This is a genomic window from Spirosoma panaciterrae DSM 21099, assembly GCF_000374025.1.
GTDB classification, from domain to species: domain Bacteria; phylum Bacteroidota; class Bacteroidia; order Cytophagales; family Spirosomataceae; genus Spirosoma; species Spirosoma panaciterrae.
The window spans coordinates 1-45,049 of the sequence record NZ_KB893203.1 but is presented as its reverse complement, the minus strand read 5'-3'; the positions used below and the strand labels follow the sequence as shown (position 1 = coordinate 45,049).

Sequence of the window (45,049 nt, the reverse complement as noted above, 5' to 3'; positions counted from 1 at the left end):
AACGTACGGGTCTGGTGGGATGTGGATTAATGGTTACCCCAACTGTCATACGCATTTTCATGAAAAAGATACTTTTAAACCTGTTGTTGCTGGCCCTGGTGGCTGGTGGCAGCTTCTCCTGCAAAGACGATCTGGTCTACAGCGATCTGGTGCGGGACAATCGGCCGGCCATTCCGGTCACTTTCCCTGGTACGACCACCTATGGGTTCAACCCCTTCATCGTTAGTTCTTTGGCAGCGGGTGGTCCTATTCAGTTCACCCTGTCGATTCCGGCCAGCAGTGGTCGCACCATCAAGGAGATCACCAAGGTGTTGGGTGGAGGAACGGGCATCACGGTAGGGAACCTGAACTCAGGGACCTATACCACGACCCTGCTGAACACAGCCCCGATAGCAGGCAGTGGCACCACGGCAGTGTTTACCTCGACGATTGCCGATTTTAAGAAGAAGTACCCCAGTGTAGCGACGGCACCGATTGCGTTGCCCAACTATACGGAGATTCAGTTTTTGTTTCTGGTGACGCTGGATGATGGCACCCAGATTGTTCCTGAGCCCGTGCGCGTTCGGATCGTAAACTAATCTAACCAGTTAATAAGCATGAAAAAGCCCTCCGATTACATCGGAGGGCTTTTTCATGTTGTACGAATAACCTAGAACTGCCGGAAATTTCGTATTTTGAAGAACCTATTCATCAACCTGTTATGCATCTGCGAAACGTTGCCTTGTTGCTTCTTCCTGGATTAATCGTTTTGACCCTGAATGCCCAGGCACAATTACCGCTTCGAGGCTCTGTCTGGTCAGGTACTGTCCGAATGCCCAGGGAAGTACATGCTCAACTGGCTTTTCGGCTCGATACATTGGTGGTAACCACCGAATCTAATTCGGCACCTGTCGAAACCCTGCTGTATGAACTTACCGGCGATACCCTGCGACTACAAAAACTGAACGGTCAAAGCTCTTGCGGAATCACCGAAACAGCTCTTTATCAGCTTATTTACAGAAATAACGGCGAACTTTTTTCCCTGGCACCGATTCGGGATAATTGCAGCGAACGCCGACGTATCTTGGAGCAAGTAGCCCAGTTTACCCGGAAGCGAACCAACCCAAATCAGCCTCCCCGCAACTGGCCATACCTCGATCCGCAACGGGATTCGATCGCCGGGATTAGCCTTTACCAGGCCTATGACTTGCTGAAAGGTCGTCCGTCTGTTCCGGTCATCGTTGGCATTATGGACTCGGGGGTTGACCTCACCCACGAAGACCTGCGCGATGTAGCCTGGGTAAATCCCCGGGAAATTGCGGATAACGATACGGACGATGACAAAAATGGGTATACCGATGATGTAAATGGCTGGAATTTTATGGGTGCCAAAGACGGCACTACCTATCAGACCGACCAACCTGAAGCGACTCAGGTCTACATTCTCTTTCGGGATACCTTCGAAAAAGCCGATCCTGAAAAGCTCAGACCTGTCGAAAAACGGCAGTACAACACCTACCAACTAGCTAAAAAGCAATTTTTACAACGCTATCGAGCTGTTCTTCCCCGGCAACTCGCCTTTGCCGATACCGCGCAGTTCTGGAAAGTAGCGTATCAAATCCGTTCCCAATTACCAGACTCCGTGACAACACCGACGGCCATCCGCCGTATCAATTTTGGAACAGATTCCGTGGCCAATGCCGTCCGGACGATTCTGGCCGATGCGTATATCCCTCAATATGGAAGCTTCCGAACTTACCTGAGCCTCGTGCGCCAGAACTGGCCTCGCTTTCGGCAAATCATGGGTAGCGAAGCCGATATAGCCTATAATCTTTCCTATAACCCGAGAGCAGCAGTGGGTGATGACCCAACCAATCCGAACGAACGTTACTATGGCAGTCCACGCATGCTGATCGGCCAATCGCAGGAACTGGCCCTGCATGGCAGTCATGTGGCAGGGATTATCGGGGCCACACGCAACAATGGACGGGGTATTGACGGCGTGGCCGACCATGTTCGCATCATGCCGGTTTCGGTAGTGCCGTCGGGGGGCGACGAACGGGACAAGGATGTAGCCAACGGCATCCGGTATGCGGTTGAAAACGGAGCCAAAGTCATCAATATGAGTTTCGGCAAACGATTGTCTCCCTTTAAAGAACAGGTGGATGCTGCCATTCGATTTGCAGAAGAACATGATGTGCTGATCGTTCATGCAGCGGGGAACAACGGCGAAAATTATGACTCGATCCCGGCTTACCCCTCCGCCCGGTACGAAAATGGCCAGGTTGCCCAAAATGTTCTGGTTGTTGGCAACAGCACCTGGCGGCTCAGCGAAGATTTACCCAGTCGCTCATCCAATTACGGTCGGCAAACAGTCGATCTGTTTGCGCCGGGAACAGCTATTTTATCGACACTGCCGCGTAATCAGTATGCCAGCTTATCAGGCACCAGCATGGCCTCACCCATGACAGCGGGCGTAGCTGCCCTGCTTCGCTCCTATTTTCCGAAGCTCACGGCTGTGCAGGTGAAAGAAATCCTGATGAAAAGTAGCTACCAACCCGCCCTCACCGTCCGTAAACCTGGCCGTTCGGCCCAAAAAGTCCCTTTCAGTGAACTTAGCCGCTCAGGTGGCCTACTCAATGCCCGCGATGCGGTTAAAATGGCCATGGACTTGGTGAAATAGTGGAAGTCCACTCGTTCACCAGTCTACTTCCTGTTTATCGTGCCAGAATTTTCCGGTTTCCGATTGAGGAGCTTCGGTGGCCAGCCAAACGATGGTTTCAGCTCCTTTTTCGACCGGACGACTGGCACTCGGCCCACCCATATCGGTACGCACCCAACCCGGATCAACGCAATTTACAGCGATTCGATCTCCTTTGAGGGCACCCGCAAACTGCTTCGTAACGGCATTCAGGGCCGCTTTTGAAATGCTGTAGGCTGGGGCATACGTCGACATATCCTTGATGATCCCCGCTCCACTCGATACATTGATAATTCGGCCGCCGTCGGGGCTTTTTCGCAAATGCTCCAGAAAATCCTGGATAACCAGAATAGGTCCGGTCACGTTGGCTTTAAACGTCCGATCGAGCATTTCGGCATTCAGTTTTAAAATCGTTTCGCCATGATCTTCCAGTATGCCAGCATTATTGACCAGTACATCCAGATGGTCGGCTTTCTGGGAAAAGGTGCCACAAGCTGTTCGGACGCTAACCGGATCGGTCACATCGATCTGAATAAATGTGGACTCATACCCTGCCTGGCAAAGCTCTTCCGATGCTTCGCGCCCTTTGGCGATATCGCGGGACCCAATAAATACAGCAAAACCCTGCTGAGCCAACTGCAAGGCAATTTCCTTCCCAATACCCCGGTTCGCTCCGGTAATAAATGCTGTGCGATGATGGTGAGTTTTCATACGTCTTCGTGGCTTTAGTAAAGGAGTGGGTACCCACTCCTTTACTAAAGCCACGAAGCTCAAAAATGTTTGTGAAAAAACAACCGTATGCTCAACCAACTGACCGTTTCCTCAGTGCTATGCAGGAATTTAGTAGCTTAGCGCCTAATCTTACATATTGGCTTCGCTAATCCTGTACCCTATGAAACCGTTGATTTTCCTTTTCTCGATCATCGCGCTGACCAGTCAGTTATCTTTTGCACAATCGGGTACGGCCAATCGAGCCACTACCCAACCGACGTCGCGAACAGCCGCGACCAATCGTCAGCAGGAATTATACGATCAATATCACGGTATTAGCAAAAAACCAGCCTCATCGGCCCCAACCACCACAACCCCATCAGCGGCCAGTCGTTCTGAGACCACGCCCGCCCCAGTCACCACACAAGCTCCCGTGGCCGACGCCCCCATGAAGGCTATGACCCGGGAAACCATGAAGCGCCCGGAACGAATTGCGTTGGATGGTACCTCATCGGGCTTTCGGATAGGGGCTCGTGGCGGAGTTACGTATCCGTTCTATACCGAAACCATCCCTGGCATCGAAGCCCGGGTAGGGTTTACGGGTGGCATTGTGCTCAACTTTGGGAAAGGAGCGATTTCGTTTCAACCCGAGGTAAATTATACACGGTATACCCAACAGATAACTGACCTTTTTGCGCAGTCAGCAACCATCGCAACCGATTTCATTGAAGTGCCGCTGTTTCTGAAATTTTCAACTGGAACCTATGCCGGAAGCCGGTTCTTTGTCAACCTTGGCCCCTACGGGTCTTACTTATCCAGCGCCAGCGTTGACGGAAAAAAAGGGGATATCAGCAATCGATCTGACCGATTTGGCTTCGGCGGAGCCCTGGGCATTGGGGCTGCTCTGAAAGCAGGGCCTGGTCATGTCACCGTTGAAGTGCGCGGTCTTTATCCATTAGGAGATACCAACGGAGGCTTCAATACGGACTCTAAAACAGTATTGGGTCAGGGAGCCTTAGGATACATTTTTCCGCTGTAACGAAAAAATTTCTCATAGAGTGGGTTTTTGGAATGGCGGCAATCCCCTGGGTGCCGCCATTTTTGTAATGATTGACTGAGTGAATGGTTGACTGATTGAATACCATCCGGCATAGTATGCTGCGTCAGCTATTCAATCAGTCAACCATTCACTCAGTCAATCATTTAAAAGAGTAGCTTCCAGCCGTTGAAGAACAAATCCTTACCCGGCTGACCCGACCACTGTCTGTTATCATCGGCCGTCATAAGCTCATCATCCGCTTCGAACGCTCGTCCTTCCTTTTGCACGACAATGGCTGAAATGCCCTGTTCGGCCAACGACTGGCATATGGCTCTCGTGGTCTTTGTAGGCTTCCCCGCTACTAATCCTATGGTTGCATCGTTGGTTTTCATGGCTATGGAGTTATTGTATGTGCAAACAAATTTTTCTAAACAAATTTTAAATACCATCTCCCAAGGCCTTCGACGCCTTAAAGATCTGTTGGGTAAGCTGGCAAACATCGGTTTCGCCTAATACCTGCGAATAACGCTCACTCACCCGATCCCAGGCGGCAGCAATCTCAGGCTGGATAGACTCCCCTTCTTCGGTTGGGTAAATCAGGGTCTTCTTTCCTTCAGATTCTCGACGCACCAACCGTTTTTGCTCCAGTTTCTCGACCAGACGCGTAATGGTAGAGGGCGTCAGGCAGAGCGTTTCGCTCAATTCCGAAGGGGTAATACCCGGCTGGTCAACCACTTCGCAGAGCATATAAGCGTGCGAATAACATATGCCAAAACGGCCAAACTCTTCGTCGCCAATAGCCGTAATGGCCCTTGCCAGAGCATTTGCTGAGAACAATAGACAAGCGCTGTACCTTGACGTCGATGGTGTTTCCACAGCAACAGCGATCGTTTTTTCCTCTTTCATCGTCTTTCGTAATGAATAACTGTACAAAAGTAGCAATGATATTTGTATGTGCAAACAATATTCAAAAAAAGAATTTAGGAGTGAGTAGTTCGAACTACTCACTCCTACCTATTTCCTTGGAAGATGGACTTCTGCCATCATACAACGGGCTGAACCTCCGCCGTTGCTTTCGATGGTAGACAGATTAAAGTGGAACAGGGAGGCATAATCGTCCAACTGATCGATCTGGCGCGGGGTGAGCGATTCGAAGGCCCGCGTCGACATGACCAATATCTTCTGGCCTTTCTTGGTAAGCACCATGAGCATATTACCGGCAAAACTGGCCATCTGCTCCAGTGATATTTCAATAATACGTTTACCTAGTTTTTCCAGTTCATGGCGCACCATCAATCGTTCGTCGGGATCTGTGATAGCGGCCAGACAAATTACGGCGAATGTATCAGCGATACACATGACCACATTGGTATGATACACCGCTTTCCCGCTACGATCAGCCGCTCTGAACGATACGACCCGGTAGCCGGTCTGACGGCTGAACTCGTCCAGAACATCAGAATGCGTTCGGGGCGATAAACTGGCAAAAGCCACCTTGTTCATTCGGTCGAGTACCAGACTGCCTGTACCTTCCAGAAATTTCCCTTCCTGCTCGAAAGGAGTCAGATCAACCACACGGGCGACATGAAATTGACTGGCCAGGTTATCAATAATATCCTGCCGACGTTCGAGCCGACGGTTTTCAGCCTGCATGGGATACAGAACAACCGTACCGCTGGCATGAAACGACACCCAGTTGTTAGGGAAAATCGAATCGGGCGTATACGGATCGGCGGTATCCTCATAGACAAGAACATCAACGCCGGTTGCCTGCAACTGACGAACCATCTCATCAAACTCCTGCAACGCATTTTCCTGGGCTATGTCTTTTGCCTGCGTTGCCAGTTTACTATCCTGAAACGCGTTGGATTCAGCGGTTTGCTCATTAAATCCAAAGCGAACCGGGCGAATCATCAATATACGGGAGGTGGCCTGTGATTGCATGCACGTAGTCGATCAGTTGGAAAGCCATTACGGCCAAATCGGGTAGCAAATTACTATTGATGTCGCAATTGTTCAACAATTCCCTTAAAGAGTCCTGTAAGGTCTGCCAAACAGGCTGGAAAAGAACGGCTTATAGTTCCTCACGCCATAGCGGCAGGCTCATGCAGTGAGAGCCCCCCCTGGCCCGGCTCAACTCGGCCGAAGGCAGCATAATAAATGTATTTTCAATGGTTTCGGGCGAAGACACCCCAGCCTCAAAACGTTCCAGCAATGTTTTGGCACCAACTACATCAAACCCCGCCATTCGAAAAGCCTCAGCGGTTTTTTCATTTCGATCATACCCAACGACCACCCCATCTTTAAGCGCCAGCAGATTACATGAGTCGGTCCATTGCTCACGCGCCCCAAAAGGAAACTCGTTATTGCCCGAATAAATGAACTGTACAGGTTCAGTAGCCCCCAGGTCATTTTTGCTAATATCGGTCAGGAGGTCTTCCAGGTTTTCAATTTCTATGGGTTTGTGCTCGAGTCCCTTGATAAACTGCAGGATTTTTAAATCTTCCGACACATCTTTTGGGGCGAAAAAATGAATCACATCCCGTTTTTTGGCTTCGTCGCCCGTACGGGCCAATGACCCCAGCAAGACCCATATGTTTCGCTTTACCTGCGTAAAAATGGTATCGATATGCATATAATCCCGCTTTTTAGGAATCTGCAGGATCGTTACCGTATCGACCAGGTTTTTGCTGAAAACGATACGCATTACCTGCTGAGCGGCATACAGCGTTGTTCGTTCACTCACCCCAATCAGCAGGTGCCGTTTGGCAATCATCATCACATCGCCCCCTTCCAGTGTTGAGCGGGTTACATCGCGGTTCGTATCAGCATCGGACAATAAAAAGGCATACTCATTATCGGGAATCTCAATGATTTTATCCTGATAGTCAGCAAATAATGGATGATAAAAGAAAATATACTGAGTGAGCAACGCTTCACGGGTTCGGGCCAGCTTGGCCGGTTTATTGAGCAGAATATGATCGTTGATGACAATGCCAATGTCGCGGGTAAAGATAAAATTGGGCAAAGGCGCAAACAGCATTGTCCGGTCGGGCAACGAGCCGGAGATCATGATTTTGGCGAGTTCGGAAGGCGCAAACTGACTCAATAGTTGCTGCGTTCGGAAAGCTGCCCGCTCGATGCCACAGATCGTGGCAATCAGCCGGGTACGAATACCTTCATCCTGCAGAATATCCGCCAGAAGTAACTGAATATCAATAACCTTATCCGACTTAAAATAAGCTTCATGATCGGGCTTGAAAAATGCCCGATCAGAATCGGGGCCAAGCGAAGCTATTTTACCACGAATCGCATCAGGGTCCAGAAAATACAACAGAAGTTTTACATAATAGTCGTACTCATCCCGACGCATCATATCCAGGTGCACAATGTCTTCAAAGAGCCAGTCCTGAGCTTTGGACGGTATCACTTTGCCTAAACCCCGATCAGGGCTATGAATCAGCAACCGTCGGAGTGTACCAACTTCGGACGCAACATGAATTCGAAAGGGCTCTGTTTCAGGCATAGCCTCTCTCTTATCCAGACTATACACAGTTGTTTCAGACTCGTTTTTCATAATTCTTCACCCCGCTAGTGAGATTGAGTGAATTGCAAGGTACGAGTTTGGACACGGAAAAGAAAAACAAGCGCCACGTTCAATATATTAACTAAATCACTATTTTATATATAATAATTTTAATATAACATCATAATAAACAAACAGATAGAAAATTAATTAACTGTCGATTAATGCATTTACTGAGTAATTAATGAATTTTTAGAACAATGGCATACTATTTGAGAAAAAGCCAAAATCTATTTTCTAAATCAATATTGATGTATCAAAAATCAAATTCGCCTACATAGTTGTAAGTAATTATTAATTCTTTAGCAACAAAAAGGCTTTAAGGCATACTTTTTGACTAATGCGAATACGTGTTGTATTGATCTACTCGCAACTATTAGAATATATGCCTACGTCTACTACAAAATCAACAAGTTGGCTGTTACTATGCTTTATAATCAGTATAGCAACAGCTATACCTGGTTTAAGCCAAACCATCACGGGTACCGTTTTTAGGGACTTTAATAGTGATGGTGTCTATCTCAGCGCTCCGTCATCTGGAACTTATTCATATGGGGAACCGGGCGTAGGAGGAGTAATTATCAAAGCGTATAATTCCAGTGGGGTTGTTTCGGCTTCAGCTATCAGTAGTACACTGACGGCTTCACTGGGCAGTTACACATTAACGGTCAATAATACCAACGCATACCGGGTAGAGTTTAGCAATTTATCCACTGGCGACTATGATGGATTTCGTGGGAGCAACAGTGCAACGTCTATTCAGTTTGTTAATGGAGGTTCCACAAACGTAAATTTTGGGGTAAACTATCCATCCGACTATTGCCAGAGCAATCCGCAGATTGTTGTCCCCTGCTATATAAATGGTAACTCGACCGGAACTGGTTCCGGTACTACGGTTGCGGCCAACAGGGATGTACTGGTTCAATTGCCTTACAATAGTACGGGTGATTCTCCGACCGAAAGTTCACTTGCGCTCAACAGTCAAATCGGTACCGTTTACGGCGTTGCATATCAGCGGCAGGGCAAGCATTTATTCACGTCGGCCTTTCTGAAACGACACTCGGGTCTTGGTCCTGGTGGACCAGGAGCGATTTATCTTTCCGATTTAGCCGGTAATCATTCGGTATTTACTACCCTTCCCACAGCAGCAACAGCCGTAACCGCAGCAGGCAGCACAACTGTCTTATCAAATTCAGACCGGAATCTGCCAAACGCAGCCAGTTCGGCAAACTATGACCCATCCATATTCGATCAGGTGGGTAAAGCAGGGTTGGGCGATCTGGAAGTATCTGACGATGGTACTGAATTGTACGTCGTCAATTTGGGCGATCGGAAACTATACAGAATCCCAATCAATAACCCGACAAGTCTTACCCCAACGGCTGGCACGCCTACTACCTACACGATCCCGACCCCTAGTCAGACAAGCGGTAGCCAATTCCGCCCATTTGGACTGAAATATTATCGGGACCGCGTGTACGTTGGTGGTGTCACGACCAATGAAGCCGTATCGACCACAATTTCCTTCGGAACAGGCTCAACAGGTAATGTGGCGCTACGCACTCGTGATACTACAGGTATGAAAGCCGTTGTTTACGAGTTCAATCCGGCAAATGGCAGTTTCACAACCGTACTGACGTTTCCGCTTACTTACAAAAAAGGGGCATCTGATAATGACCAGACAGGCTCCAGCCGTGCAGAGTATTGGTTCCCCTGGGTCAGCACCCAAGCGCCTAACTCATTTTTGAGCCGTTATGCCCGAAATGATCTCGCCAATGCCAGCCATCCCCAACCGATGCTGACAGACATTGAAATCGATGTGGATGGCTCGATGATTATTGCTCTTCGTGACCGCTTTGGCGAACAATATGGTAACCAAAACTACGGAACGGATAATACCAGTACCCAACTGTATAGAGCCATTGCACCTGGCGATATTTTAAGGGCGGGCAAATGTAATCCAGCGGTCAATCAATGGACCATTGAGAATAACGCCAGAATTTGTGGAGGTACGGCTACCAGCGGTGCAGGCACAAACCAGGGCCCAGGCGGTGGCGAGTTTTATTACGCGGATGCTATTTCCCAACCGAATACAACGAACCCTTACCATGTAGAGATGGTATTAGGCGGATTGGCGCTGTTACCCGGCCATGGTGAAGTTTTGTCCACCGCAATGGACCCTACTGTCAATACCGATGCGGGAGGTATCCGTCGCTTTAAAAATGATGGATCTGGCTCTCCTTCGACTAGTGCCCAGATTTATTTTAGTGGAAACAATGTGGCAACGTACGGCAAAGGAAATGGGCTTGGCGATGTTGAGGCAGTCTGTAATCCGGCCCCTATCCAGATTGGGAACCGGGTATGGCTGGATACCAATGACAACGGCATCCAGGACCCAGGCGAAACGCCCCTGGCCGGCGTTCGCGTCACCCTCAGCGGACCCGGGCTGGCAGCGCCCGTTAGCGTGACCACCAACGCAGCCGGTGAATATTACTTCTCCAATGCAGCGGGCACCAACGCCACCGGATTTGTCTATAGCCTGACCACACTCTCGGGCGGTAGCTCCTACACCCTGACGTTCCCCACCAGTGTCAGTACCGCCAGTCTGAGTTCTAAACCCAACTCGGCTACCGGCACCAACCCCGACTACATCGACTCCGACCCCAATGCCAGCGGCATAGTGACCTTCACCCTGGGACAGGCTGGACAAAACAACTTCTCCTACGATGCCGGGTTTGTGCCCTGCTCCCTGACAGCCACCGCAGCTGTCAATGGCAATCTAACTACGACAACCGTCTGTCAGGCCAGTTCAGTGACCCTAACGGCTCAGGTCACCCCAGCCGGCAGCTATACCTATGCCTGGAGCGCACCGGCGGGCATCACCCTCACCAATGGAACCACGGCAACAGCCACCTCTTCGGGTCTGCCAACGGGGACCCATACCTTTACGCTCACGGTAAGCAGCAGCCCAGTCTGTGCCACCACCGCGACCATTTCAGTGGTGGTCAGCCCTGCGCCCACGCCCACCCTGACCTCGGCCACCATTTGTGCCGGGCAATCCACCGCCCTGACCGCCACAGGTGGCACCAGCTATACACTCACCAATGGCCTCACCAGCACCACCAGTGCCACGGGCGCCTTTACGGTGAGCCCTGCCAGTTCGACCACCTATACGGTGACGGTGGCCAACGCGTCGGGCTGTAAGAGTACCACGACCGCCACCGTCAATGTCAACCCGCTGCCCGTAGCCACCCTGACCTCGGCCACCATTTGTGTGGGGGCATCGGCAACGCTCACGGCCACAGGCGGCACCAGCTATACACTCACCAATGGCCTCACCAGCACCACCAGTGCCACGGGCGCCTTTACGGTGAGCCCCGCCAGTTCGACCACCTATACCGTGACAGTGGCCAACGCATCGGGCTGTAGCAGTACCACCTCCGCCATCGTCAATGTTAATCCGTTACCTAGCCCAACGTTGACTTCCGCTACCATTTGTGCCGGCCAGTCGGTGACGCTCACGGCCACAGGCGGCACTAGTTATACCTTCTCCAACGGAACGACCAATAACACCGGCCTGATGACGGCTACCCCGCTCAGCACCACCGCCTACTCGGTCACCGTCGCCAACGCGTCGGGCTGTAAAAGCACCACCACCGCTACCGTCAATGTCAANCNGCTCCCCGTAGCCNCCCTGACCTNGGCCACCNTNTGTNNGGGCCAGCCCGTAACGCTCACCGCCACAGGTGGTAGCAGCTATAGCTTCTCCAACGGAACGACCAATAACACCGGCCTGATGACGGCTACCCCGCTCAGCACCACCGCCTACTCGGTCACCGTCGCCAACGCGTCGGGCTGTAAAAGCACCACCACCGCTACCGTCAGTGTAAATCCATTACCCACGGTAGCCTTAAGTTCTGCTACCATCTGTGTCGGTGCGTCGGCAACACTGACCGCTACTGGCGGAACCAGTTATGCCTTCAGTGACGGAACAACCAATGCTACCGGACTGATGACCGTAACACCCGTTAGCACCACGGCATACTCCGTCACCGTGACTGATGCAGCCGGTTGTCAGGCTATTGCCACCGGGGGCGTAACCGTCAACAACAATCCGGTAGCCGCTCTCTCATCAGCCACCCTCTGCGCGGGGCAGTCAGTTACTCTGACGGCTTCAGGAGGTAGTACCTTTGTCTTCTCTAACGGTACTACCAACACTACAGGACTGCTGATTGTAGCACCCACCAGCACCACCGCCTTCAGTGTTACTGCCAGCAGTGGAGCCAACTGTTCGGCCTCTGCTTCGGCCACGGTCACGGTCAACCAGGTACCAACGCCAGCCCTAACTTCAGCTACCATTTGTGCTGGCCAGTCGGTTACCCTGACCGCCACAGGCGGCACCAGCTATACCTTTAGCAACGGCACTACGAATACCACTGGCCTCATGATGGCAAGCCCCGCCAGCACCACCGCCTTCAGTGTTACTGTCGCCAATGCATCTGGTTGTATCAGCACCACCACCGCCACTGTCACAGTCAATCAATTGCCTACTCTGCTAACCAGTGTATCCTGCAATGGAGTGGCTACCTATCAGGTCAGCTTTACGGCTACTCCAGGGGCATCAGTTACGGCTTCCATAGGCACACTGACGGGATCAACCATCACCGACATCCCTTCTGGACAAACCGTGCTCATCACCGTGACCCTCAATGGCTGCGCCATCACCCAGCAACTGGCCCAGAACTGCTCGTCCAATGCCGCTGGCCTGGGTGACTTCGTCTGGATCGATGCCAACAAAAACGGGATCCAGGATCTGGGCGAAGAGCCGATTCCGGGGGTAACGGTTAGCCTCTACATCAACGGGGCGGTCTCGGCCACCACCACCACCGATGCCTCCGGGCTCTACTCCTTCACCGGGCTCACACCGGGCAACAGCACAACCTATGCCGTAGGCTTTACCACGCCAACGGGCTATACGGCCACTGCCCCCTACAGTGGTACCGACCGAACCGTAGACTCCAATGCGGATCTGAGCACGGGAAAAACCGAGTCGGTCACCCTGGCCAACGGCGAGTTTAACTCAACCCTGGATGCCGGATTCTATCTGATCCCCGCCGGATTGGGCGACTTTGTCTGGATCGACCTCAATAAGAACGGCCTCCAGGACAACGGAGAACCCGGGATCGAAGGGGTAAAAGTAACCCTGTATGTCAACGGGTCCACCTCTACCACGACGCTCACCGATGCCTCCGGGCTCTACTCCTTCACCGGCCTGACACCGGGCAACAGTTTGAGCTATTCCGTAGGCTTCACGACCCCCACGGGCTATACAGCGACGACTCCGCTCAGTGGGACCGACAAGGCCCTCGACAGTGATGCCGACCTGGTGACCGGACTCACCCAGTCGATCACTCTGACACCCGGCGAGTTCAACCCAACCCTGGATGCGGGGTATCTGGTCCCCGCTCAACCGGCGGCCACCGCCAGCCTGGGCGACTTCGTCTGGCATGACCTCAACCGGGATGGCATCCAGGACAACGGTGAGCCCCCCATCGCCGGGGTCCTGGTCACCCTCTACACCAATGGGGTGTTCTCGGCCACCACCACCACCAATGCCTCCGGTCTCTACTCCTTCACCGGCCTGACACCCGGCAACAGTTTGAGCTATTCGGTGGGCTTTACCGCCCCGTCGGGCTACTCGGCCTCGCCCGCCCAGCAGGGCGGCAATGATGCCAAGGACAGCGATGCCAACCCCGTTAGCGGGCTCACCCGCTCGGTGACCCTGAGCGCTGGCGAGGTCAACCTCAACCTGGATGCGGGCTTCTTCCTGCCGCCAGCCCGGTTGACCCTGGAGAAGCTGGTCGATAAGTCGAAGGCTCAGGTTGGGGAGGTGCTCACCTACACCATCGTGCTGACCAACACCGGCTCCGCTACCGCCACCAATGTCACCGTCCGCGACTCGACCACCTCGGGCCTGACCTACGTGGCCAACTCGGCTTCCGCGCCTGTCGGTACTACCTTCACCCAGGGGTACCCCATCAGCACCTGGACTGTCCCCGTTATCAGCCCCAGCCAGAGCCTGACGCTCACCTTCCAGGCCAAGGCCGATAGCACCGGCATCCTCTACAACACGGCCACCATCCCCGGCGATACGGCCAAGGTCTGTACCTCGGTCCCCGTCCACATGTGTGCCGGCGACGACTATGCCTTCGAACTCTCCGCCCCCACCGGGCGAACCAGTTACCAGTGGTTCCGCGATGGGGTAATCATCCCCGGCGCTACCACCAACGTGCTGAGTGTGACGGCCGCAGGCACCTACTCGCTGGTGGTTGATGGCAGCAGTGGCCAGTGTCCTGACTTTAGCTGCTGCCCCTTCATCATCGAGGAGGACACCCTACCCTCGTTTGAGGCTGTAGCCCTGCCGGTGAGCTGTGTGGGCAATACCCCCCAGGCCAACGGCAAGCTGGTGATCAGTGGCTTCGGTTCGGGGCTGAGCTACCAGTACTCGCTGGGATCTAGCTTCAATGCGTCGGCCTCGCTGTCGGGGGCTCCCCAGGCCCTTCCGGGCAATGGGGTGCTGGTGAGCAATCTGGTCAATCCGGCTTCGGCCCAGGCTTATACGATTCGGGTGTATGCTCGTTCGGGCTGTTACCGGGACGTGACGGTGTTGCTGTTGCCGACGGTGTGCGGTTGTCCGGCCGATGTGTGTGTGCCGTATGTGATCACCCAGACCAAGCGGCCGCAGCGTATCGGAGACCCCAGATAACCCAAATCTGGAGCGGACTACCCCCAATATTAATCTGCCAAGCAAGGCTGGTTAACTACAATATAGAAAGCGGTATCGAGGCTTCTCGATACCGCTTTCTGTTTACTAACCTATCTGAAGAGGTCGTTAAAGCCGAAGATCATCCAGAATATATCTAGTTAACACAAACAACTTTATTCAAAATTAAAAGTCCATTATGTTACCAAATAAAAATATTTTCCAAATAAAGTAACATATTTTAATAATTGGTATGCAAAATTAGATTATTAAGAGACGAATGCGTAAGAGTACATACCTGAATATGGAGGGCTATAAGTACACTTTACGATCGATTAAGAAGTCAAAAAAACTATCAATTCACGTTTTCCATATATAAATCCGCTTTATTCTGGGCCGATCTACGGAATTCCCATTTACTGGCACGGCATTTGTGAAGTCCACTTAATGACGAATGTAACCGTTGCCAATGAGTCAAAAATTAAAGGCATCATTGGGCGTTTGAGTCAACCACTACATCTATTTCAAAAACAACTGGTGAATCAAGTTTACCGATTGGCAACTTGATCGTTTTCTCAAAAAGCATACACCAGAAACGGATAGTAGATCAGTGGCTGACTCAACAAAACAGAGACGTTTGTTGAAGCCGACAGGCATTACTCAGCTATATCCAACAAAGACAGCCAGGAAACACGAAACCACCCTCAGGTGGATTGATGTGCTATTACTTCAACGTTCCGCGTAATCCATTTTAATTTTTTTATTCTATGCCTACCTGTACTATGGCGTCGACCACGCAAGTAATTCAGAAACGGCCTCTTACCCTTGGTAAACTGGCAAAAGCCGTCAGTATTACCCTGTCTTTGTTCATGTTAACACAGATATTCTCTGTGGGACTAGCCCAATGCATATCCAATTCGACACTAACCATTCCTGTTAATTTAAGTGGCGATGATGCTACCGAGGTCACTTCCGGCAACGTTTCAACGATCAACACATCCAGTGCTGATCTGGCTTTTTTTAATCGGTATATAGGTATCCGTTTCGCGTCGGTATACATTCCTAAATCGGCAACGATTACAAACGCCTACATCCAGTTCACAGGAAACAGCGCCACCTCGACTTCTGCCGGTATATCGAACGTAGGCATCCGCGGGCACAACGTTGCCAATTCCAATTCATTTACGGCAGCCACCGGATCGACCGATATTTCAGCCCGTTATAATACAGCCCCTACGTCGGCTTCGGTCAACTGGTCAAACTCAGCTACCTGGACGAATGGCGCTCAGGGCGTGAATCAACGTACGCCCGATTTAAAGGCTATTGTGCAGGAGATTGTTAATCGTTCCGACTGGAAACCCAACAATCCTATCACCTTATTACTCAACGCAACAGCCAGTTCCGGGCCTTCGGCCAATGCCTACGATGAACCCAGCATCGGCGATCCTAAGCTGGTTATCACCTATCAGGCCACTACGACCTTAAGTGTTATTCCGACTGTTTCGGGCTGTTATAATACAACGGCTGGAAGTCGGGCGACCGTAAGCGTTGAAGTTCGCTGGACGGATGCTCCGGCAAACGACAACCTGATCGTTAAGTTGGGAAATCAGACCCGGCAAATCACACCAGGTATCAATATCATTAGCTTCTTCGATCCCGATCCTTACGAAACGCAGGTACCCGTAGAATTTGCTTCCCCTCAGGTCTTTACCTTCGAAATTCCAGCCGACGGAGCGGGGGGTACGGTCACAGCTTCTTTTGCCAGCAACACGGTCTGTACGAGTACAGCTTCCTTTACCGCCCCCGCAGCCTGTCAGCCCATAACCTGTACGCCTGGCACCGACCTGAGCGGCACCGCCTTTAATGACTTTAATGGCGACGGGATAAAAAACTCAGGTGAAACCACAGGCGTACCGGGTATCCTTGTCAAAGCGTACGATTGTGCCGGTACAGTTTATACCGCCACTACCGACGCCAATGGCCAGTATAAACTAACTATACCGCTTGCCAATTATCCGGTCCGGGTAGAATTCACGAACCTTCCAGCGGCCTATTCAGCGCAGGGGACCTTAAATGGAGTGGACGGACGGACAACTGTTCAATTCGTTACGGCTCCCGATTGCGGAGTTGATCTGGGCATGTCGGACCCCACGGATTTCTGTCAGAACAACCCTAAAATCTTTGTTCCCTGCTATGTAAATGGGAATCCGCTAGGTGGCGGAACGGCAGGTACCCAGGATGCTTTCGTATCGATAAATTACACTGATTTTTCGACGGCTACGGGTTCCGGAAACTATACCAACTCTGCCAATCCAGCTCACATAGCCAGTGCCGCACAGGTTGGAGCGCTTTGGGGAACGGTTTACAACAAACAAACCAAAACCATATTTACCTCCTCGGTATTGCGTCGGCATGCTGGGCTGGGGCAACTAGGGCTGGGTGGTATTTATGCCATCAACCCAGCAACCAATGCGGTCAGTAATTTTCTGGACGTAACCACCCTCGGTATCAATGTTGGCTCAGCCAGTGTGGGCAGTAACGTCAGTCGTGGTTTGTCGGCCAGCGCTACGGCGTTCAGTCATGATTCGGCCGCCTTTGCCCAGATCGGTAAAGTTGGGATTGGTGGCTTAACCATTTCGTCGGACGGGAACCAGCTTTATTTCGTCAATCTGTTCGATAAGAAAGTGTACCGCCTAGACATTTCGACTTATAATGCGGGCGGTGCTTCACCAACTACATCCACTTCGTTTGCCATTCCTAACGGCTGTTCCAACGGCAATAACGCCCGGCCCTGGGGTATTAAATACCACAAGGGAAAGGTCTACGTAGGTGTTATCTGCGATGGATCGGTAACGGACAATCGGTCTGACATGCGGGCTTTTGTGTATGCCCTGGACCCTGTGGCCAATACCTGGAGCACCATTTTCGACTTCCCTCTGACCTACCCGAAAGGCCCTGCTCTGCTGAACGATGACATACAGGCGGGAGCCGCTTCGAACAACTGGCGCACCTGGACCGATAATTTTGATCAACTGGTGTTTGTCGATGGGCATTACCTCCTGCGGAGTCAGCCTATTCTGTCGGGCATTGAGTTCGATATCGACAACTCGATGGTGCTGGCCTTCGCTGACCGCACCGGTTTACAGGGCGCAGCCGATAATTATGGTACACGGGCAACCGATACCAAACTTTACTATGCGATCAGTGGGGGCGATATTCTCCGGGCGGCCAATATCAATGGGGTGTATGTCCTGGAAAATAATGCAAAAGTTGCGGGGATCACAGGCGCTTTGCCGAACAACAGCCAGGGTCCAGGCTCCGGTGAATTCTACAATGATGATTTTGTTCAGGTTGGCATTTTAGTCCATACCGAGAATGCACTGGGAGGTCTGGCTATCCGTCCGGGTTCAGGAAACGTACTGGCCTCGGCAATGGACCCGCTAAACGAAGTCCCTTATGCCAACGGATTCCGGCAGTTTTCGAACGCTAACGGGTCAATTCAGTCATCGTATGTGGTTTTCCAGAACGGCTATTTCCAGAAATCAGTTGGTTTAGGCGATTTCGAACTGGGTTGCTCTACCCCTACTTTCATCGAAATAGGCAACCGCGTCTGGTTCGACACCAACAAAGACGGCATTCAGGACCCCTGCGAACAAAGTCTGGCCGGTGTCAATGTCTCACTGTATAAATCAGGAGCAGTTATCGCCACTACGACGACGAATGCGAACGGGGAATATTATTTCTCCTCAAAAAGCAAACTCACCAACGGAACCTGGAGTGGTACCGGAGCCGATACCACGCTCCTGCCCAACACCCCCTATCAGGTGGCCTTCGGAACTGGCGGGCAGTTTGCCAATGGTGCGCTTACCATCGCATCGAACCGTTATCAGATTACCCAGGCTTTAAGTACGGCTCCAACGGCCAGCACCCTGAACGATTCCAACGTCCAACTGACCACGATCGGTGCGAACAGCTTCCCGGCTATCAATGTCACTACGGGTGGGGCTGGTACGGTCAATCATACTCTTGATGCTGGTTTTGCCTGTGCATCGGCTACCATAGCCAGTGTAGTAGCTACACCTGCTGTTTGCGTTGGTCAGACCGTGACTGCTAACAGTGCCCGCATCGACCTGACAGGTGTTCAGAATGCCGACAAAGCCTTCCTGTACACAGCCGGACCTGCTCCATCGTACACAGCCGTAGGCGGCCAACCCGTGTCCTTTTCTGCGATTGCGTTCACCGGATTAGCCGACCCTGCTACATCGGCCGGACAGAGCTACTCAATTATTGTCTATAGCGGACCTGTTTGTTCAACTGTGGTCTCTGTAACGCTTGCCAAAGCCGTTTGTGGCACCTGTGCAATTGCGTTGACAGCAACACCAGGTGCCTGCCAGGCCGCTACCAACAGCTATACGGTAACAGGCACGATCAGCCTCACCAGCGCCACTGCCGGTGTCGTTACGGTAACGGATGGGGGTAGTACAACCTCGTTCAGCGTTTCTGTAGGGCAGATTTCGGCTACCTATTCATTAACTGGATTACTCTCGAATGCAAGCTCGCATACGGTAACGGCTACCCTGCCAGGATGCAGCACGGCTACCACAACCTATACAGCCCCTGCCTCCTGCTCAGCCGCTCCATCGTGTGGTCTGTCGCTGGCGGTTACCCCTGGGCTATGCACATCGGCCACCAATACGTATGCGTTATCGGGTACGATTGTCTCAACCAACGTACCTGTCAATGGTACCTTGACCATAAGCTCCGATGCCTTTACGCCCCGAAGTCTTACGTTACCGGCGGGCAACGCATCGGGCACCTTCAGCTATTCAGGTTTAGTCAGTAATGGGCAAACCTATACCATCACGGCCAGCTATTCCAACTCGGCCTGCGCTGCTGTCAGTCAGACCTTTACAGCACCTGCTTCGTGTTCAGTAGCCCCCGCCTGCTCCGTCAGTGCCCTTGCTACCGTTGGCCAATGCAGCACAGCGACCAACACGTATTCGGCTACCGTAGTCGTTGCACTAACCAACGCAACAGCTACTACCCTCACCGCAAGTATACCCGGTATTAGTCCGATCAGTCAAACCATTGCAGCTAATACTCCCTCATTTACGGCGGTCTTTACCGGGTTAGTGTCGGATGGGCTCAGCCACACGGCCACCATCAGCCTGCCCGGTTGCGGCACCACCACCGCCACCTTCACCGCACCAGCATCCTGCTCCATAGCGCCCGTATGCTCCATCAGTGCGGTAGCCTCCGCTGGCCAGTGCGCCACGGCCACCAACACCTACTCGGCTTCGGTAGTGGTGACGGTGCTCAACCCCCTGGCCGCCACCCTGACGGTCAATCTGGCCGGTGCCTCCCAGACCTTCTCCACCACCGCCAATGCCCAGAATACATTNCTGCCGGGTTGTGGCAGCACCACCGCTACCTATACGGCTCCGGCCAGTTGTTCGGTGGCTCCGGTTTGTTCCATCAGTGCGGTAGCCACCGCTGGTCAGTGTGCCACGGCCACCAATACCTATTCGTCGACTGTAGTCGTGACGGTCAACAATCCGGTGTCGGGTACACTGCTGATCACCGACGGAACACAGACCCAGCCTGTTACCACCACCGCTGGTGCCGCCAATACATTTACCATTATTTTCCCTGGATTAACCTCCAATGGCAGTATGCACTCCGTTGTGGCTACGTTACCGGGTTGCTCGACGACAACAACCACGTATACGGCTCCGGCCAGTTGCTCCGTGGCGCCAAATTGTAATCTGAGTGTAACGGCCAGTGGTTCCAACTGCAATCCGGTTACGAACCAGTATGTCTTGAGCGGCACGATAAACCTTACCAATAGCCCTACCAGCCAGACACTGACCCTAACGGATGGCAGCTACGTTCGCTCACTAACCGCTAATGCCGGTACAACCTCAATTGCGTTCAGTTATACAAGCCTGCAAAGTGATGGAGCCGTGCATACCGTTACGGTTACCAGCAGCGCAACGGCCTGTGCAACCGCCAGCACCACCTATACAGCGCCAGCCAGTTGTTCGGTAGCTCCTGTATGTTCGGTTAGCGCCGTTGCCACCCCTGGCTTATGCAGCACCGCAACCAACACCTTCTCCAATACGGTAACCGTTACGATGACGAATCCGACGGCGGGTATACTGACGGTTACGGACGGGGTCAATAGTGTAACCTTCACCGTTCCGGCTTCGATAGGTACCACTACCGCTGTAGCAACCTTCAACGGTATAATGTCTGACGGAGCTTCACGTACGGTAACCGCTTCGTTACCCGGTTGTGCCACGACGACCATAACCTACACGGCTCCGGGTTCGTGTACGCAGCCCGTTGGTACTCAACTGGCCTTATCCAAATACGTCAGTAAACCCAAAGCAAAACGTGGGGATGTATTGACGTATACCGTTGTATTGACCAACACAGGCAGTACTACGGCCACGAATGTTGCCGTTCGCGATTCGATGACAACCGGGCTGCGCTATGTATCCGGCTCTACTACCGTTCCGGCAGGTACAACCTTTACTCAGGGAACACCACTCAGTATCTGGACGGTGGGAAGCCTTACTCCTTCTCAGAGCTTTAGTTTGACCTATCAGGCGATTGCCGATAGTTCAGGTATCCTGTACAACAAAGCAACGATACCGGGCGATACCGCCAAAGTATGCACGACCATTCCGGTACAGGTTTGCACAGGCGATGTCTATCTGTTCCGGCTGAACGCTCCGGCTGGCCGAACGAGTTATAAGTGGTACAAAAACGGTGTATTGATAGCAGGTCAAACCACGCATATTCTCGACATTACCACCCCTGGAAGCTACAGTCTGGCGGCCGACAGCCTATCCGGCCTATGCCCTAGTTTCAGTTGCTGCCCCTTCATTATTGAGGAAGATACCCTGCCGACATTCCAGGCCGCTGCCATAGCCGCCACCTGTGCCGGTGGTGTAGTACAGGCCAACGGACAAATCGTTTTAAGCAATTTCAGAACGGGCTACACCTACCAATACTCCGCTGGCGCTGATTTTAATGTATCGGCTCCGCTTTCAGGGACGGCACAAGCGATTCCGGTCAATGGTATTATTGTGAACAATTTAGCCAGTCCGGGTGCTTCGCAAGCCTATACAGTAAGGGTTTACAACAATAGCGGCTGTTATACGGATGTTACCGTCAACTTAGCGCCGACGGCCTGTGTCTGCTCCTTGTCAGCCGTAGCGACGGCCGGCCAGTGCGCTACGGCCACCAACACCTACTCGGCTTTGGTGGTAGTCAGCCTGACCAACCCTGTCAATGGCACCGTTACCGTCAGCATTCCCGGTGCATCGCCGGTGAGCCAGACCGTAGCCGCCAATACATCGGTGGTAACCGTCTCAGTTCCGGGTCTGCCCTCCGACGGAGCGATTCATACCGCGACAGTAAGCTTGCCGGGTTGTTCGACCACCACGGCCGTTTACTCTGCTCCGGCATCCTGCTCCATAGCCCTACCCTGCTCGATCAGTGCCGTAGCGACAGCTGGTCAATGCGCCACAGCAACGAACACCTATTCAGCATCGGTTGTCGTCAGTCTGGCCAACAGTTCGGCGGGTACCCTCACGGTCAGTTTGCCGGGTAGTACACCAGTAAGTCAGACTCTCTCAGCCAATACCAACTCATTTACGGCCGTCTTCACGGGGTTAGTGTCGGATGGGCTCAGCCATACGGCTACCGTCAGCCTGCCCGGTTGCGGCACCACCACCGCTACCTATACAGCTCCTACGAGCTGCTCGGTAGCCATTCCGGTTCTGGCCTTAACAGTTACACCCGGTACCTGTCAGAGTGCCACCAACCAGTACACTATCTCCGGAACGCTCTCGCTGACGAATGCTCAGGCCGGTACAGTTATCTTCTCGGATGGCCTTGTGGCTACTACCGTATCGGTAAGCGCGGGGGCTACATCCACGGCCTATACGCTGGCTGGCTTAACCAGCGGTACAGGTTCGCACACCGTAACGGCCAGTTATCTGGGGCAATCGGTCAGTGCCACCTACACCGCTCCCGCTAGCTGCTCAGTGGCACCCGTCTGTTCAATGACCGCCATTGCCACTCCAGGCCAATGCATCCCAGCGACCAACACTTATTCGGCCCTGGTTGCGGTCAGCTTAAGTAATCCGGTGAACGGCACAATCACGGTTAGTATTCCCGGTGCGTCACCCGTCAGCCAGACTGTAGCTGCTAATACATCCGTTGCTACTGTGGTCGTTCCAGGCTTGCTCTCCGACGGCGGTATCCATACAGCTACCGTGACCCTACCAGGCTGCTCAACGACTACATCGGTCTATTCGGCTCCGGCATCCTGCTCAGTGGCTCCGCCCTGCTCGATCAGTGCTGTAGCAACGGCTGGTCAATGCGCCACGGCTACCAACACCTATTCAGCATCGGTTGTCGTCAGTCTGGCCAATAGCCCGGCCGGTACCCTTACAGTCAGTCTGCCAGGCAGCACAGCCGTCAGCCAGGCGATTACGGCCAATACCAACTCGTTTACAGCCGTCTTCAACGACTTAGTGTCGGATGGGCTCAGCCACACGGCCACCATCAGCCTGCCCGGTTGCGGCACCACCACCGCCACCTTCACCGCACCAGCATCCTGCTCCACAGCACCCGTATGCTCCATCAGTGCGGTAGCCACCGCTGGGCAGTGTGCCACGGCCACCAACGCCTACTCGGCTTCGGTAGTAGTGACGGTGCTCAACCCCCTGGCCGCCACCCTGACGGTCAATCTGGCCGGTGCCTCCCAGACCTTCTCCACCACCGCCAATGCCCAGAATACATTCACAGCGGTCTTCACGGGGTTAGTGTCGGATGGGCTCAGCCACACGGCTACCGTCAGCCTGCCGGGTTGTGGCAGCACCACCGCTACCTATACGGCTCCGGCCAGTTGTTCGGTGGCTCCGGTTTGTTCCATCAGTGCGGTAGCCACCGCTGGGCAGTGTGCCACGGCCACCAACACCTACTCGGCTTTGGTGGTAGTCAGCCTGGCTAACCCTGTCAATGGTACCGTTACCGTCAGCATTCCCGGTGCATCGCCGGTGAGCCAGACTGTAGCCGCCAACACATCGGTAGTAACCCTCTCGGTTCCGGGTCTGCCCTCCGACGGAGCGATTCATACCGCAACGGTAAGCTTGCCGGGCTGTTCGACCACCACGGCCGTTTACTCCGCTCCCGCATCCTGCTCCATAGCCCTACCCTGCTCGATCAGTGCCGTAGTTACAGCAGGGGTATGCTCTACCGTGACGAACACCTATTCGGCTTCGGTGACGGTGACGCTATTGAATCCTCTAACCGGAACGCTTGGTGTGAGTCTGGCCGGAACGACGCAAACCGTATCAACGACTGCCAATGGCCAGTCTACCTTCACAGTTGTCTTTCCTAACCTCGCTTCAGATGGACTCAGCCATACGGCGACCGTTAGCTTGCCAGGATGTGGCACCGCAGCAGCCAGTTATACAGCACCGTCCTGCGCGGTATCTCCCATTACCATCTGCTCATTGACCGCTGTCGCTACAGCAAGTCAGTGCGCTACGGCCACCAACACCTACTCGGCTTTGGTGGTAGTTAGCCTGGCTAACCCTGTCAATGGTACCGTTACCGTCAGCATTCCCGGTGCATCGCCGGTGAGCCAGACCGTAGCCGCCAATACATCGGTAGTAACCCTCTCGGTTCCGGGTCTGCCCTCCGACGGAGCGATTCATACCGCAACAGTAAGCTTGCCGGGCTGCTCAACCACCACGGCCGTTTACTCTGCTCCGGCATCCTGCTCCATAGCCTCAACCTGCTCCATGAGTTCTGTCGTTACGGCAGGTGTGTGCCAGTCTGCAACCAACACCTTTACGACCAAAGCAGTTATTACGCTGGTCAATCCCGTCACGGGAGTACTTACCGTTACGGATGGCCCCACGAGTATGACCTTTGCGACTGTGGCTGGTACCAGTGCATCCTTCACGGCTACGTTTGCCAATCTGGTGTCGAATGGTTCCAGCCATACGGTAGTCGCTTCGCTGCCGGGTTGCTCAACGACGGTAAGCACCTATACTGCTCCGGCTAGCTGTAGTGTTGGCATGACGATCTCGGTAACAGATCCAGGTGTATGTCAGCCCAGTACGAATACCTATACAACAACGGGCGTTGTTGCCCTGACCAATGCGCCTGCCGGTACCCTAACGATTTCCGATGGCATTCTCAGTCTGACCGTAGCGGTTACAGCCGGAACCACCTCTGTGCCTTATTCCATGACGGGCCTTCTGAGCGGATCGGGTCTGCATACGGTGACGGTGAGCTTTGCCGGACAAACGGCCCAGACAACCTACATGGCACCTGTTCCTTGCTGCGTTTCATCCGTCTGCGTGCCTGTACGAATCAAACGAGTACGATAACGGTCTCCTAAATCTACAAGAAAGCCCTCTAATCCGTTGATTAGAGGGCTTTCTTGTAGATTTCGGTGCAAACTGCCCGTCGGTTTCGCAAACGATTGACCAGATGCTTTCGGTGTAAGCTGTCCAGCGTCTGTCGAATATTTCGGCTTTATAGCCAGGGAAAGCAAGGGTGCAACCAGTAATGCATCTGGATCATGAGGCTGGCGACAAATTATTTGTCGATTTCGCCGGTGTTAAGCTGACCTGTTGGATCAGACAACGGGGGAAGAAAACCGATTATCGCATTCATAGCTATTCTGAGAGGCCGGTCAACTGACCAAATAACCGGGGAATTTCGTATTAGCCGTCCGTACGTCAACTTTTAAGTAGCTGATTTTGTTACCCGAACAGAGAGATACTGATTCATCTGTTATCTTTGCGGCTCATTTGCCAACGAGGGCATTACAACCTATTATGTTATCCATCAGTAATTTACAAGCCTCTATCGGCGACAAAGAAATATTACGAGGTCTCAATCTGGAAGTCAACCCCGGTGAGGTTCACGCGATTATGGGTCCTAATGGTGCTGGAAAAAGCACCCTGGCATCTGTATTGGCAGGTCGGGAAGATTACGACGTAACGGGCGGCAGCGTTACCTTCGACGGGAAAGACTTACTCGACATGGCTCCTGAAGAACGGGCGGCCGAAGGTATTTTTCTGGCTTTTCAGTACCCCGTTGAAATACCGGGCGTGAGCACGACCAACTTCCTCAAAACAGCGATGAACGAAATCCGAAAATATCGGGGTCAGGATCCGCTCGATGCTGTGCAGTTTCTGAAGTTGATGAAAGAAAAGATGAAACTTGTCAACATCGACCAATCGCTGCTGAGCCGATCATTGAACGAAGGATTTTCGGGTGGAGAAAAGAAACGGAATGAAATTTTTCAGATGGCCATGCTGGAACCCAAACTAGCCATTCTGGACGAAACGGATTCTGGTCTGGACATCGATGCCCTGCGGATTGTGGCCGATGGCGTCAATCAACTCCGATCGCCGGAGCGGGCTACCATTGTGGTTACCCACTACCAGCGGCTGCTTGATTATATAGTCCCTGATTTTGTTCATGTTCTGTACAAAGGCCGTATCGTGAAATCGGGACCGAAAGAGCTGGCACTTGAACTGGAAGAAAAAGGCTACGACTGGATTAAAGCCGAAGCAATCTGATATATGATATAGGATATAGACTGTATGATGCGCCTACTGGCAATTGATTCATCATCCATCCTGGATCCTACACCTTACATCATACATCATACATCAAAGAAATGACTCCTTCTTACGCATCTTATAACGAATTTAAAGAGCAACTGCTGGCCGCTTTTCGGGACAATGAAGAGCGGATGAACGGCGAGCGTAAAAGCCCGCTGCATCAGATCCGGCGTACTGCTCTGAAGCAATTCGACCAGCTTGGCTTTCCAACCATTCGGCATGAAGAATGGAAATACTCCAGTGTAAATGGACTATTGAAGCAATCATTCGACCTGGACGAAACCACTACCCTGACGATGGAGGATCTGGCTCCGCTGGAAATTCCAAATCTTGATGGAAACATCATCTATTTCGTCAATGGGCGCTATCATGCTGAGCTATCCCGTTTAATCAGCCCTGCCGATCAGGTTCAGATTCTTAGTTTCGCTGAAGCTATCAAATCAGACCCCGAACTGATCGACACGCATTTTGCCCGGTACGCCAATTATCAGGAAAATGCCTTTACGGCCCTAAACACGGCACTGGCCAGCGATGGTATTGTGATTCGGGTACCTGCCAATACAACGGTAGAACAGCCGATCATTCTTCGGTTTATTACCGACACCCGCACTAAAAACATCACCTCACAACCCCGAAACCTGGTACTAGTGGGCAAAAACGCCGAAGTGATGATGGCCGAGTCGTACCGAACCCTGGGCGAAGGGGCCAGCTTTGTAAACGTCGTTACCGAAATTGTGCTCGAGCGCGATGCCCGGATGCAGTACTACAAGGTGCAGAACGAAACCGAAAAGGCGTACCATATTGGAACCACTCAGGTAAACCAGGCTGATAACAGCCACTTTTATTCAGCTACGGTTACGCTCAACGGCAACTTTGTACGCAACAACCTGAATATCGTTCTGAATGGACAGCAGGCTGAAGCGTTTATGTATGGCCTCTACATGCCAAACGGCCGTCAGCATGTCGATAACCATACGCTGGTCGATCATGCCATGCCTAATTCGTACAGCAATGAACTGTATAAAGGCATTCTGGACGACAACAGCACAGGGGTTTTCAATGGCAAGATTTTCGTACGACCCGACGCGCAAAAAACCAACGCGTATCAGTCCTGTAAAAATGTCGTTCTTTCTTCTGGCGCTACGATGAACACCAAGCCTCAGTTGGAAATTTTCGCCGACGATGTAAAGTGTTCACACGGAACCACCACCGGCCAGCTCAACGACGAAGCCCTGTTTTATATGCGTTCACGAGGGATTCCGAAAGACGAAGCCCGGACCCTGTTGCTATACGCCTTCTCGCAGGATGTGTTGAGTCAGATCAAAATTCAGCCCATTCGGGAATACCTGGAGAAGGTAGTGACGCAAAAACTGACGAAATAAATTCAATCGAATAAAGCCTGACTCATGGTCGAATAGCTCCTTACCGGGAGCTATTCGCTTTTCGTGGCACTATACTTCGCCATCAACACTCGTCTGGATATACTGGGTCAATTGAGGCAATACAGCTTTTACTTCCCGAATGTACTGCTCTACCAACGGCTGGATGTCCTCAATTCCTTTCTTTTCCCTGATTAGCGCTTCCGTTTCCAGAATCAATCGGGTGGCTTCGTGCATACCCAGCATCTTCGTGTGAACCTGCTGGGTATGAATGAGTCGCTTTATTGCCTCCACATCCCGCTGATGTAGGGCCTGTTGTAACGCATCCATACCCTGTGGGGTTTCATCCAGGTAGATATCTATCAACTCAGTGGCCAATTCTATATTGTTCCCGACAGCGTTGAGTAAAGGTTCAATCGAAAACTGAGCCGATGAAGGGGTTGTTATTAGCGCATCTGAAGAGGTGGCCCGAACCAGCCGGTTGGCCGATATATACTTGCGCATAAGCAACTGGAGTTCTTCCAGTTGGAACGGTTTGGGCAGAAAATCATTCATTCCTGCTTTCAGGCACTCTTCCTGCTCACTCGGCAGTGCATGCGCCGTCATGGCAATAATAGGCACCGTACTTTTTAAAGCTGTCCGGATCTGGCGAGTGGTTTCATAGCCATCCATAACCGGCATCTGAAGATCCATCAGGATTATATCAAAAGCCGCTTCGGCCAGCATGGCAAGTGCTTTCTGACCGTTGTCGGCTACCTGAACATGATACCCCAACCGCTTCAGGACCTGAACGGCCAGTTTCTGATTCATCAGATTATCTTCTACAACCAACACCCATACATCGCCTTCGATGGGCGCCATGGCCGACAGAATCGGCTGAGTCAAGCTAAAATGTTGTTCAGCTACCGGATAGGGAATTTCAATCGTAAATCGGGACCCCTGCCCCACCGTACTGCTCACCTGAACCGAACCACCCTGAAGTTCCGTCAACGCTTTGACAATGTTTAACCCCAGCCCCGTTCCTCCATAATACCGGGTCGTGAAATCGTCGGCCTGCTGGAAACGTTCAAAAATAGCGGGCAACACATCCTCGGCAATGCCTATGCCGGTATCTTCGATGATGAAGCGCACCATCACCCGTTCGGCTGTTGAGGGTTCTCCTTTCTCCACGAACAGGCTAACGCTGCCCTGCTTGGTGAACTTGATGGCATTATTCAGCAGATTCAGTAATATCTGAGTCAGGCGGGTTGGATCGCCCAAGAAAAAATCGGGCAAATCGGGGGCTATTTTAACCGTCAACTGTAAGCCTTTATCGGCTACAGCGGCCTGACACATAGCCCGAAGCGACGCCGTAAGCATCTGAATACTAAACGGAATCGACTCCAGTTTAATCATCCCGGCTTCCAGCTTCGAAATATCCAGAATGTCATTCACAATGGTTAACAGGTTCTTGCCAGCCGTCCGAATCAGGCCAAGATACTCCCGTTGGTCTTTGTCCAAGGCCGTGGTTTCCATCAATTCGGAAAAACCAAGCATCGCATTCAGGGGCGTCCGAATTTCATGGCTCATGTTGGCTAAAAAATCTTCCTTGATCTTGGCCGCTTTTTCCGCAATTTTCTTAGCCTCCTGAAGTCGGGTCTGCGATTGGACCCGGTCACTGAGGTCGATACTCGATGTAATGACGTATTGTAAGTCCCCCTGGGCATCATAGACGGGGGTGGCCGAACTGAGCAAGTGTATCACTTTATCGTTTACGCGTAACTCAAGATCATCTACCTGCACCGATTCGCCCTGTAAGGCCCGGTAAGTTGGCCGCTCCTCAGGTGGATAGGGAACCCCGTCCGGGAAACGGAAAAGATGATCCCTATTGACTGTTCGGTTATATTGGTCAAACACCAGCAGATTATCGAATAATTGGTAGGCAGCCTGATTAGCGTAGTAGAATTTACCTTCCCGATCAACTATGACAATAGGAACGGGCACAGCTTCGAGTAATTTCTTGGTTTGCTGGTCGCTTTCGGTGAGCTTTTGGTTAAGCTGATTGCTCTTTTGCAACGAGCGATACAGCACATAAATAGCCCAAAGGATCATGAGCAAAGCGGCAATAGCGCCGATCAGGTTGCTAAGGGTGGCGTATGAAACGGAGCGCTTGCTTTGGGCCTCACGGGTTTCAAGCAACACATTCTCATAGCTTTCCGTCGCTTTAAGTACCTGATAAAAGTTGCTGCTGATGTTTAAAAAACGCTCGATCGAATCGAGCCTTGCTTTCCCTGGCGCAATCCCGTTGGTCTGAAATAACGTACGGCTTCGATCCAGCTTTACCTGAAAGAGCGTATCCAGCAACTGTAACCGTTTGAACTGGACGGGGTTGTTGGCGGATAGCGTTTTGAGGTTTTTCAGTTGCTGGCTCATTTCACGGCTGGTACGTTCAAAATCAGCTTTGAAATAAAGATTTTCACTCAGCAGATAACTGCGTAAATCGTTATCCATATTGGTCAGCAAGGCTAACAATCGCTGCGTTTTATTGAGCACGCGGTGGGTGTGCACCACCCAATTATTCAATTCAATCAGTCGATCGGTTGTCTGCCAGGCGTTGATTCCAATAAGTATAGTAATCAGTAAACCCAAAGCGATCATGAAGGAGATGCGTCGGTTTCTGTTCATGCTAATTCGGTTATGTAATCAGAGATTTTAGGCCTACCAGAGCTTATCCAGTACTAATTTCGATGGTATATTCAGTAGCGTTACAGGAAAATACAAAAGTAAACACAATTTAATAAACGAAACAAAATAGTTACTAATAATAAATACTTGTTAACAAAACAATCTTAACATAATCAGATTCATAGGCCGCTAAAAAAACTATTCATAAGCGATACCCCTCGCATAACTTGCTGTATCTGCTTTCTACAGCCATAAACGGGTTCATCTCATCACCAAATTTTTTAACTTGCCAGTATACCGTACAAGTGCCTGACTACTCTACCTCTCATGAAACAGCTTCACCTGATTCTCATTTTCTCCTTAGCCCTAAACTCTGCTTTTACTCAATCCACAATTCCTCTGGCGTCGTCGGTCAAAACCGTCTATGGAAGTAATGCCAAAGTGGGCCACTATGCTTCTATTCGGGGTTTCAGAATGTATTACGAAATCTACGGTGCCGGAAAGCCGTTGCTGCTGATTCATGGCAATGGCGGTTCGATCGACAATTTCAGGAATCAGATCCCCTACTTCGCCAAAAGTTACAAAGTGATCGCGGTCGACAGCCGGGCGCAGGGGAAATCTGCTGATCCCAGCGACTCGCTCACCTACGAAATGATGGCCGATGACCTCAACGCGCTACTTAATACGCTCCATCTGGATTCGTGTTACGTAATCGGCTGGAGCGACGGCGGTATCGATGGGCTATTGCTTGCTATGCGGCATCCCGAAAAAGTAAAGAAACTAGCGATTACAGGCGCTAACCTATGGCCCGATACGACAGCCATTGAGCCGGATCTTTTTCACTGGATTGTCTCGGCCAACGACAGTCTGGCCAGGGTAACCCAGACCCCAGCTGTTAAGGCTCAGAAAAAGCTCCTTAACCTGATGGTGCTCCATCCGCATATTTCAACCACCGATCTGAAACAGGTAAAATGTCCTACGCTGGTGATTGGTGGCGATAACGATGTAATTCTGCCTACCCATACCCTTGTAATTGCCCGAGCTATTCCCAAGGCGTATCTGTGGATTTTGCCCAATTCCGGCCATTCAACCCTCATTCGGTACAAAGACCTGTTTAACCGGACGGTGGGCGATTTTTTCAAAATGCCTTATCGGCCCATAAACGGCATGGCCAGGCTTGAATAACGCGCTTCAATACAACCAAACAATACAACCATGAAACGAACGTACCTACCTTCACTAATTGGCCTGTGCCTCCTTACATCGCCCGTTGCATTTAGCCAGACGGCCCCGGCAACCCTCAAAATAAACCCGCAGCGTATTGAAAGCCGAATTGCTGAACTTGCCAAATTTGGACGAGACTCGCTGGGCAGGGGCTATCGGGTTGCGTATACCAAAGGCGATGTGGAAGGTCGAAACTGGTTTATCGGTCTGATGAAGCAAGCCGGACTTAATCCTACCATCGACGCGGCTGGCAATATCATTGGCAAGCGAGCGGGGAAAAACGCTGCCCTGAAACCCATCGCATTCGGTTCGCATATCGATATGGTGCCCGATGGAGGCAATTACGATGGTTGCCTGGGTTCTATTGGTGCGCTGGAAGTGATCGACATACTGAATGAGCATAAACTGGTAACAGAGCACCCGCTGGAAGTGATCATTTTTGCCAATGAAGAGGGCGGCACCATCGGCAGTATGGCTATGGCCGGTCATTTAACCGCGAAAGGGTTACAGGCTGTGACCCAAAGCGGTCTTACCGTAGGAAATGGCATCAAAGCCATTGGCGGTAATCCCGACAAGCTGCAACAGGTTGTCCGTAAAAAAGGAGATCTGAGCGCCTTTCTGGAACTCCACATCGAACAGGGGGGGATTTTAGAAAAAGAGAACCTCCAGATCGGTGTCGTCGAGGGAATTGTGGGGATTGAACACTGGGAAGTTACGGTAGAAGGCTTTGCCAATCACGCAGGCACTACTCCTATGAACATGCGCAAAGATGCTCTACTGGCAGCCTCTCGGTTTATTGTGGCCGTAAACGAAGTGGTTACCAGTTACGAAGGTCGGCAAGTAGGGACGGTCGGAAAAATTGCGGCCCAGCCTGGTGCCTACAACGTGATTCCGGGCAAGGTGGTTTTGGGCCTGGAACTACGCGATCTGGACTACGATAAAATCTGGAAACTGTTTAAGGATATTGAGAAAAAAGCCTCGGACATTGCAACAGCGACAGGCACAAAAATTTCATTTACTCATCAACCCAACCCCGCCAAACCTGCCTTAACCGAAAAAGCCATTCAGGATAAGATTGTGGCTTCGGCCAAATCGCTGGGCCTTACGTACAAGTATTTACCTAGTGGAGCCGGGCACGACTCTCAGGAGATCGCCTTGATTGCTCCTGTCGGGATGATTTTTGTACCGAGTGTGAATGGTATCAGCCACTCACCCAAAGAATTTACCAAGGCAGTCGATATGACCAATGGCGTCAACGTACTTTTACAAACCATACTGGCCATCGACAAAGCTAAATAAACCATACTGAATGAAATTTCTTCTTGTACTTGTAGGCTGTCTGACCCTCGTATCGGCTACAGGCCAACAGATACAGTTCGTTTTCAGTGATTCAACCACCATTCCGCATACCATCGATAGCCTGCGGGGTATCTCGGGGCTGGCTATTGATCCGGCAACGGGCGAGTGGCATCTGGTGAGCGACCGAGGCAGGCATTTTGTGTTCACAAACATCCGCAGTATCCGCGACCTGGGCGACCCATCCCGGCTATCGGTTTCTGAGCCTACCCCCTACTGGTTCGAAAGTATCCGCTACGATAGCCAAAGCCATGCCTATTTCTGGACCGACGAGCATGAGTTTATTACCTCGCTGTTATATGGGCAATCGGTTCGGGACAGTACGCGTCAAATCCTGCTGAAAATCCCTTTACCCAGCCCGAACAAGGGGCTGGAAGGAATTGCCCTAACCTCAACGGGTGCCTTATGGGTAGCTCCCGAAGCGGGCTGGGAAGGTCAAACTCGCCTAGATCAGGACACGATCACGTTTTTACGATATGCGAATCCGACACTTGCTGACCCACCTGTCGAACGCTTTTTGTACCCAATCAATCGCTGTGCCTTTGCCCAGGGCGACGAACGCGTGGGCGGAATTTCTGAAATCGTAGCGGTCGATGACCAGCGATTACTGGTGCTGGAGCGATGCTATGACAGTGTACAAAAACGGGTAACGGCTAATTTGTATCTGGCCACCATCAACGAACAAACGCATACCCTTACGAAAGAACTGGCCTTCGATTTCAACCGTCAGTTTCCGGGCAACGTTTGTAACCTCGAAGCGATGGCCTGGGCCGATGCCGGGCACCAAACCATTGTCGTAATCGCCGACGATAATTTCCGGCAAAACCAAACCCTGCGCAATCAGGTGATCGTGTTGAAACGGCAATAGAACACAGATTTTTAGGATGATTATGATTTACATAGATCTTAATCATCCTAAAAATCTGTGTTCTATCATTGATGAGCATAAATCGTATTCCATTCGTCCTGAAAAATGCGGTGATAAACCCCGATCGTTGCCGGAGCGTTTATCGGAATCTCGTAACTTGCATTCAGGCGGTGATCGCTGATGATGTACTCCACCTGTTCCTGTTCAGCCAGTTGAAAAAAGTCGTTCAGCGTAAAGCTTTTTCGTTTCTTCGCCAGGAAAAGATAGTACGTCAGCCCCCAGATCTGATAGGCTTCCATCTGTCCAAAGAAAAACTCCAGTGGCGCAATGACCCTCGTATGCTTGTGAGGCATATGAGCCGCCAGCAACGCATTATGACGTTCGGTATCGGGCACCGTTCTATTCTCAACAATAACTTCCCGAAATTGAATGGCACTCACCACCAGATATCCAACCAGCAGAATCTGCATCAGTCGCTTTTGCCAGACGGGTTGATGGGGCAGACAAGTTATCAGCCAGCGTGCAGCCAGAAGCGATAGCCAGGGCAGAAACAACAGAAAATAAATGTCGGTACTACTTTTAGTCAATACCCAGAAAGAACCGATCAGGAGCAGCGTGTACACCAACAGCGACTCTTTCCGGCCTATTTGCTTCCAGAACAGAACAGCGCAGAGCAATACGAGTATGCTCAGGGCCGCTTCATTCTGACTATGAAAAAAAATCTGATGGTAATCGGCCATTACCGTCAATTTTGCGATCAGGCCAAAATTTTCCTGCGTTGCCGGATCGTTCCGAAACTGGTCGATCAAGGTTCCAGACTGGCCATCCAGGAGCGCATCCAATCCGTACAGACTCAGTGTCAGCGCCCCTGCCACACTGAACACCAGCATAGGCCGCCAGCCTGATCGTAGCCAAAGCAGGATTACGCCCGCTATGAGGTATATAATCCCATTCAAATGGGTAAGCGCCGACAATCCGGCCAGTACTCCCGCCCAAATCGGTTTTGATCGCCATCCTTTCGGCGGATCGATAGCCAGATACGATACGAAGCCAATGGCCATACACATGGTTTCGGGTCGATTGACCGATATAAACCGAATGAGTGTACCGCAGCCAGCATACAGCAATACTGATAACCACTGCTGCTCCCGCGAGGCCGACCGACCGTATAACCAAACCAAATACCCACCAAGCAAGCCAAAAAGAATACTAACCAGTTTATTGGTAGCTATCGAAACCCCCGTTACCGACATGATCAGCGCACCTGCATAAATAAACAGCTTATGGAATACGTAAATACCTTTGTCCCAGCCATTGTAGGTACGAAACAGTTCCGACTTGACCTGCCCGGTATGGATCAACCAATAGGACTGTTCAGCAAACCAGGCTTCATCATAATACTCGGCGCGGTGAATAAACGTGATGAACAGCCCAACAAGCACCAACAGCAACAGGACCAGATACGTACGTATCGGAAACAGGACAAATGGCATAGCATGGAAGCGATTTCGCACAAAAGGTATCAATCTATAGCATTTCGTTTACCGATAAAAACATATGATATTTTCTGATTTACAAATACCCTGGGCCATTGACGCAGTATTCAGGCAAACGACGGTTCTTTACCTGATGCTCCGAACCTAATCCGAGCCGTTTTGCGTTTCTCTATCAATAGACATTCTTTTGTGTACAAATTTCACATTATTGTATAGCCTATAAATACCAATATACTGAAAATCAACAATAGTATATCAAAGATACCTCGAATGAATAGGGCAAACGCATCAAAGTTGTTGAATGACTTGTAAAAGATAGTTCTCATCACGGGCTGCTTTTTTTCGTTTTCGATTCATGCTCATCGGTGTAGGTTCCCGCCGTAAGGCCGATAAGGCCATTTTCCGTAATAACGCCAGATTTTGAGCGGCTAAGGGATGTCGGACCTGCGAGTCATCTTCACCAAAGACTACATCCAGCCGCCAATGTAGTTGATTTTCAATACTCCAGTGCTCACGGATATAACCCCCTACTTGGTGTGCGGTAGCAGTAGCTAAATTGCTGATGTAAAACCGATTCGTAACGCTACACTGTTGCCCAATCCAGCGGTGGGTGCGGGTCATGATCAGCGTATTGAGACCGGCCCAAGGCTGAGTAGTCTCCAGCAAATCCAAGTCAGGGCTTAACCAGAGTTCCCGCAACTCGGCTCGACCGTGATCCAGGCTACGTTGGGTGTAGTGAGCTGGTGTAGATTCGTAGCGTAGCATCCAGTCCCGAACTTGTTCAAAAAGTGTATCTTGATTAGCCTTTAAGCCAATCAGATAACTAGCCCCTTGTTCGACCAATTGAGCCACAATACCAGGCTGACAAGCGATAGCATCAATCGTTACCAAACTGTCGGTCAATTCCAGACTGCTGAGTAAGGGCTTAATCAAACTAATTTCGTTGGTCTTGCTTTCGACCCGTAATTGGCCTAGGCTTTGTTGATGCTCCACGGCCCAGGCACTCAACAAGTGAACCAATGCGTGTTTGCGACCAGCGGGGATGGTCCCCCGAAGCTCTTTTCCATCAAGGCAAACGTGGCGGTGAGCCAGTGTTTGCAGCAAGCGGGCGGCTTGCTGGCGCAAGACGGCATCCAGCTCATCAACTCGGACTAAGCTTAACACCCGTCGAAAGGTATCATGAGAGGGTATGCCGTTAGGCAACTCCAGAAATTGCCTTAAAAAGGCTTGCTTATCCTGACCGTAGTCCGCCATGTCCTCAAAGGTATCACCATCGCTGATGGTTGAGCAAAGAGCAATCATCAAAATGTCATTGAGCTTATGGTCGGTGCGCCCTACTACACGCGGGTCGCTAACACCAGGAAAGTAATCTTGCCAGTTCATGGAGCAAGATTACAACAACAGACTATCCAAGCCTATATTTGATGCGTTCGCCCTACTCGAATGAAGGCGAGGCAAAGCCCTCTTAAACGTTTCACTTACTATTGAATCCCAATCTAAGAATATATCGTAAACGTATACGTGTCAGACCCGTCTAAAGTAAAACCCTATTCAATTGATGACAAACTTCGAAGCCGAGAAAATAATTGCAGTATCCTATTACCTGTTAAACTATCTTTATTATAAGTAGCTACCGTTTGATGAGGATCAGGAATATTACCCATATATATCTTATTAACATACCCTCTATGAACCAACAGAACGGTTGGCAGAGTACGGGTAATTGAGCGTAAAGATTCCTTATTCATGGAAACGATGCGAAAAACAGGTGCCGATTTCTTTTTATATTCAGGAAGTGATTCTGACGACACTGAGTTAGAATACACCCCTACTATTTCATCAACCGTTTCTGTTTCTGCATAAGAATTAATCTTTGGAGTTACGCGTTGGCAATGCGTGCAGGAAGGACTAAAGATAAAAATCAGTTGGTCTTTATTAGGATCAATCAAAGGTCTAAGAAAGGTTTTACTCAAATTTGAACCTTCATGCACACTTATCTCTATATACGTCTTTTTCATTTCAAAGCCAGTTGTAGCGAACGTAACGGTACCCATAACAACTGCAAATGTTGTCTTCAGAACTGTTAAGCTAACTTGCTTTTCTGGTTGCTTCCAGATATAGTAAGACATGGCAATCATGAATGTATTCCGAAGCAACGAGATGGCTGGTGGCATACTCAATACCTCCCCAAAACAGCCACAATCACTTATGCCCAGAAAAATATAACCGAAAGTAAAGATCAGTGTGAATAGAATGAGTAACCTTAACGACAGCAGACCAGTACGTTGGCGGTACACCTCAAATAAGAGTCCAAATCCCAGTGTAATTTCCAGGCCAATAACCAATGGGGCAAACATTCTTAACGGCGGAATACCATAGTTAACAATCACATCAGCAAAGGCGTTAATATCCATCGCCTTGCTAATACCCGAAGCAAGATATAACAAGCCCAGTATAACCGTAGCTACTCGAGTTAATGGAAAAGAATTCATAAGTGAAGTGATTTTTATATGAGTCCCAATCAAGGAATACTAACCGACAGTTACCAGTATGGACTTCTTATTGCGCATCAAATTTCATATTTCCCATCACGCCTTGTTGCTCAAAAGCTTTAATAGTGCTTTCTTCTAAAGGAGTTCGTCGAACTACCGGATTATTTTGCCAAAAATCAGGGTTATATTTCGCGTTTTGAATAAGTTTTAAATCTTCACGATGAATATTTATGGGTTTGTACTTACCTCTAGTCGGTGTGTTGCTAAATTCGTTAATTAATAAAAACGCACTTACTTTATCTTTTCGTTTTTCGCCAGTTGACTTAATAAGCTGATCAAACTCTACTGCTATCCGAATACTGCTAAATACTGTAGTGTTTGCTTGATTGGCGTAATCAATATCAACTGTATAAACATAATTTTCAGTTAATGTTTTGGCATTATTTATTGATGCGCCTAAACTATTCGAAATCACCCCATGGACCTTGACTAGTTTATAATTAGTCATATTAATATAAACTTTACCCGAAAAGGCTGGATTTATATAGTCTTCTCGAATATGGCAATCTAATTCGGCTATTTTATCACCATTAGATTGTGACAACACATTAGTAACTCGAATAGTATAATAATCAGCTACGTCTGACCGGACTGGGAACAAGACTGTATTTTCTGTTGGTTTTGATTGGCCAATTGCTCTTTGAGCTAATACCAAATAAGAAAAATTACTGAATGTAAAATACATTTTCTTGTCATCAGAAGGTAATTTTGCATAGCGGGCATTATCAATCTGCACACCTTCTATTTTGCTACTTGACAATTTAATATCGTATACAACTTCTTGAATTTCCGTTGATTGTTTACCATTTATGGTCAATTGACGATAAAAAGCTTTCCCATAAACTAAATTTTTATTGATGTTTACTAAGTCAAAAGCTTGTTGAATTAATTTATAACCAGCATTGCTTACTGTCACCGGATCTAGTTCATGAACAGCAGGTTTCAGATGAACGGTGTAATGATCTGATGGCGTGTTAATCGTAATTGTATCGGATTGATAACTGATATGTGATACAACAAACTGAACAGGGAAAGATTGACTATGAAATTCGTACTCCCCATTTTCATTGCTTAATGTTCCTGTTTTTACTATTGGGCAGTAGATGTTAGCAAAAGGAATTTTTTGATTTGTAACTACATCTACTACAAAACCATTTACAGATTGACTATAACTATAAGTAGTTACAAATAAATTAATAATCAACAACCATTTCCTTATTTCATTCATAATTACAAAAAAGATTAACAGAAACGCATTTAACCAAGTAGAGTGCATTATTGATAGCACTCCACTTGGTTAAAACATCAACTTATTGTTATTAAAATGAGCATGACACCTTAGCTTCGCAATAAGGTCCATTGCTGTTAGTTCCCGCCGAAGCACTTGCTTCCCATTTGTTTTCAAGTCGTTCTTCGAGCTCTTCTAACTGAAACATAGTTACCAAATCGCTTTCTGGCTGTGTGCTAAATTTGTCAACAGTTTGCATAAAAATGAATTTAATAAAGTTGGAGGGCTTTTTAGATTAACCGGCAGCTACTGCCCTATTAAGTAGCAGACGGATGACTTTGGCAATATTGTGCTACTTGACTATTTTTGGGGGAATTACTCAACAACTACTGTAACCTCCATAAGGGTATCTTCTTGAGGGCCATTATTAACTACTCCCCACTTATTTTCTAACCGTTCTTCTAGCTCTTCCACATGAAATTGAGATACTAGCTCGTTATCTTGTTGCAATGAGTTATTGATAATTTTCATAGTCATTAGCAATTGGTTATTGATGATTATTAATTGGGGATTGAGCACCTTTTGTATTGCAATCGTCGCAACCTTCTATCTCCCATCTATTTTCAAGTCGCTCTTCGAGTTCTTCCAGTTGAAATAAGGATATAAGCTTACTCTCTGGATTGCTTATCAATTGTTTTTGCATAAACATCAACAGTTAAAAGTGAATGAATAGAATAAAACGATCTTCGCTATCTGCCTTCTATCGCTAATAAATTTTTCACATAAGTTTTGCTAAGACTGTTTAAAAAGCAGATGCTTATTACTTTGCCACTGGCTACTAATAAATCGTAGAAAAAGCGCGTAGAATAGCAACACAGTTATATATTGACGGCTCAAATCCTGCCATTCCAGTTGATTATTCACTAATTTTCTGATCAGTTGCCAAACGATAAATGGGAATTGAACTACTGTTTCCCAGTATACCACCAAGGTATAAATCATTATGATACTCCATAGTAATTTATTGATGAAGCCATAAGTAAACAAAGCTATTTTTTGCACTGATACACTACGTCTCTTTTCTATCGGTCGCTCCCAAAAGGAAAACAGAGTTCTCCTCTGAATACTCGTTTTAAACACTTCATTTGCCTTTTGTAACAGATTAGGTGTATTGGTTAAATCGGAAAGTACCCAATATCCATCAAAACGCACAAAAGGATTAAACTCCCAGATTACCATCGTAAATACAGTAAGTGCTACTGCCAAGCAGGTATCATTACTAGTTATCAAATACACGATCGCTAGAGCACCTGCATAAAGTATTTCGTTGAAAATACCTGCTAAGTTTGCAATAACCCTATGCGATCTGTCAACTAACCACACCTCTGTTATGTCGGCATACATAACAGGCATAATGAAATAAAACCCAAACCCCACCCCGCCATGCTTTAAACCATATTTAGCGCAGGCACCAATGTGACCCAATTCGTGAATCAGCATTGTTGCATATAACAGGATTAAATATAAAATAAAGTCTGTTTGAGCAATTACCTGATTTGTATCACTCACAAAATATACCATCGGTACAACGGACGAGCATAACAGGAAAGCGATCCAAAACACACCGGGCGCATAAACCCACTGAAGAGGTTTCGACAGAATGCCAACTACACAGGCGGGTAAAAGCTCCACCTTCATCTTTAGATATTTATTTTTCAGACTAGGCTTAATCGGTGTCATGTCTTCCCGCAACACGTTGTAGCCTCCTAACGTTTGGGTGACCAGTGCATAGAACTCCTGCTGATTTAGTGATAATCCGAATTGCTGATTAAACCGTACGTTAGCCTCTAACTGGTCTGACGACTCACCTAATATTTGATACAGTTGGTAGGTTGCATGATTTATCAAAAAATTACGCCCTTCGGCTGAGTGAATTACCCATCTATTGTTATCGAAGAGATGAACACTGGTTCCTTTTGTAATAAGCATCAGATTAACTCAGGGACACGCGTAAAAGAGCTCAATACATTAAAGACAGTGCTAGTAGTAAAAATCCGATTGTGGTCATCGACCAGTGTATTCACTCCAAACGAACTTATGCGCCAGCGCTGTATTGTCTCGGGTTGCAATACATCTGTGGCAGGAATTCGTAAAATAGGCCCAGTCTGCCAGCTTCCGTCGGTGGTCTGATTCATAAGCAACCACTGAATTCCACATTGAATAGCCGACTGGTAGGTTAGCCTATCAGTAGCCATTAACGCTTTTAGGGCAATAGCGGTATAAAAAGCGTTGGGTTTGTCCATAGCTGGATTTACCCAGTAGCCATCCGCATGTTGCAGTTGAGCAATCCGATAACCTATCTGACGCCCATAAGGCAAATAAAATGGTCGTTTGGCAAAGGCTAATGCACTGAATGACAAAGCATATAGGTCACTCGTCCACCAGTATGATCGCAAGTTTGCGTTAATAAGCTGTCTGGTCAAATAGCGGCACGTAGACTCATATACGTCTTCAAGGAAAGGTATGTCGGAAAGTATATAGGCGGCAGCGGCACTTACACAATCATGCTCAGAAAGCCAGCCAACGACACTAGTTTGGCTAGCTAATCTTAATCGACTTCGTAGTCCCTCTTCGTCGTGATAGGTAATCCACCCCCCTTTTTCTTTTTTGAACGATAACCAAGATTCCTGAAGAGAATCAGGTATTGTCTGAGTAAGCTTCCAATAAAGTCCTGTCAGAAAATTAGTTGAATCTCCGTCCTGTAATACACTATCATTAAATGAGCCATTTATTGGAAGTTTTTCTAGTACAGTTTGTAGTAGTTGATTATCAACATTACTTTCTGCCAGTAGATATCCTACATACGCCGAAATCCAGGTATCGCCAGAACCAGCACTAGTAATAAAGTCTGACCAAATACCCCTATCAATTGCTGACTTTAGGTACACAAACGCACTATCTATTGCTTCATTGACGCTTTTCTTGGGCAATATAATCGTGCTTTTAGAGGATTTAATTCGCGTTTTTAGAATAAGAAGATTGACTTCATTATTGAAATTCTTTGCTAATTCAACCTGAGCAAGGAGGTATTCATGTAATTCTGTCAGGTTAAGTTCATCCGAAATCGCTATGGCTTCCTCAAAATGTTTAATAGCTTTATTAATTAATCTATCAGCTACTTTTGAAATATACAAATATTTGTGTAACAGTTTTATATCAGCCAATTGCACGCTTTTACCCACTAAATAATCCTGAACCAGTTGATGGGCAAAGGTCCGCTGGCCATTGACAAAGTCTTTCTCAAAATCATCCAAATCATCAATATATTGAAACGCAATATGTATGTGGCGTAGGCAACGCTCAAGTTGATCATCAAAAGGCGTTGACCCATTTAACGTTACAAGCCCCTGTATCGCTGCATAACAAACTGCCGATTTACTTGCAGCAAGTTGCTCAAAGGTAACTTCTGAATATAATTGTCCAGATTTAGCAAAATACTTTTCTGCTATGATTGCTTTTCTATATTCATTTTTATAGGTATTAAATTTAATCCAAAATGGTGAATCAGTTGGAAAAAGAAAGGCTAATTCTCTAATAGCGGCTTCGTGTATTTCTATTGCATAGCTCAGCCTCTGGGCTTGATCTATTTTATTTTGTTCAACCTCATTATCTACAAAGGCGTCAAACTCTAATAAAAAGCGAAAGTATAAATATCCAGCAAATGATATTTGTTGCTTTTGTGACTCTAAAATTTTATCAAAAATAGGTGCTATATAATTAATCAGGTTAAGGTAAAAAATATGCTTCTGTTGCGTACTTTCCTGCATCAATCGAGTCATCATTGAATCATCTATTGGCAGTTTACTAATTCTATCACTGAAACTACTCCTCATAATTTTTAGAATTATTACCGAGAAAATACGATTGAATGCCTTCCATAAATTAAGGTGTCAGGAAAATTTCTTGGCAACAAATTTAACGCAACTACGCACTCTTTGTCTAGGGAGTAAACTCCTCAAAAATTGAGGAGTTTACTCCCTAGACTCTTTAAGAATCTGGACTGGAAAGCTTTTTTGGGGCTTTGTGGCGCTTAGCAATTAACAACTCATATAATTGACGTAATTCATGCTGATGTTTTCTAGCAAACTGAGCCAGTTTCCGAGAGCCTTGCAAATTGAGTTTGCAACCAATGCGATTTCTGTAGTTGACAACGCTCTTAGGGCTCAAACAAAGTAGTTCAGCAATTTCAGCATTTGTCAAGTCATCAATAATAGATAGCAATACCTGCCACTCGCGGGGCGTAAGGTCGATAAGCCCCCAGTTTACTACCTTCATTTCGGAAAGTATATTAGCAAGGCTAGTAGAAAGATGTGGTAGTTTCATTTTCGCTTGAGTTTAGTAGTAGAGTAGGGCACAAAGGTATGTGTCTATTTTTTATATTTATAGACACAAAAAAGCATAGTCTTATCTTAATCGGCAAGCTTCCGAGAGCTAAACCGTATGAAATCACCATTTTTGTGTATGAAATCACTCAAAAACACCTAGAATATAATCAAACATAAATATATTCATAATACACATTCAAAATAACCTATTAAATATATTTATAAACAAAAAGATACTACTTAACGATTGGACTATTAATAAATAAAAATTAAAAGATAAGATATTTACTAGGGCGTGTTGACAATTATGCTAATAAAATCAAAGCTGAGGCTAAATAGATAAACCCGGCAAAACTCAGAGTCGTCTTCTCATAGCGAGTAGCAACCCGTCTGTATTGCTTGAGCTTGTTGAAATAGCGTTCCACTTTGTTGCGGTCCTTATACAAATTCTCATCAATCAGTCGCTCAACCAACCGATTCCTTTTCGCAGGAATGACTACCTCCGTAGTAGACTGTTCCAGCCAGTCAATTAATTCATTGGCATCATAGCCCCCATCAGCCAACACCGCATCGGTCTCATAACCAGTTAATAAGTCCACCGCCTGTGTAATGTCGGCTCGCTGGCCCACACTCAAAATGATTCGTAACGGGTTGCCTAAGGCGTCAACCACCGTATGAATCTTGGTGGTCCAACCGCCCACCGATTGGTCGCACCGGCGCCCCGGCTAAACATTCGCGGGTGGGATCGCTTTTTTTTGACCCGCTGCATGTTGGTGAGCCCGAACCATTGTGGAATCAATCATCAGCCAATCTAAGTCTGGCTCCTGTAGTTGCTCAAAAACGGTTTTCCAGACGTCTGTTTTGGCCCAGCGCCGAAAGCGTTGATAAACTGACCGGGACGCCGGAGCGTTTCCACGGTCCAAAGCGCTCAGGCAAATCCCGCCACGGAGCTCCACTGCGGGCGATCCACAGGACGGCATTGATAAAGAGCCGATTATCGGCGGCTGAACGACCCACATGACCGATTTTACCGGGCAGTAAAGGAGCGATCCGTTCCCACTGGTGATCGGTGATTTCATAACGACGCATCAACAAAGTTGCAAACTGGATTTGTATTTACCCAATTGTCAACACGCCCTATACTGAAGAACTTTTACTTCAAAAAGTATTAATAATTAACACTGTGAGCAGTTTTAGGGCTTGATTTGGCCAAAAGCAAAAAGGGTCGTAAGCTTGAAATCCCCATTTCATTCCCTACGACCCATGAGCATCGAAGCGATTCTCAAGCCAATATTGGCTAAACTTTTCAACGTGAACAAGCATCAGCGCACTTTTCTAACTGAACTCTTCTCTGTCTTATTAGGCAGACAGGGACGGGCTACGTTTGAAAATCTGGCTCGCTACTCCCGATTTACTGAACTTACTTTTCGCCGACACTTTGCCACTTGCTTC

26 protein-coding genes and 1 pseudogene are annotated in these 45,049 nt (G+C 49.2%); 11 read left to right on the top strand and 16 right to left on the bottom strand.

The features are described from left to right. Nucleotides 1–59: 59 nt before the first annotated feature. Both B153_RS0124555 and B153_RS0124550 read left to right on the top strand, forming a co-directional pair. Complete coding sequence (locus B153_RS0124555; RefSeq protein ID WP_026262427.1) at nucleotides 60–578, top strand: hypothetical protein; 519 nt, start codon at nucleotides 60–62, stop codon at nucleotides 576–578. Nucleotides 579–700: 122 nt separating this feature from the next. After that, nucleotides 701–2,662: a S8 family peptidase gene (locus B153_RS0124550; protein WP_020599399.1), complete on the top strand. Its 1,962-nt coding sequence runs from the start codon at nucleotides 701–703 to the stop codon at nucleotides 2,660–2,662. A 15-nt stretch (nucleotides 2,663–2,677) separates the two neighbouring features. On the opposite strand, the gene B153_RS0124545 is transcribed toward B153_RS0124550, so the two are convergent. Then, nucleotides 2,678–3,391: an SDR family oxidoreductase gene (locus B153_RS0124545; protein WP_020599398.1), complete on the bottom strand. Its 714-nt coding sequence runs from the start codon at nucleotides 3,389–3,391 to the stop codon at nucleotides 2,678–2,680. 181 nt (nucleotides 3,392–3,572) lie between these two features. Between B153_RS0124545 and B153_RS0124540 the strand changes: the two genes are divergently transcribed. Next, a complete protein-coding gene (locus B153_RS0124540) occupies nucleotides 3,573–4,430 on the top strand; it encodes a porin family protein (RefSeq protein WP_020599397.1) in 858 nt (285 codons plus the stop codon). A 164-nt stretch (nucleotides 4,431–4,594) separates the two neighbouring features. Here the strand turns inward: B153_RS0124540 and B153_RS0124535 are convergent, their stop codons facing one another. The 4 genes from B153_RS0124535 to B153_RS0124520 all read right to left on the bottom strand — a co-directional run bounded on the left by B153_RS0124535 (nucleotide 4,595) and on the right by B153_RS0124520 (nucleotide 8,007). After that, the gene (locus tag B153_RS0124535; protein WP_026262426.1) at nucleotides 4,595–4,822 is read right to left on the bottom strand and encodes a hypothetical protein; all 228 of its coding nucleotides are present in this window, start codon (nucleotides 4,820–4,822) and stop codon (nucleotides 4,595–4,597) included. Nucleotides 4,823–4,868: 46 nt separating this feature from the next. Beyond that, a complete protein-coding gene (locus B153_RS0124530) occupies nucleotides 4,869–5,336 on the bottom strand; it encodes a MarR family winged helix-turn-helix transcriptional regulator (RefSeq protein ID WP_020599395.1) in 468 nt (155 codons plus the stop codon). Between the two features lie 108 nt (nucleotides 5,337–5,444). After that, complete coding sequence (gene ctlX / locus B153_RS0124525; protein ID WP_026262424.1) at nucleotides 5,445–6,374, bottom strand: citrulline utilization hydrolase CtlX; 930 nt, start codon at nucleotides 6,372–6,374, stop codon at nucleotides 5,445–5,447. A 130-nt stretch (nucleotides 6,375–6,504) separates the two neighbouring features. Beyond that, complete coding sequence (locus tag B153_RS0124520; RefSeq protein WP_026262423.1) at nucleotides 6,505–8,007, bottom strand: arginine deiminase family protein; 1,503 nt, start codon at nucleotides 8,005–8,007, stop codon at nucleotides 6,505–6,507. A gap of 349 nt (nucleotides 8,008–8,356) precedes the next feature. Here B153_RS0124520 and B153_RS0124515 point away from each other — a divergent pair, with 349 nt between their 5' ends. The 4 genes from B153_RS0124515 (at nucleotide 8,357) to sufD (ending at nucleotide 27,827) form a co-directional block, all read left to right on the top strand. Next, nucleotides 8,357–14,782 carry an SdrD B-like domain-containing protein gene (locus B153_RS0124515; RefSeq protein ID WP_083928247.1) on the top strand — a complete coding sequence of 2,142 codons (6,426 nt, stop codon included), beginning with the start codon at nucleotides 8,357–8,359 and terminating at the stop codon, nucleotides 14,780–14,782. A gap of 764 nt (nucleotides 14,783–15,546) precedes the next feature. Next, nucleotides 15,547–25,197, top strand: a complete 9,651-nt coding sequence (locus B153_RS0124510; RefSeq protein WP_083928246.1) for an SdrD B-like domain-containing protein — start codon at nucleotides 15,547–15,549, stop codon at nucleotides 25,195–25,197. Between the two features lie 453 nt (nucleotides 25,198–25,650). Further along, nucleotides 25,651–26,400 (top strand): Fe-S cluster assembly ATPase SufC, encoded by a 750-nt coding sequence (gene sufC / locus B153_RS0124505; RefSeq protein WP_020599389.1) that lies wholly within the window; start codon nucleotides 25,651–25,653, stop codon nucleotides 26,398–26,400. 101 nt (nucleotides 26,401–26,501) lie between these two features. Then, nucleotides 26,502–27,827 (top strand): Fe-S cluster assembly protein SufD, encoded by a 1,326-nt coding sequence (gene sufD / locus B153_RS0124500; RefSeq protein WP_020599388.1) that lies wholly within the window; start codon nucleotides 26,502–26,504, stop codon nucleotides 27,825–27,827. A gap of 69 nt (nucleotides 27,828–27,896) precedes the next feature. On the opposite strand, the gene B153_RS0124495 is transcribed toward sufD, so the two are convergent. Further along, nucleotides 27,897–30,488 carry a response regulator gene (locus B153_RS0124495; RefSeq protein WP_026262422.1) on the bottom strand — a complete coding sequence of 864 codons (2,592 nt, stop codon included), beginning with the start codon at nucleotides 30,486–30,488 and terminating at the stop codon, nucleotides 27,897–27,899. Between the two features lie 327 nt (nucleotides 30,489–30,815). On the opposite strand from B153_RS0124495, the gene B153_RS0124490 reads away from it, so the two are divergent. From B153_RS0124490 to B153_RS0124480, 3 genes are read left to right on the top strand one after another with little or no spacing between them, the layout of a single operon-like run. Further along, nucleotides 30,816–31,673 (top strand): alpha/beta fold hydrolase, encoded by an 858-nt coding sequence (locus B153_RS0124490; protein WP_020599386.1) that lies wholly within the window; start codon nucleotides 30,816–30,818, stop codon nucleotides 31,671–31,673. A 30-nt stretch (nucleotides 31,674–31,703) separates the two neighbouring features. Continuing rightward, entirely contained in the window at nucleotides 31,704–33,011 is a 1,308-nt protein-coding gene (locus tag B153_RS0124485; protein ID WP_020599385.1) for a M20 family metallo-hydrolase, read from the top strand. Between the two features lie 10 nt (nucleotides 33,012–33,021). After that, nucleotides 33,022–33,936: an esterase-like activity of phytase family protein gene (locus tag B153_RS0124480; RefSeq protein ID WP_020599384.1), complete on the top strand. Its 915-nt coding sequence runs from the start codon at nucleotides 33,022–33,024 to the stop codon at nucleotides 33,934–33,936. Nucleotides 33,937–34,001: 65 nt separating this feature from the next. Here the strand turns inward: B153_RS0124480 and B153_RS0124475 are convergent, their stop codons facing one another. The 10 genes and pseudogenes from B153_RS0124475 to B153_RS37395 all read right to left on the bottom strand — a co-directional run bounded on the left by B153_RS0124475 (nucleotide 34,002) and on the right by B153_RS37395 (nucleotide 44,686). Beyond that, the gene (locus B153_RS0124475) at nucleotides 34,002–35,429 is read right to left on the bottom strand and encodes an ArnT family glycosyltransferase (protein WP_020599383.1); all 1,428 of its coding nucleotides are present in this window, start codon (nucleotides 35,427–35,429) and stop codon (nucleotides 34,002–34,004) included. A 291-nt stretch (nucleotides 35,430–35,720) separates the two neighbouring features. Next, entirely contained in the window at nucleotides 35,721–36,815 is a 1,095-nt protein-coding gene (locus B153_RS0124470; RefSeq protein ID WP_020599382.1) for an ISAs1 family transposase, read from the bottom strand. A 164-nt stretch (nucleotides 36,816–36,979) separates the two neighbouring features. Next, the gene (locus B153_RS0124465) at nucleotides 36,980–37,924 is read right to left on the bottom strand and encodes a MauE/DoxX family redox-associated membrane protein (protein WP_020599381.1); all 945 of its coding nucleotides are present in this window, start codon (nucleotides 37,922–37,924) and stop codon (nucleotides 36,980–36,982) included. Between the two features lie 67 nt (nucleotides 37,925–37,991). Beyond that, complete coding sequence (locus tag B153_RS0124460; protein ID WP_157634827.1) at nucleotides 37,992–39,212, bottom strand: carboxypeptidase-like regulatory domain-containing protein; 1,221 nt, start codon at nucleotides 39,210–39,212, stop codon at nucleotides 37,992–37,994. Nucleotides 39,213–39,587: 375 nt separating this feature from the next. Further along, the gene (locus tag B153_RS37850; RefSeq protein ID WP_157634825.1) at nucleotides 39,588–39,743 is read right to left on the bottom strand and encodes a hypothetical protein; all 156 of its coding nucleotides are present in this window, start codon (nucleotides 39,741–39,743) and stop codon (nucleotides 39,588–39,590) included. 16 nt (nucleotides 39,744–39,759) lie between these two features. Then, a complete protein-coding gene (locus B153_RS38355; RefSeq protein WP_211221711.1) occupies nucleotides 39,760–39,915 on the bottom strand; it encodes a hypothetical protein in 156 nt (51 codons plus the stop codon). 89 nt (nucleotides 39,916–40,004) lie between these two features. Beyond that, nucleotides 40,005–41,201: a hypothetical protein gene (locus B153_RS0124445; RefSeq protein WP_020599378.1), complete on the bottom strand. Its 1,197-nt coding sequence runs from the start codon at nucleotides 41,199–41,201 to the stop codon at nucleotides 40,005–40,007. Further along, a complete protein-coding gene (locus B153_RS0124440; RefSeq protein WP_157634823.1) occupies nucleotides 41,201–43,054 on the bottom strand; it encodes a hypothetical protein in 1,854 nt (617 codons plus the stop codon). The genes B153_RS0124445 and B153_RS0124440 overlap by 1 nt, the downstream gene beginning before the upstream one ends. A 205-nt stretch (nucleotides 43,055–43,259) precedes the next feature. Next, entirely contained in the window at nucleotides 43,260–43,595 is a 336-nt protein-coding gene (locus B153_RS0124435; protein ID WP_020599376.1) for a response regulator transcription factor, read from the bottom strand. Nucleotides 43,596–43,902: 307 nt separating this feature from the next. Continuing rightward, a pseudogene (locus B153_RS37395) lies at nucleotides 43,903–44,686 on the bottom strand (IS5 family transposase). A 174-nt stretch (nucleotides 44,687–44,860) separates the two neighbouring features. Between B153_RS37395 and B153_RS38350 the strand changes: the two are divergent. Next, a partial coding sequence (locus tag B153_RS38350) for a hypothetical protein (protein ID WP_425423145.1) occupies nucleotides 44,861–45,049 on the top strand: 189 nt, incomplete at its 3' end.

What these genes read in the sequence shown, in the direction of transcription:
- B153_RS0124445 (WP_020599378.1), bottom strand. Translation starts at nt 41,201, where the DNA reads ATGCTTATTACAAAAGGAACCAGTGTTCATCTCTTCGATAACAATAGA.
- B153_RS0124550 (WP_020599399.1), top strand. Translation starts at nt 701, where the DNA reads ATGCATCTGCGAAACGTTGCCTTGTTGCTTCTTCCTGGATTAATCGTT.
- B153_RS0124475 (WP_020599383.1), bottom strand. Translation starts at nt 35,429, where the DNA reads ATGCCATTTGTCCTGTTTCCGATACGTACGTATCTGGTCCTGTTGCTG.
- B153_RS0124485 (WP_020599385.1), top strand. Translation starts at nt 31,704, where the DNA reads ATGAAACGAACGTACCTACCTTCACTAATTGGCCTGTGCCTCCTTACA.
- B153_RS0124535 (WP_026262426.1), bottom strand. Translation starts at nt 4,822, where the DNA reads ATGAAAACCAACGATGCAACCATAGGATTAGTAGCGGGGAAGCCTACA.
- B153_RS0124440 (WP_157634823.1), bottom strand. Translation starts at nt 43,054, where the DNA reads ATGATGACTCGATTGATGCAGGAAAGTACGCAACAGAAGCATATTTTT.
- B153_RS0124460 (WP_157634827.1), bottom strand. Translation starts at nt 39,212, where the DNA reads ATGAATGAAATAAGGAAATGGTTGTTGATTATTAATTTATTTGTAACT.
- B153_RS0124530 (WP_020599395.1), bottom strand. Translation starts at nt 5,336, where the DNA reads ATGAAAGAGGAAAAAACGATCGCTGTTGCTGTGGAAACACCATCGACG.
- B153_RS38355 (WP_211221711.1), bottom strand. Translation starts at nt 39,915, where the DNA reads ATGCAAAAACAATTGATAAGCAATCCAGAGAGTAAGCTTATATCCTTA.
- B153_RS0124480 (WP_020599384.1), top strand. Translation starts at nt 33,022, where the DNA reads ATGAAATTTCTTCTTGTACTTGTAGGCTGTCTGACCCTCGTATCGGCT.
- B153_RS0124465 (WP_020599381.1), bottom strand. Translation starts at nt 37,924, where the DNA reads ATGAATTCTTTTCCATTAACTCGAGTAGCTACGGTTATACTGGGCTTG.
- B153_RS0124470 (WP_020599382.1), bottom strand. Translation starts at nt 36,815, where the DNA reads ATGAACTGGCAAGATTACTTTCCTGGTGTTAGCGACCCGCGTGTAGTA.
- sufD (WP_020599388.1), top strand. Translation starts at nt 26,502, where the DNA reads ATGACTCCTTCTTACGCATCTTATAACGAATTTAAAGAGCAACTGCTG.
- B153_RS0124495 (WP_026262422.1), bottom strand. Translation starts at nt 30,488, where the DNA reads ATGAACAGAAACCGACGCATCTCCTTCATGATCGCTTTGGGTTTACTG.
- ctlX (WP_026262424.1), bottom strand. Translation starts at nt 6,374, where the DNA reads ATGCAATCACAGGCCACCTCCCGTATATTGATGATTCGCCCGGTTCGC.
- B153_RS0124435 (WP_020599376.1), bottom strand. Translation starts at nt 43,595, where the DNA reads ATGAAACTACCACATCTTTCTACTAGCCTTGCTAATATACTTTCCGAA.
- B153_RS0124555 (WP_026262427.1), top strand. Translation starts at nt 60, where the DNA reads ATGAAAAAGATACTTTTAAACCTGTTGTTGCTGGCCCTGGTGGCTGGT.
- B153_RS0124545 (WP_020599398.1), bottom strand. Translation starts at nt 3,391, where the DNA reads ATGAAAACTCACCATCATCGCACAGCATTTATTACCGGAGCGAACCGG.
- B153_RS0124490 (WP_020599386.1), top strand. Translation starts at nt 30,816, where the DNA reads ATGAAACAGCTTCACCTGATTCTCATTTTCTCCTTAGCCCTAAACTCT.
- sufC (WP_020599389.1), top strand. Translation starts at nt 25,651, where the DNA reads ATGTTATCCATCAGTAATTTACAAGCCTCTATCGGCGACAAAGAAATA.
- B153_RS0124540 (WP_020599397.1), top strand. Translation starts at nt 3,573, where the DNA reads ATGAAACCGTTGATTTTCCTTTTCTCGATCATCGCGCTGACCAGTCAG.
- B153_RS37850 (WP_157634825.1), bottom strand. Translation starts at nt 39,743, where the DNA reads ATGAAAATTATCAATAACTCATTGCAACAAGATAACGAGCTAGTATCT.
- B153_RS0124520 (WP_026262423.1), bottom strand. Translation starts at nt 8,007, where the DNA reads ATGAAAAACGAGTCTGAAACAACTGTGTATAGTCTGGATAAGAGAGAG.